The organism is Congregibacter sp., from assembly GCF_965660375.1.
Taxonomy (GTDB): Bacteria; Pseudomonadota; Gammaproteobacteria; order Pseudomonadales; family Halieaceae; genus Congregibacter.
This window is the reverse complement of sequence record NZ_CBFHZO010000136.1, coordinates 1-41058: the sequence shown is the minus strand read 5'-3', so window position 1 is coordinate 41058 and position 41058 is coordinate 1. Positions and strand designations below refer to the sequence as shown.

The window sequence follows — 41058 nt, the reverse complement described above, 5'->3', positions numbered from 1 at the left end:
AGCCGCCACCGTGAGACTGCGTCCCATCGCCATGACTTTGGTATCAACGGTGCTTGGCGCCCTGCCCCTCATTCTCTCCAGCGGCCCCGGCGCAGAAGCGAGAGCGGCTGTGGGCTGGGTAGTTTTTGGTGGACTCGGGCTGACAGCGCTGTTTACCCTGTATCTGACGCCGATCCTGTATCTTGGCGTGGCGCGCTTTGCCCGCCCCCGTTCCCACGCGGCCGAAGCGCTGGATCTGGAAATGCGCGAAGCCAAAGAACTGGGGCACGAATCCTGAGGAAAGCTTATGTATCCGCTGAAATGTCCTGTCGCGATTAATCAGTCCCACGAGCACCGGCGCAGCCCTGGCTCAATCTCCTCGGTTTGGATGCGGGTAACGCTATGTTGTCTTTTAGCGGTGAGCATCCAACTTCTTTCAGTGAAAGCTGGCGCCGATGAACAGACTCCCGAAGAAACATTGATAGAGCTGGGGATTACACTGCCCAAAGCACCTAGTCCCGTGGCCAATTACGTGAATGGCGTACAAACTGGCAACCTCATATTTCTTGCCGGCAAAGGTCCCAAGCGCGCCGACGGCAGCGAGGTCTCCGGCAAGCTCGGCAAGGACCTTACTATCGAAGAGGGCTATGAAGCAGCCAGGCTCACAGCCATCAATCAGCTGGCAGTACTCAAAACCATGCTCGGGGATCTGAACCGCGTTACACGCGTGGTGAAAGTGCTGGGAATGGTCAATTCCGACCCCGAGTTCATTGAGCAACCTGCCGTCATCAATGGCTTTTCCGATCTTATCGTCGAGGTGTTCGGCGAACGGGGACGGCACGCGCGAGCCGCAGTGGGTATGGCATCCCTGCCCCGGGGGCAGGCGGTCGAAATCGAAATGATTGTCGAAGTCGCTCCCCGAGACTGAACCCAAGCAATAAGATCTCGGCAAGCGCGTCCGATTCGCTGCGCTCGCTAAATTGGGGGACGCTCGCTGCGCAAATCACCCGCGCTTGCCTGGCGTATCAGCCCAGGTGTTCATGAAAAAAAGCGACCATACGCGTCCAGGCCAGCTGCGCCGCTTCGGCATCGTAGCGCGGCGTAGAATAATTATGAAATCCGTGGCGGGTGCCAGGATAAACATGCATTTCGTAGGTAACGTCGTTTTCGGCGAACGCCGCTTCGTAATCGGGGCGCCTGGCATTTACCCGCTCATCGTTTACGGCGTAATGCACCTGTAACGCTGCCCGGATGTCTTTTACCTTACGGCTATCGGCTGCGGCAAAGCGCCGGGCGACATCCTGAATGTAGGGGTTGAGTCCTCGATTTTCATGCATCACCAGTACCGCAGGGAACGGTCCGTCGCCCTCAGGCTCCACCAGATAACCGCGCATGGATCCGGAGGTGCCACCGGGAGAATCGTAGTCCACCCAGGTCGCCTTGATACGATCATCGGTGAACAGCACTTCCTGGGCTTCGGCATAATTGGGGATCAGGGATTTCGCCATGCTCAGCGCCGAGGCGCCGGCGATGGTCAGCGCGGCAGCTCTCTCAAAGAATCGCTAGCGCGTGACCAAGACCTCCAATGTGCCCTGATCATCGAGACTATCCAGCTCCGAGGAAGGCGACCCAATAATCTCTACGCGCGCGCCGGAACCAGCACGGCTTAGCGAAGACACAACGAGAGGTTCACCCCCTGCCAGTCCCTCGGCACGTATCAACAGGGTCATCTTGCCCTCAGCATCCTCGCGGATGCCGACACGCTCAATATCAACGGCACTAAGCGCGCCTTTCTCAACGGTGTAGACAATGCGATCGGCATACACACTTTGCAACGGCACCTCTATTAGCCCGTCCTGGGCCGGGAGCGTGATCCGCACATCCACAGCGCGTCCCAGCGCCAGCTCGCTGGTGGCGGGAGAAGCAAAGAGCACATCGGTACCCGCGCGGCCACTGCGCACCTGGGAACCGATTTCCAGAAGTTCCAGGTTTATCCACTCATCGCCTACGCGAGCCGCCGCGTCTATCGTATGCCCGTTGTTCACCGCAGCGTGCAATGCCGTCGCATCGCGTTGGGGAAGAGACACACGTACTTGCTGGGAGTCTGCATTAAACAGTGACATGACCGTCTGGCCCGCATCGATGCGAGCACCTATGGCTGCATCGATCTCGATAACCGTGCCGTCAAAAGGGGCAAGGAGCGAGAGACGTTCGAGGTTCAGCTTGCTCTCCTGCAGGTCGGTTTCTGCCCGAGTGATGCGCGCCTGCGCCGACGCGCGCTGGGCATCATGGCTCGCCAGCAACATCTCCTGCTGATTCAATGCCATGGACTGTTCCAGCCGCTGCTGCTCCAGGGCATCGTAGTCCGTTGCGGAAATTTGACCCTTGGCAAAAAGCGTCTGAAAACGCTCCTGCTTTTTCACCGTTAGTTCAAATAAACGTTTCTGGTGCTCCGCATTTTTTACCTCGGCTTTCTGCTGGGCGCGGAGGCGATCATATTCTCCCTGGGCCTCTGCCAGGGCAGCTTCAAAGCGGCGTACCGACAGCTTTGCATCCCGGTCATCGAGGCGCAGCAGCAAATCCCCCGCAGCCACCTTTTGCCCCTCGCGAACATTGACCGCTGTCACATAGGCCAGGGTCGCTGCACGCATCTCAGTGGTGTTGGGGTTTTCTACCCGTCCAAAAACATGAATCTCCGGAGACAGGGATTGAAATTCTGTCGGCTTAGCGACCACAGGTATCGCTTCGGGTGTCGGATCCACCTCCAGCTCCGGGTTTGAGAACGCACTCAAGCCAAAAATCGCCACCAGCAAACCCAGCATGATGGACAGACTGATCTTTGCCGAGGATGAGAGCGCACGGGTGTAGCGACCAAGCAGGCTCCCGCGGAACCATCTGGCCAGCAGGCGAAAAGGAGACAGAATCAGTGACAAAATCTTCATGAGCTGGGTGCTCCAAGAGCGGGGTTTTTAAAAGTATTTGCACGGCTTTGAAGGCGCCGCCAGGCCTGTTCACAACTTTCCAGCGCAGACAGGATTGCCGGAATAACCAGAAGAATCAGCACCGTGCCGTAGAGCATGCCAAAGCAGATAACAGCAGCCAGAGGGATAAACGCGGCACCCATGAGCGAGGATTCCAGCATCATAGGCACCAGCCCCAGACCGGTAGTCAGCGATGTGAGCAGCACCGGGCGAAGACGTTGACGCACCGCTTGAATAATGGCGTCGTCAGCACCCACACCGGCGTGGCGATGATCACGATAGGCCGTCACCAATATGATGGAGTCGTTAACAATCACCCCCGTGAGGGTAAATATCCCCAGAAATGCGAGGGGCGTGATGTTAAAGCCCATGCCCCAGAGACCCAGCAACGCACCGGTCAAACCAAAGGGAATGGCAAACATGATGGCGAGGGGCCAGGACAGCGAGTGGAGCGTCCAGGCCAGGATGATGTAAATCAATGCCAGGGTAATCAAGAAGCCAATAAACATCTCCTGCAAGAGCTCACTCTGTTCATTCGCCCAAAAACCTTTGCCGGGGCTCACACCCCACTTGCTCGCAATAGACGGCATCAACTCTGCTTCAAGCTCATTAATCACCGCATCCGCCGTGGTGATGGACTTATCCGGATAGGCCCGCACGGCAACGGTCTGCACACCATTGACATGATTGATCTTGTCGATGCCTCGGCGGCTTTCTATGTTCGCCACGGTAGACAGGGGAAGAACCTCACCGCCGGGCGTAGTGACGGGCAAGCGTGCCAGGCTGGTAAGACGATGACGGTCAGCCCTGGGGAGCGATAGGCGCACCTCCAGTTCAGTATCTTCCTCTGTAAACAGCTGAATACGCTGCCCCTCAAAGGCGGTACGCACCTGGCGGCCGAGCTCGGCAGAAGACAGACCTAAGGCCCTGCCCTCGGGCGTCAGATTAAACACCCATTGATCGCGACCATAGGGAAGGTCGTCGTGCACGTTGTTGACGCCGGGCATGGTGCGCATAACCGCGGCAAGTTCGTCTGCCGCACCCTTGAGCGCTTCCGTGTCCGAACCACTGAAGGTCAGCTCAATCTCCGGCCAGGGCTGATCGCCCTGCTCAATCTGCAATTGCTCCACGATGGCAGAATCGGGAATGGCGCTTTGCCAATGCTCGAGAAACTTCGCGAGACTCACATCCCGGGATTCGGGGGACGTGAGCTCTACAAACACACTGGCAAACTCCGGCCCCTCGCGACGATCCCTGCTGATGGTCGCGCCATTGAGCTGGACCCATTGAGCAACGATATTGTCTCCACCGAAATGCTCATTGGTGGACTGCACGTAACCCTCTAGCGCCTCCAGAAATTCCCGGCGTTGGCGTTCCTCCGCATCCGCAGTGAACTGGATGTTGGCCTCGGCAAACTCGAAGTTGATATTCATATTGAGATCGAACTTGATAAAACTCATGGCGACCAGGCTTACCGCGAAGAAAAACGCGCTTGCCGCCGCAGTGATGGCAACGCGTCGATGCGCCAGGCACCAGCCCAGAAGGGGCAGTACTCGGTTTTCACGGAAACGCTCAAAGCGCTGATCAAAGGCCTTTCGCAAAGCCGGAGTGGGTCTTTTGTTCTCGGCCATGCGTCGGAAGGAATGCTTGAGGTGTCCCGGCATAATGAGGAAACACTCCACCAGCGAGGCGAGGATGACGCAGAGCATCAAAACAGGGATCTCTCGAATCTCGTCGCTATCGACAATCACCAGAGGCAGAAATGCTGCCATGGTCGTGAGACTCGACGCCACGATGGGCGCGAACATGCGCTGGGCGCCCACGACCGCGGCCTCCTCGGGGGCCAGTCCTTTTTCGAACTGCCAGAGGGAGTGTTCGCCCACGACAATGGCGTCGTCCACAACAATGCCCAGGGCCATCACCAGACCGATCATGGAAAGAAAATTCAGGGTCCCGCCGAATGCGTAAAACAGCAGTAAGGCGCCGGCGAAAGACACCGGTATACCAAGCGCCACCCAGCCGGCCACGCGCAAATTCAGAAACAGGAAAAGCATCGCAAGGACCAGACAAAGCCCGGAGATGCCATTGCGAAGCACCAGTCCCATGGTGTCTGCAGCAAAACGCCAGGCTTCGATAAACACTTTGGTTTCAACACCCCGTGCCAGAAGAGACGCCTCCTGCTGTGCTCGCCAGGTCTTGATGACGTTGGCGGCATCAAAGGTATCTGTGCTGTCGCCCCGGCGCACACGAAGCTCGATAGCGGGCTTGCCATCAATAAGGGAGTAAAGTTGGTTTTCTATGGCCCGGCGCTCGATATTGGCAATATCGCTCAGCTGGGCGAGCTGATCGCCGGTGGTGGACGCGATGGGAAGTTCCTCAAAACCCTGAACGCTGCGCTGCTGATCCATGGAACGGATCTGGCGTCGTCCCTGCCCGGCCCCGATGGTGCCGGCCGGCGTATCGTTGCTGAGGTTCGCCACGGCCTGGGCGATGTCCACGATACTGGCATTCATCTCCACCAGGGTGAGGCCGTCAATCTCGATGGCAATCTCCTCTCGGGGCAGACCGCGAAGCTCCACGACATCGGCACCCAGAGCGCGCAGCTGGCGCTCCGCCTCATGGGCCAGCGGTGCCAGTTCAGTGAAGTTATCGGGTCCGGTGAGGAATACCGCAGCAACGGTCTCATACCATCGATCAATGGCCACTTTCGGCGGCTCAAGGTTTGCAGGTAGATCACGAACCAGAGCGATACGCTGCTTGATGGTATCCACCGCATCATTGATCTCGACGCTGCGATCAAAGCGCAGCTGCACCCAGGCAAAGCCGTTACGCGTCCAGGAGTTAATACGCTCCACACCCGCCAGGCCGCGAAGCTGATGCTCCACGGGGTTGGTTACCAGCGTCTCCATGTCTTCGGCGGAGGCCCCCGGCCACTGCAGCTCTACCTCGGCGACGTTCCAGCTTTGATCAGGATTCATCTGAACCTTGATTTTTACCGCGCCCCATACGCCCGCCATGAGCATCATGACCATTAACAGGTTTGCAGCCAGACGGTGACCGGCGAAGCGTTGGATCCACCCTGATCGTTCTGGATGTGGTGGCTTTGCTGTTGCTGGGGTTTGCACGATTAAAGACTCACACCTAAAGGGTATTGGGCGAAATCTACGCCGTCTTCACTGCCCTGTATGTTGCTTTGCGGTGAACTGCAGGGTTTGAACGACTAGCGGCTACCGATGGGATAAACGGCGGTAAATCACGCCGAAGCATTCACGAAGCGTCTACACCCCCCTATACTCGGTGGCAGTTTGAAGTTAACAGCGGGAGCAAAATGCGCTAATGAATAATATTGATCGAAGCCCTTTGGCAACGTCCTGCGCCCTGGCGTTAGTAATAGGAGCCCTTGGTCTTGGCCTCTCCGTATCGACAAACGCACAGGTGACCATCGTCAAGCCCGGCGCCCCCGGCGAGGCAACGCAGACACTGAGCGCAGAAGAGGCCGTTGCCATCGCTGAGTCTTCCTACTCACCTGCCGACGTCACCTTTATGCAGGACATGATTCCTCATCATCACCAGGCGACACAGATGGCGGAGCTAGTGAAAGATCGCACGAACAATCCGGCATTGGTGGATCTGGCTGATCGCATCAACGGCACCCAGGCGGATGAGATCGCGTTTATGCAGGGGTGGCTGGCGGAACGGGGAGAAGGCGTCCCCAAGCCGTCTAATCATCAGGCCATGCATATGCATCACGACATGGCGGGTATGGCGAGCCCCGAGCAAATGGCGGCGCTTGCAGAGGCCGAGGGCACGGATTTCGACCGTATGTTCCTGACCTTGATGATCCGTCATCACGACGGCGCCATTACCATGGTTGAGGACCTTATGGATCAACCGGGTTCTGCCTATGACCCGGTGCTCTATGAGTTTACCAATGACATCAGTAACGATCAGGCCGTCGAGATCGAGCGCATGAACGGCATGCTCGTGGGTCTGTCCGAGGACCCCCGCTCCGGCTTGGCCCCGGGCGTGTTTGACGCCGAACAGGCCATCTCCAACCTGGAGCTTGTAGCAAGCCTACGCAAACCCGCCGGATTCTTTGATCCCGCAAACCCCGCAGAGCGCGGTGCGCGCGCGCTCGATGAAGACGACTCCATGGCAGACGAACGGGATGAGTCTGCTGCCGACGAGGAGGAACGGGAAACAACCATTGAAGACGACGCCGGCAACCTCCGTCACCCCATGCTGAGTTTTGCCAATACCGATATGGCCTTTCGCGATGACGTGCTGGTCGCAGGCAACTATCACGGATTTAACGTGTACAAACTTCAGGACGATGGCAGCCCCGACCTGATGGCATCTATCGTCTGCCCCGGAGGCCAGGGCGATGTATCGATTGTCGGCGACCTGCTGTTTATGTCAGCGCAGGAAAACCGCGGCCGGCTGGATTGCGGACTGGAAGGCGTTACGGAAGATGTCAGCGAGGACCGCTTCCGAGGTCTGCGCATCTTCGATATCTCGGAGCTGACGAGACCCCGACAGGTAGGCGCGGTACAGACCTGCCGCGGCTCGCACACTCATTCCGTGGTCGCAGGTCCTGACAAGGACGGCATCATCACTGTCTATAACTCCGGAACCTCGTCCGTTCGTGAAGAGGAAGAACTGGAAGGCTGCATCGGTGACGTGCCGGGTGATGAGCGCACGGCCCTCTTTCGTATCGACGTTATTGAAGTCCCCGTCGATAACCCTGCGGCGGCGAAGATCGTCGACAGCCCCCGGGTGTTTGCCGATCCTGAGAGCGGCGTAGCCGCAGGCCTGTGGCGCGGCGGCGATCATGGTGAAGGTACCCAGGACACCTCCCGCACGGATCAGTGCCATGACATAACAGTCTTTCCCGAAGCGAACATTGCCGCCGGTGCCTGCTCGGGCAATGGCATTATTTTTGACATCACCGACCCCGCAAAACCCACACGTATTGATGTGGTGACAGACAAAGGCTTTGCCTACTGGCATTCCGCGACCTTTAACAACGATGGCACCAAGGTGCTGTTCACCGATGAGTGGGGCGGCGGCTCCCGCGCTCGCTGCCGCGCCTGGGATCCCCTCACCTGGGGCGCCGATGCCATCTACGACATTGTTGACGGCAAACTGGAATTTGGCAGCTATTTCAAAATGCCGGCTCCGCAGCTGGAGTCCGAAAACTGCGTCGCACACAACGGCTCCATCATCCCCGTGCCCGGTCGCGACATCTTCGTACAGGCCTGGTATCAGGGCGGCATTTCGCTCATCGACTTTACGGACTCAAAGAACCCTGTAGAGATCGGCTACTTTGATCGCGGCCCCTACTTTGAGGACGAAATTATCACTGGCGGTTTCTGGTCCGTGTACTGGTACGATGGCTTTATTTACGGCACCGAAATTGTGCGGGGTCTGGATGTATTTGATCTGGTGGCCAGCGAATACCTGAGTGAGCACGAAATTGCGGCCGCGAAGCTCGCGGATCATGGCGCCTTGTTTAATCCCCAGCAACAGTATCGTGTCAGCTGGCCCGCCGCGCCGACGGTGGCCCTGGCCTATCTCGACCAGCTGGATCGTGATGAGGGCTTGAGCGCTGATATGCAGAACGCCCTGCGCGAGGCTCTCGACCGGGCAGACGCCATGCTTGTCGCCGGCGACTCCGATCGCTCCTTCGCTCGAGAGTTACGCAAAATGGCGAAGACAGTGGCATCCACCACGGTGCCCGACGCGCATGCCGGCCGCATAGACGGACTCGCGGCAACGCTGGACGGCATTGCGGACCGCCTTGCCACCAAGCGGGTAGCATCAGCATCCAACGACTCATAAAACGGTAATACAAGAGGGCTCACGTAGATGAAAAAGTCACTGGTCGTCGTTGTGGGAATCGCAGCTGTCGTGCTTCTTGCGGTAAGCCAGCGCACGCTCATTGTCAGCAAGCTGTTTGAAAAAGGCATGGAAGTCCGCCTGGGCGGGAGTGCCCTGGCGGAGCTGGATGACGGCCTGCATATTGCGCTTTGTGGCGCCGGGGGGCCTCTCCCCGCGCCCAAGGCATCGGGCCCCTGCGTCGCCGTTGTCGCGGGTGAGCAGCTGTTTCTCGTGGATACGGGTACCGACGGCATCCGTAACCTGGCAAGAATGGCTTATTCAGCGGGCGATATCGACGGAGTGTTTCTCACGCATTTTCACTCAGATCATCTGGATGGCCTGGGCGAAGTAGCCACCATGCGTTGGGCTGCAGGGGACCACGATGCGCCGCTACCCGTTTTTGGTCCTGACGGCGTTGAGCAAATCGTAGACGGATTCAATCAGGCCTACGCGCAGGACGTGGTGTACCGGCACGAGCACCACGGCGATATGGTGGCTCCCCTGGTCAGCGCCGGAATGACCGCACAGCCCTTTGCCACGCCGGCCCTTGGCGAACTCACCTCGGTGATTGATGACGGCAATCTTCAAGTAGAAGCTTTGCTCGTCGATCACTCCCCCGTCGCGCCTGCGGTGGGATACCGTTTCACCTACAACGGGCGCTCCATACTCATCACCGGCGACACGATCAAAACCGCCAATATTCAGCGCTTTGCTCAAGGCGTGGACATACTTGTGCACGAGGCGCTGGCGCCGAACCTGGTGAATGTGATGCACGACGCCGCCACAAAGAATGGCAACGCGATTCTCTCGAAGGTGACCAGCGATATTCTGGACTACCACGCCAGCCCCATGGATGCAGCGGAAACAGCTCGCGACGCCGAGGTAGGTCATCTGCTTTATTACCATATCGTGCCGCCACTGGTGCTGCCAGGGCAGGATCGCCTCTGGCTGAATGGTGCACAGGACGTCTTCGAGAATTACACCATCGGCGAGGATGGCGTGGCTTTTTCACTCCCCGCCAACGGCACAGAGATCATACAGACGCGGGATGGTCTTTGAGCATTGCCTCAACACCGGTGCCTTCGAGCACACGGTCGACCCGCGCCGCATCTTTGGCCGCTAAACTCCGATAAAGCTCTATCGTCCAGCGCAGACACTTTGCCTGATAGGGGAAGGTCCGCTGCTCCCAAATCGCACCATCAATCTCACAACGCCACTGCTCGTCGCCTTTTATAAGGGCTCGGGCATTGGCCAACTGCGCGGGCGCGTAAACCCGTCCTAGCTCACTCAGCAGCTCCCGAAGGCTATGGGGCTGATCTTCCAGCGCTAACCAGTCGTCCTCAGCGGGCTCAAGACCACTCAAATCGTAGTTACGGTCGACCCAGGCGACGGTGCGCGGTGAGATCTCATGGGTGATGGCTCGCGGCGTAGGATCGAAACCCACTAGTTGAGAAAGCTGCCCGTGGAGCGCAAAGTCCCCCGCTGCCGGTCGACTACCCAGCATAAAGTGCTGCTGGCTGAGGTGCTGATTCATCGCCTCAAGAAAACGCCGATAGCTTCTATCAATGACCGGCGCCGTAACGTCATTGGAGCCCACAACAAATAAACGACCGATTTGTCGCTCAGTGAAGTGTGCTTTGAACGCGGCGAGATCGGCCTCTGCCAGCGCGGTGTTGCGCAGCAGTGGCAGCAGGGTCCCCGCCTTGTCTGCATCGGCCGCAAAATGCCACCGGTAATGAAACATGTACTTTGTGCACCACTCATCGGCAAAGTCTTCGATGAGATAGTCGATAAAAGCCAAAGCAGGATCCAAAGGTAGCACCGAACGATCGCGCTGGCGCTCTTCCAGGCTGCGGATAATCGGTGTGGAGTCGCAGACCGCCGAAAGCCCGTCTGCCGTCTGAGTGATAAACGTTGGCAGGAGCGCGGGCTTCGGCGGCGCAATGCCCATAGAATTGCAAACCTCGCCGGGCTCCGCCCAGGAAACAGTGTAGGGTATGCGCCGGTAGCGAAGGAGCGCGAGCATTTTTTGTGTGTACGGCGATGCGCTGGCACCAATGAGCTGCACAGGGTCTGTAAACGTCACGGGAAGCTCCCCTAATCAATGTTTAAAATAATGCGCTTCAGGGCTTGCGAAGCTCACCCCAGACTTCCAGGTGGTTTATGCGCTCCACGCGGCGGCGAGTTCTTAAATCAGGCAGGCACCCCAAGCCGACTTCATCAAGAAGCAGCTGAATAGGCGCCCGCTCAGTTGCCGTAGCACTGACCATGGCATCCTGAACACGCTGAAGCAGATAAAAACGATACGGCATCACCAGTGTTTTTAAGGTGGTGCCCCGCCAGGAAAACTCGGTCTCGCCGATGGTGCGGGTCCCGGGCTTAGTCAGCCCGTTAGTACCCGCTTTGAGCTCCGGGTGCTTGTCCAACCAGGCATTGGCGAAATCTACATGGGCACGCAGTTCCGGTAGGTAATCCTCGGCAACATAGCGCAAAAGGTTTTTGAGGGTCTCCGGGAGCGTCTCCTCCCCGATCAGCGACCTATCCTCTTGATGCTCTACCCAGGTCGACTCCGGTCCATGCATGCGTTCAACCCAACGTCCGACCGCGGGTGCGGTACGCCGCATAAACAACGATGGGGCCGGATCTCGATCAAGGTGGGCATACAGTGCCGCAATCAATCCAAAATCGCCGATGGTCGGTGTTCCGCCCAACAGATAGGGCCGGGTTTTGAGATGCTCAGCAAAGAGGAGAAGAAACTCCCGATAGCTGCTCTCGATAAGTGGTCCGCTTTCTTCGCTGACTCCAAAGCCGGAGGCCGCCTTGCGCATGAGGCCACTGGCTCGATCAAAAAAGGCGTCGCCCTCCTCTTTGCTGGCATCCACGGGCGCAAGGCTAGCGATAAATTCGCTGCGAATAAAATCCAGGTTCAGCTCATCAAAGCTCCAGCGGTAGTGCATGGCAGGCCGCAGCAGGCCCTCGCCACCAAACAGCTCAAAAATCAGGCTGACCACCCTGAGAAGAGCCGAATCAGGATAAACCGAAAACTGCGCATCGCCCGATTGCTCCACATGATCAATAATATCCGTGCCATCCTGCACGATGGTGCCATCGGGTGCCTCGACCACCGGCATAATGAACCTACCCACCGCCGGCATCACACGCGTCTGGAAATCCGGATGGTTAGCGCCGTATTCTGTAAAGGCAATCCCCTGTTTGCGGAAGTAGCTTCGGACTTTGCCCGTGTAAAGCGATGCGGGCATTCCATACAGGGTGTAGTTGTTTGACATGAGGTTACCGAAATCCTTAGGGGCGCTACCCAAAGGATACCCCAGTAGCCCAAGCTGTCGAACAAGCCAGGAGAAAATCTGTTGGCTTCGGGGTAGGATGCGGGTCTCAAGCTAAAAGTCGGAAGAAACAATGCGAATGTCCCGTGTGCTGGCAGCCACGTTGCTGCTGTTGGCCTGTGCTGCCCTTGCAAACATTCTCAGCACGGCACCCCCGACCTTCGACGCAACGCCGCTGCTGACGTTGGGCGAAGAATACAACGTGAGAATCGTTCGCGACGAATACGGCGTGCCCCACATCTATGGCGTCAGTGATGCAGATACGGCCTTTGGACTGGGTTATGCCCAGGCAGAGGATGACTTTGCCACGCTGCAGGATGTGGTGCTCGCCACCCGCGGGCAGCTTGCCGCCGTAAAGGGACCCGATGCTGCGAAGACCGATTACCTCATTCACCTCATGGGTGTGTGGGAAGCCGTGGATTCAGGCTACGAGACAGCGCTCAGTGACAAAGCCCGTGCGGTGGCAGAGGCCTATGCCGATGGTATCAATCTGTATGCGGCGCAACATCCTGATCTGGTAGAAGGCTTCGTCCTGCCCATTCGGGGCAAGGACCTCATTGCGGGCTTCACTTTCAAACTTCCGCTGTTCTATGGCTTTGATCAGACCCTGACGGCCCTGTTCGATGGCAGTGACCGTGAACTGGCTCTTCAGGGTGACGACGCGCTGACTTTTGTGAATCATCAACGTGCGGCGCTGGGAAGTCAGGGCGTTGCCATAGCACCGCACAAGTCCAGCGATGGAACGACCCGGCTTTTGGTCAATTCCCATCAACCACTAACGGGCCCCGTGGCCTGGTACGAAGCGCGCCTTCATTCCGAGGAAGGCTGGGATATGGCCGGCGCCACCTTTCCGGGGTCGCCGGTCATACTTCACGGTCATAACCGCTACCTTGGCTGGTCCAGTACGGTCAACAAGCCCGACCTGGTGGATGTGTATCAACTGACGCTGAACCCCGACAACGACAATGAATACCTGCTGGATGGGGAATGGGTGGCGCTGGAGGAACGCTCAGCGGACATTCTCGTACGCCTCTTTGGTCCCTTTCGCTGGACCTTCCATGAGCCCGTGTATGCCTCCCGCCATGGACCGGTACTCAAGCTCGACCATGGCGCTTTCGCGATCCGCTGGGCGGGCATGGGCGAGATCAGAACCCTCGACCAGTATCTTGCCCTCAACAAAGCGACCTCCATGGCGGAGTTTGAGGCAGCGCTTGCCATAGGCAGTCAACCCTCGATCAATCAGGTCTATGCGGATCGCGAGGGCAATATCGCGCACTACTACAACGCCATGTTCCCCAACCGGGAAGAAGGATGGGACTGGGAAAAAGATTTACCCGGCGATGATTCCAGTCTTATCTGGAAAGACTACCTCCCCTTCAACGCCATACCCGCGACGCGTAACCCACCCAGTGGATTTGTCTTTAACGCCAACAACAGTCCCTATTTATCCAGTGTCGGCCCCGGGCAGCCACAACCTGAGGATTTTTCCGACACCCTGGGTATCGAAACCGGGGTGACCAACCGGGCGCTGCGCCTCAAGCGCCTGCTGAGTGCCGAGAAAGCCGTCAGTCGTGAGGACTTTTATCGCATCAAGTACGACGTTTTTTACGATGAGGAGTTGGGAGCGATTCAGGAGCTTCGAGCCTTTATTGCACAAGGGAAAGACGCACTTCCCCAAGAGCTCCACGCCGCCTTTGATCACCTTGCTTCCTGGGATTTAGGCACGCAGGCCGATAACCCGGCTGCCGCCCTGGCAGTGCTGACGCTGACACCCCTGATCGATAGCCGGCAACGGCGAGACGATGTTGACCTTGCCCAAGAGCTGGCAGAGGCACAGCGCCACCTGCAGAGCCATTTCGGACGCATTGATCCCGCCTATGGAGAGGTAGTGCGACATGTGCGGGGGAACGAATCCTGGCCGCTGGACGGCGGACCGGACACGCTCCGCGCGGTATACACCGAGGCGGATCCCGAGACCGGTCGTTTGCACAACATAGCCGGAGACAGCTACATCATGTTTGTTGAGTGGAATCAGGACGGTCAGGTGAGCTCCCGTGCCATCCATAATTTTGGTTCGGCAACCCTGGATGCATCGTCGCCGCACTACGGGGACCAGGCGCCCCTCTTCGTGGAACATCGGGACAGGCCGGTGCGCCTTTTGCTGGAGGAACTACTGCCCCACGCCAGCAGAGACTACCGACCCGGCGTAGCGCCATCCAGGGACTGATGCCCCGGGTGAACCGCAATCAGCTCGCCCGCCGGGTCGTATTTTTCGACCAGCGATTTGATCCAGCTCAGACTCTCTGCCGACAGGGGTACATCCACCGAATAACTACCGGGCTCCACACCGTTCTCCCAACCCCAACGCGTGTGCGTAAGATCGCCCATGATCAACTGCGTACCACCCGTGGTCCGCGCCAGATAGACGGTAAGCCCCGCCGTGTGTCCCGGCGCGTGTAGGGCAAAGAGGCTGCCATCGCCAAAGACATCAATCACTTTACTCTCATCAAAGGACCATTCCTGCAGACGACCCACCCTGTCCAGCAGACGGTTGGTGGTGCCTCGCGTCGCCGCATGCGTCGCTGCAGCGTACTCGGCATCCCCTGGGCCCAGATACACCTTGGTCCCCTCGGGTAAATCATCAAAACCCATGATGTGGTCAAGGTGAATGTGGGTGAGAAAAACCCCGTCGACAGCGTCGCCATCCCGCGACGCCAGGATTTCGCGATTAGAACGCACAAGCGTCAAGGCATCCATATTCATTACCTTGGAGACCAGCCAGCTGACATCGGCGTTATCGCCTCCTCGAAAACTCTCGGATACGCCTGCGTCCACCAGAAAAGTGCCCTCCGTGGGGTGGTTCAGGACGTAGGTGTAGATACTGATGGCTTCATCGCGATCTTCTATTCCCGCCGCTTGTGCTTTGGGGTGATCAAGATTGAGAAGTCCCGACAGCGGAACAGACCAGGTGGCTGATTCAACTTTTTCAAATTCAATGGGCCCCGGGGTCGCAACGTTTTCAAAGGCTGCGTCAACACTGACGTTTTGACCAAGGTCGGCCATATCGGTGGGTACATCCGTTGCAGAGCAGGAAGCCAACGCAGCGGCAATGCACAGAGCCACCAGTCCTCGTGCCAGGTGCCGGGCGCCGGAATACCCTTTCCCCGATAGTTGTCGATCGTGCATCGTTATCAACCTCCGTATAGCGTCGTCACGCAGAGATGACGGTACGCATGGCAAACGTTTGCGCTAGCTTTTATCACCATCACCAGCATCGGGCAGCGCGACCAACGACTGCCGGATGGCTGCCACGGTGTTGGAGACCACCTCTCGCCGATAGAGCACCAGTACCGTGATGGTGGTGGCAAGCAGAAAAGGCACCGTGCCGAACAGCCAACACATCACCGAGAGCCCAAAATAATACGCGCGGAGGCCGGAGTTGTTGTCATGGCCCGCGGAGTCCATCAGCTTGGCCAGATTACAGGCAAAGCGATCGCTTTGCTCCGCGCTGACATCTTCTTCCGCATCCGGCGCCGCGCCCATGACCACAGCGGCAAAACCGTACTGGCGAAGGCTCCAGGTCACCTTAAAAAAGGCGTAGATCAGAATCACCAGGAGAAGCGCCAGCTTGGCCTCTACCTGACCATTACTCTGATGTTCGGCGAAGGGGATATGAGAACTCAGCTCCGCAATTTGATCGCTGGTGGTCAGCGCCGTGAGCACACCTGCCATGAGCAGCAGGGTCGCCGATGCAAAAAAACCCACGACCCGCTCCTGACTGGCAAGGAGAGAGGCGTCAGTCATGCGCATCTCCCGTGTCAACAAACGCCGGGCCCAGGCCTCCCGGTGATCCCGGAGAGAGCGCGACAGGGAGGCGCCTTTCTCCCGCTTGGCGCGATACTTGGCGTAGCGCGCATAGCCGGCCCAGAGCAGCAAAAAATAAGCGAGGGCGGCGATTTCGGGAATATCAAAGGGGATTTGCATGGAGCGCTCGAGATGCTGGCTATCAAATGATCGTTTACACCATTTTACGACACCCTGACGGGTTTGGTCCTGCCACCACCCTTAGCTGCTATGTTCCCCTTCAAAGCCCAGACCCGGCACGGCCTGAATGAATTTAACGCTGCTCGGCGACCTGCTCCGGCGTCACAGCGCCCGCTTCATGCCCCCAGGCGCTTCGAATATAGCTCAGTAGCGCCGCAGCCTGCTCATCGCTCAGCTTGTTGGCGTAGGACTCCATACGCTTCCATCCTCGGGACTTCCATTCTGCGGACGGCGCGGTCTCGGGAAGTTGAGCACCATAGAGGGTGATGTTGATTAGCGTGGACGGATCCACATCCAGCACCACCGGACTCCACAATACCGGCGGTCCGGTCTCCGGCGAGCCCTCGCCTGTGGGCAAATGGCAGGTGCCGCAGTGGATGTCGTATTGCACAGACCCTGCCCGCAGCACATCATCGCTCGCCGGCTTGCCTGCGGGCTGGGAGTTCGCCGGCAGACTTTGCAAATAGGTCGTCATGGCACTGACGTCCTCGACAGACATATGTGAGGTGCTGTTGACCACAACATTGTTCATGGGGCCAAAGACCCCTGAACGTTGACTGAATCCCAGCTTCAGATAATCGGCGATGTCCTCGTGGGACCACTTTCCCAGACCATTGTCAGCGGATGTGAGGTTGGGTGCCGACCAGGCAGAGAGTTTACCCTCAACACGCTCCATGTAGACGCCCCCGGTCATGACCAGTTCATCGTCGATGCCGCCGGCGGCGTTGCGCGGCGAGTGGCACATGCTGCAGTGGCCCAGGCCTTCCACCAAGTAAGCGCCGCGATTCCATTCCGCTGATTGCGCGGGGTCCGCTTCAAAGCGCCCCTCGTCAAAGAAAGCCGACTTCCAAACCTTCAGGCCCCAGCGCTGGTTATAGGGAAAACCCAGGTCATTTTCCGGTGGTGTGTAAGACACCGGATCCAGCGTCTGTAAATGCGCATAGATCGCAGCAACATCCTCGTCGCTGACCTTGGTGAAAGCCGTATAGGGAAACACCGGATAGAGATGGCTGCCGTCGGGACGCTCGCCCTGGCGCATGGCCACGGTAAACTCCTCCAGACTCCAGTCGCCTATCCCTGTTTCGGCATCAGGCGTGATATTGGTGGAATAGATCGTGCCGTAGGGGGTTTCAAAATCCAGCCCCCCGGCCATTGCTTTCCCATTTTCGCGGGTATGACAGCTGACACAGTTGCCCACGGCCGTGAGGTACGCGCCCTTCTCCAGCTGACTCGAATCTGGTCCCCCTTCTACAGCGAGAGCCTGGCTGACAAGCCCGATACTGCCGGCCAGCGCAATGCATAGTGTCAAGATTCTCAAGAGGCGGCACTCCAGGAGTCGCAATGGCCCGCGGGGTTTACCACGTTGCCATCAAAGATACTGCAGCTCCCGCAGCCGCCTTGCGCTGCACTAAAGAAGGCGCAGCCCGAGCAGGCCTTGTTGCTATCCGGAGATTGCTCGCTGTAGCGCAGCGTCCTGCGCACGCTTTCCTGTGCGGAGGTCATGGTGTCGGGATCCGCGCACACAAGCGCTACGCCCTCGCGGGCATCTCCGCCGGCGTCACAGGCGCTCAAACCCAGCAGCACACTCCCGGCGAGGGGAAGCTGCAGAGCGCGCAGTAGCACCGCGCGGCGTGACATTGTCTTATCCATTGCTTTTGTTGCTCCTACTGGTAGCTGATTACTAGCGTCCCGCCGCCAGCCTGCCCCGCCTGATGGCCTCCTGAGACTCGGGCCCATAGGCCAACAGGCCCAGAAAGCCCTGCTCGACGCGCAGCGCCACGGACTCGGGACTCACCGTGGTCAGATTGGGCTTACCCACACGTTTACTCTCGGCAAGCACCTGCTGATTGATTTGTTCTGCGGCCTCCCGATCTCCACCCAGAGCACTGGTGAGGCTACCGATGCCGCATACCAGGGCACTGAAGCCTGGGAGATTGGCGATTTCCTCAAGCTCAGCAAAGACAACCGGATCCTCAACAATCAACATCGCCACAACGTCGCCATCGGGATTTGAGGGGGACCACACGTCCGCAGCCTCGAAAAATGACACTGCCGTCCGCGCCTCATCGGCACTCATAATGTGAGGGATCACCACGCCATTGGCCCCCATGGCCAGCAGCTCTTTTACACGGGCTCTGGCCGCCGCTTCGCCGTCCACAGCAATGGGTGGAATGCGCACCAGCAGCGGCAACTGCTCACCATCTGTCGCACCTTCGTTTATGCCGCGGGCAACGTTCTGGGCAGAGTCCGCCTCGTACTTCTGCTCCAGACTCAAAAATGCAAAGTCCAGAAGCGAGTTTGTCGCAAGATCCAAACCCGTTTGCACCGTGTAGCTCGGACCGTCGTGAGCATCGCTGTCATCACCGTGGGCCTGAGTCACGTACTGACCAAAGGCCGGTTTACCCATCGCCCACAAATCGATGAGGGTGCGATGGGAAGACGCCGTCGCATCCGCACCCTGGAGCCACGGAGCACAAAACAGCGACGCAGCGACCGTTGCTGCAGCAAACACCTGCCGGATTCCCATAAATTGATTCCTGCTTTTTATAAATCTTTTTTGCAGTGCCGTTTTAAAGCTAGCGCTGCGCCGTATTGAGTTCTATCGCCTGTTCGTCGGGATGCACGATGAACACCTGGTGCATCTCCACATCGATCGCTGCGGAAATCGCCGTATTCAATCCGGTTTGCGGATCAGGATAACCGTCTGCCAGCTGCTTCATGGCTCGATAAAGGGACGCTGCGGAAAGTCGCCCGTAGCTCTGATGATGAGTCGTCCAATTGCGATTCAGCCGGTGATTGTATTGCTCGACATCGGCGTAACCGGCCAGCAAACCTTTGGCAGTATCCGGTGTTAGCGTCAGCTGCAGCTGGAAGTCTTTGAAAATGTGAAAGCCCCCCCCAATGCCGGGAAACGACCAGGGAAACTTTGTCTGATCCGCCGCCTCGGTAATCAAAACCCCATCGACGATTTTACCCTGCACCTCGCCCCTGAAGCTTTCGCCCCAACGTCCGTCAACACGCTGAGTGCCACCGGCAACAAAACCCTTGCCGGAGGCATCCGTCACAAGATCATCAAGGCCGCGGTAAAAATTCACCGTCACACTGTCATCGTTACTCAGATCGTCGACACCGGTCAGTTCAATCATCCAACGGTTGTAAGCGTTGCCGTACATAAACAGGTTGGAGAAATGGTAGAAGGTACCGTCCGGTCCCCGGTAAATAGCGATGCAGGCAAGGGCTCTATTCAGTTGATTATCTATACCTTCTGTTCCCGCGGGACTCGTAAAATCCTCCTCGGTCGTCTTGCCATCCAGATTGACGCCGTAGGCATGGGGACCTACCGCCGTGTAAAAAGGAAAGGGCTCCTCGGATGTCTCGAGATGGAAGCGTCGCCCCTCACGAACCAGTCGGGTCTCAGCCTCCGTGCGCAATACATCGGCCTCCTCGGGATAGAGTTCCGAAAACTGCTCCCGAGGTCCGATGTTAAACCCCTGGGGACATTCGGTTTTGGCATCCTCGGTTTGATACAGAGACCAATGACGCTCTGTGAGCACATAACCGATACGACCGCCAGCGACACTCTGGGCCTGAGCGCTACCGGGCACGGCAGCCATCCCGACGCTCAGCGTCGCAGCGGTAATACCGACCGTCCACAAACGTGAAAAAATGCGTGACATAAACAAGCTCTCCCGGGCGACCAAACGCCCTCGTTATACGGTGCTAGTTAGCGACGAAATGCATTCTCACCAAAGTCGTCTCGCAGCACGAAGACTTTGTATCCGTTCCGGCTACCAGTGAACTCTCCAATACCATCGCCGTTGGTGACACCCGGCTCTTTGTCACCGCTATAGGTATAAACGGGGCGTTTACGGTAAGCCCAGACCTGCAAGACCTCTGCGTCAGCATCACCGGACGCGGCGTAGCGCCCACTGTTCGCATCAATGGCGATGACGCTCCAGAGACTGCTGTCGCTTGTTGCCCCGGGTTCTGCAATTACATAGGGAAAAGTATCGCGACACAGCGTCGGATCACCGTCACCGCAAATCGCGAGGCGGTATTCCTGGGAAGACTCCGGATGGTCACAGGCTATCTGCGCGACGGAATCGTCCCGACAATTGTAGAGATAGACAGAGCGCCCCTGGCTGTCGGCCAGCACCTGACCACCAAACTCCACATCCTGCACCATGAACTCCGCGGGAGGCGTTACCGCCCGCTGGGTGTAAACGTTGTGCCAGCGCGGATTTTGCCAGTCAGGCACATCGCTGCCGGTAAAGCTCCGCGTGCCTTTATCGTTGTTGTAGGTGTAGAGAGGCCGGCCCCTTAATGCCCACTGATTAAAACCGGACGCCTGCTTTACGACGGTCCAATCACCACGATCCATGGCGATGCCGGGCGCGGGAACCGGCGTCCAGTTTTTCAGGCATTCCTGATCGCAATTGGATTTATTGGGCTCATCACCATCCCAACTGTAGATCGAGAATTCATCCTTATTCACCAACAGCCTTCCCGTGGTACTGGGAATCACTTTGAATCCGGCCGGGACATCCGGTGGCGGCCCTACGGGCACGCGCACCACGCCGCCATCGTTACGGGACCGTATTTTGGAGCCTCCAAACACATCGCCAGGCCGCTCATCCAGGTTGGATCGGTAGAGAGGAAAACCGTCATAGGACCACTGTCGGTCACCGTTGGGACGCTCGGTAATGGTCCATTTGTCGATCTCTTCGGCATCGTCGTCCGCCAGCAAAGGGGGCCATACTGTAGAGCACGCAAGCTGCTGCTTTTCAGGCAGCAGTAGATCCGGTGGATAGGGACTCATAAGGCCTGCGGACACCCTGCTGATCTCATCACTGCAGTTAGAGGGGCCGTCTTTTCGATCGCCGGTGGATCCGTTTCGCAACGCCCTCAGAGGCCATTTATAGAGGGTCCGTCCCTCCTCATCGGCGTACACGGGGCCTTCGAGAGCGGTGACCACGACCTGTATACCGGGCGGAGTAGGCTCTTCTATGTAGGCTTCTTTCTCCGCGCTGCCCGCTGCTTGCCAATACTTGCCGCCCACAAGGGAGTCGGTCTGCCATCCCGGAAGCGGTTGGGCAAAAACCTGTCCGCTAAAGGCCGCGATCACAATCATCGCGGTGAGCTTTACTCGCATTATTGCTTTTAGGGTTGCGCTACAAAACTGCTTCACTCAGGCCACCACCTCGGCAAGGGGAGCGGACGCCTTATTGCTCAGGGTACCCCAGGAGGGTGTATCGATATCCAGAAGACGCAAAGCTGTGTAGCCAACCTGGGCAACAGAGCCGCCCTTCAGGTCCACATGCATGCCGCTTTTGGCCTTGCCACCCGCACGACCCGCCAGAAACACCGGCATCCCGTCGATGGCGTGAGTGCGCGCATAGCCCACATCCGTGGTCCCCAGGATCAACACGTTATCCAGCAGGGTTCCGTCCCCTTCGGGGATCTCCTTGAAGGCCGCTACGAAGTCCGACCAGGACTCCATAGCCCGCCGGGTAAACCAGGACGCGTGATGCTGATAACCCAAAGCACTGTCTACCGGTTCTTCATGGGTGCAGGTGTGATGAGGCTTGGGGTATCCGGGCTTGATAATTGACGAAAATGCCGCCGAATAGGTCATGTTGAACACCCGGGTCTGATCACAGGCAATAGCCATGACCATAAGCTCGGTCATCATTTTATGCCGCAACTTCACAGCATCGGCAGACTTATCCATAAGCGGATTCGTAGGTGCCTCCCCGGGCGCGATGCAGGAGGCAATCGGCTCGGGCTTGGTGAGACGGTGATCAAACTGGGTTTCGAGCTGACGGAGACCCGTGAAGTATTGATCGAGACGCGCGCGATCCGCAGCGCCAACGGTTTTCATCATGGCGCGGGACTGATCCATCACACTGGAGAGTACGCTCCTGCGCGCCATGAGCCGCGGGTCCAGATTGAACTCCTCGGCATTGGGGTCCTGAAACTCTGGGCCAAACAATCGCTTGTAAAACTGCAGCGGCGACCACTCGGGAGCATTGGGTGTCGCGCCGTTCAAATAGCTGTAGGTATCTCGCGCGTCAGCCGTCGCCGTCGCAGTGAGAGAGCTAAAACGCGTAGCACGGCCAATCTGCTTGGCCACGCTCACATCGATTGTCTCCGCCGGCACAATGTCGACTTCGGGAGCGACACCTGTTCTGGATACGACCCAACCCGTGAAATGATTACGGTTGGGCGACGCGTCGGGAAATGCCGAGCCATTGGTGAACAGGTTGATGTCATCGCGCACCGGCTCCCAGGAGGCAATCTCTTCCGGGAGGTCATAGTTGGCGCCGGTCTTCTTGGGAACAAAAATATCCGAGGTCCCGCCGAGACCGTAGCCCCAGGTGCCAAAACGCACGGGCATGGGACGCCCGGACGCCAGCGCGGTACCGCTGCCATTAAGAAACACCTCGAGAAAGGGAAGCGCAACGGACACACCAACGCCATTCATCATGCCCTTGAGCACTCGACGTCTACTCCACTTACTCATAACAATTCTCCTGCGGTTCGAGAAACTCGATTAATTTGAACTTGCTGTGGCCCCGCGGTACTCGTCCGTACCCGCGATACGCTCTTCACTGGGATCATTCTGCACGCGAGAAAACGCTTTGCTTAATGCCACTGTTCGCAAGAGATCCCGCAGTCGATAACCCTGCTGGGCAAATTCTTCATTGAAATAATTCATCACCGCGCGCGCCTCCAATTCCGGCGGGCCGCCGGTGCCGTAGCTATACACACGCTGCACCAGACACCGTGGTAATTCAGGGTTCTCCCGCAGTGCCTCGCCAAGACCGATAGCACCATCGAACTCGAAGCCATCGAGGCCACCGCTGGCGTCAATGGTCGCGCCGTTCTCCGTCAGACGAAAACCGCCGGCACCGTCAAACTGCTCAAGAGACAAACCGATGGGATCGGTAATGCGATGGCAGCCAGCGCAGGACGGAGTCTCAAGGTGAGCTGCCACCCGCTCCCGCTGTGTGGGGTAATGAGAGTTGGGATTGGACACCACAGAAAAGTCGATTCCCGGCGGCGGCTCCGGCACCGTCTGACAAAGGAACAGCTCGCGCAAAGCCTGCCCTCTCAGGGTGACCGAGCTGCGCCCGGGGTGAGCATGGAGAGACAGAAAGCTGACCTGGGTAAGCAGACCAGCCCTCGGACTGTCCTCGGGAAAAGTGTGAGGCGCCCAGCCGGGCTGCGCGGGCACGCCGTAGATAATCGCAAGGGCCGGCGACATAAAGGATGATCGGGTCGTGAACAAGTCGCGATAGTCATCCTCGTTGACCAGCAGATGATCGATCACCGTTCGCAGGGTCTGCTCTCGCGCGTCCTCGGCTGTCACCCCAGTGAATTCGGGATAGATGGTGGAGTCCTTGGCGAGGGTTTTAACCTCTTCAAAGGCGAACATGTCGTCAAAGAACGCCCGCATGCCGCCCCTAAGACGGGGACTGACCAGCATTCGTTCTACCGCGCGCTCGATACCCCCCTCGGACTGCAGCTCTCCGCTCTCAGCCGCTGTGAGAAGCTCATCGTCGGGGCCGGCATTCCAGAGAAAAAAGCTCAGTCTGGATGCCAGGGAATAGGCATCGAGTCGCAGTTGTCCGGGATTGTCGGGGTCAGGCTCTACGCGCTCCACCACAAAGAGACCCTCGGGGCTGATGAGCAATCCTTCCAGGGCAATCTCAAGGCCGGCGTAAAAATCTTCCAGCTCGTCGGCGGCGCTCCCCGCAAGCTCAACATAGAGGTCGATCTCTTCTTCAGTGAGGGCCCGACGAAACAGCAGGCGACCGACCCTGGATAGAAACGACCGGGCGCAGCTTTCATCGGCCTGATCCGTAGCCGTAGGCTTGCAGGGAACGAGGTAGTTGCGATGGGTTGCGTCGACCACCTGTTTGGCGACGCTGGCAGCGACACCCTGGATACCCTGAAGCTGGGCGCTGCTTACCCCTGCAAGAGAAGCGCTGTTCGCTAGGAGTCCCTCGGTACGGGCCACCGGCGCAAACTCCACCTGCAAATCGATGCCGGGGCCAAAAATGTAGCCCAGAGAATTCTGGTATTGCTCAGCGGTCATGAGGCTGGTGATGGCACGGGTACCGGGACTTTCGGGCTCCGACACCTGTTCTTCGGCACATGCTGCCAACAGACCCAGGGCGGCACAGCTGAATGCCAGGGAACGACCGACAGCAGCGAAGCGCCGACCCTGAGGGCGCCTAACGGCACTCCTCGCAGCTTTAAGCAGAGAATCCATCTTGCGGGCTTCCTGTTCACTTATTCTTATAAGGCTTGTACAGCGTACCGCTTGCTCAACCGAAAGCGGGATGCCTGTTTAGCCAGTATTTATAACGTGTCCGCATATTACTATGCAACTTGCTCAAGAGCATCCTGACAGGCCGTGGCCGTCGACAACTCATCCGTCAGAAATGGAACTGCTAACATCTTCTTAAGCGGCGAAGTCCGTTACACTTCCGGCGACTAGGCAAAGCCCGATTGACGAAGCGCGACCAGGGACAAAAACATCATCAAGACATCCAAGCAGCAGGGGCTCTTTTTCGCCATACTGGCTCTCACCGCATGCGGAGGCGGAGGCGACAATGGCCCGACAACCACCCCACCCCCCGTCACGCAAAGCTGCGACGTCGAGGCACAGAAAGATTTTGTGCTCTCCGTCGCCCAGGACTGGTACCTCTGGTACGACGAACTCGCTCCCGTCTCTCCGGCAGATTTTGCCAGCGCCGGCGATTACCTTGATGCCCTTACCGCCCCTCTTGCGGAAGACTTTCGCGACCCTGGGTTTTCCTACCTCACCACGGTGGCAGAGGACGAAGCCAGCTTCACCAGTGGTGCCTTTGTGGGCTTTGGTTTTCGCTTTGCCGTTGACGATGCGGGTCGCTATCTCATCAGCGATGCCTTTGAGGGTGCGCCCGCGGCCGGAGCAGGGTTTGTCCGGGGCGCCGAGATCCTCGCGGTCGACGCCGGCGAGGGCTTTGTCACCTTGCGCGAATTCGAAAACCGGGGAGCAAATCTCAACACAATATTCGGCGGACCCGTTGAGGGCCTGGAACGGGGCTTCCGGCTGCGTATGGGCGGCGACATTGTTGAGGTCACCGTTGCTAAACGGGAATTGGACGTGCCGCCCCTCGCCACAGCTCCGCGCACCATCGAGCGGCCAGGCCTGTCACCCGTGGCCTACCTCCACTTGCGCAATTTTACGCTGTCCGCAGAGCCGGCCCTGGACGATGCGTTTAATGCGCTGGCCAATCAGGGGCTCACCGATTTTGTTGTGGATCTGCGCTACAACAGTGGAGGGCTTGTGGATGTGGCCGGTCGCTTCATGGATTTGCTGGGTGGTGAGATCGCCAACGGTGAGATCGCCTTCAGCATCCGCCACAACGACAAACGCGCCGCAGAGAACGAAAGCTTTGCTTTTACTGAACGACCCGAGTCGGCGTCCCCGATCCGCATCGCGTTTATTACCAGTGAAACTACGGCATCCGCCAGCGAACTGCTGATCAACAGCCTGGAGCCCTTCGCTGACGTCGTGCTGATCGGAAGCGACACCTCGGGCAAGGCCGTTGGTCAATACGCCTTTGATCAACTGGGCTGCGATACACGTCTGCGTCTTGTGGCCTTTGAAAGCGTCAACGGCGAAGGCTTTGGCGGCTTTTATACAGGCCTGGTGGATACCGGCCGCTTTACCCTTTGCGCGGTGGAGGACGAATTCACCGGCGCCTTCGGCACAATCGAGGACGCGCTCACGGAAGGTGCCCTCGCCTGGCTCAACGAAGGCAGCTGCCCGGCAAGCGTTGGGATCAATACAGCGAGCAGACGGACCCTGCGCCGAGGGCCAGCCCCTATTGCTGCAAAGGACCGACCGGACCGACGATCCACCTGGGTGCAATAGGAAAGTGCAGTAAACAGTGCAGTAAACAGCGCAGTAAACAGCGCACTGGCGGTCAGTGCCTGCACCGTGTAATTTCCAGTCTGTGATTTGGGCGGTTTTCTCTCAAGGGGATGTGTATGGACAGCGGTAGCGAGTCAGGCTTTATAAACACCTGGTTGAGCCACAAGATGCGATTAACCACGGCACTGCTCCTGGCCGGTCTCTCGGGCTTGGTGCATGGCCAGGACATTCAGAGCGAGCATGCGCAGAAGACCCTGGATATTTACCGGACCATCGTCGAGGTCGATACCTCCAAGACCAAGGGCAACACCCTGGGGGTGGCTCGATACCTTGCCGATGAGCTGTTGGCCGCAGGTTTTGCCGAAGACGATGTGAGAGTCATTCCCAAGGATGATTTTGGCATTCTCGTTGCCACCTACCGCGGCGATGGCAGCGCCGGCAAAAAGCCCATTCTTCTCCTCGGTCATATGGATGTTGTGGAGGCTCTGGAGCAAGACTGGGTCCGCCCACCGTTCAAGCTGACTCAGGATGATGTCAACTTTTACGCCCGGGGCAGCATCGATAACAAGTTTGGCGTAGCCCAACTGACCGGCACTATGATCAGGCTTAAAAAAGAGGGCTTTGTACCCGACCGGGATCTCATCCTGGCGTTCTCCGGTGACGAGGAAAGCGGCATGCTCACCACGCGGATGATGGCCTACGAGATGCCGGAGCTGGTGGAAGCGGAATTCGCACTTAACTCCGACTCCGGAGGCGGCAGCCTCACCGCCGACGGCCGGGCCATTGATTACAGCCTGCAGGCGGCCGAGAAAACTTTTGCCACCTGGGAGATCACCGTCCGCAATCCCGGTGGGCACAGCAGCCGTCCGCGGGATGACAACGCCATCTACGAACTTGCCAGCGGCATCAAGGCCATCGAAGCACATCGCTTCCCGGTGATGTGGAGCGAAATGACGCTCTCCTACTTTCAGCAGGTGGGCGAAAAGCTCGGGGGCGAGCTTGGCGATGCCATGGTCCGCTTTGCCTACGATCCCGAAGACGAAGAGGCGGCGGCACGACTCCGTACTGAACCATCCTATGTAGGCACAACCCGTACCACCTGTGTAGTCACCATGCTTGAAGCCGGGCATGCGGAGAACGCCCTGCCCCAGTCGGCCACCGCCACCGTCAATTGCAGAATCTTTCCCGGCGTTGCCGTCGCCGACATCGAAGCTGAGTTACGAACCGTCGTGGACAACCCCGAAGCGGAATTCAAGCTATTGGGAGATCCCACCGAAAGCCCCATTTCGGAAATTCGCGCCGATGTGCTGTCCGCTGTGGGTAAGGCGGTACACAGTCGCTATCCGGGACTTGATCTCATTGCCTACATGTCATCGGGCGGCACCGACGGCATGCATTTTCGCAAGGCGGGCGTACCCACCTTTGGCGTGGGTGGCATTTTCATGAATCCCGATGAGAAGTTTGCTCACGGTCTCAACGAACGTGTGCCTATCAAGGCGTTCTACGATGCCCTCGACCACTGGTCGATCATTATTCGGGATCTCACTGGCGAGTAATGTGAATCTATCCGTAGACCGCACAGCGGCAGCAGTAATAACGGGACCCGGGGCTAGTCTTCAGGCCACGCCCGGTCGTACCGCCGGCTGCTTGCGCGCTGTATGCAGCGCATCCACGCTAAAAACAATGACCGCCGCCCAGATAAACCCAAAGCAAATCATGCGCGGCGTCGTCAGGGCCTCGCCGAAGTACATTGCGATGAGAAATTGCATCGTTGGCGCGAGGAACTGCATAAAGCCGATAGTTGTCAGCGTCAGCCGGCGAGCGGCGACGGCAAAGAACAGCAAGGGAAACACTGTGATCGGCCCCGACAGCAGCAAGAGCGTATTTGTGGCGGCACCGGCGCCCGCAAACTCAGCCCTCTGGCTGAGCATCATCCAAAGCAAGCCCGCCCCGGCCAGCGGAAACAGCAGCGCGGTCTCCGCGAATAAGCCAGGCATCGCCGCAATCGCGACGCGCTTACGGATGATTCCATAAGCGGTAAACAGTGCTGCAAGAGAAAGAGACACCCAGGGCAGTCCACTTCCCTGCACTGACAAAACAAGCACACCGATGGTGGCAAAAAGTACTGCCAGCAACTGCGCTCGTCGTAAACGCTCGCCAAAAAACATTACGCCAACGGCCACGTACATCAGGGGATTGATGTAGTAGCCAAGGCTGGCCTCGAAGATGCGCTCATTCACTACACCCCAGATGTAAACAAACCAATTGCCTGAGATGCACAGCGCCGAGAGCGCGAGCCAGGCAATCATCCGCGGATCCCGAAACGCGCTAACAACATCTGACCACTGTTTGCGTAGCGTGATAATCAGCGCACCAAAGGGTACCGCCCACACGATGCGGTGCAGCAATATCTCCGTGGGTGTCACGGTTTCAATTAGTTTGAAATAGAGGGGGAAGACGCCCCATAAACCGTAGGCCGCAAGACCAAAGAAAATGCCGCTGCGCAACTCTGCAGCGTGCTGGTCGGCGGGCGTCATATTTGGGGCAGCCATCGGCTGGCCACCCATAATCTTTTACACATGCATGTCAGCTCAGTTCTTCACTAAGCCTCGCGACAGTAGTGATTCACAAAGCGCTCGTGCTCCGGGAGCTGACTCACCAGCTTGTCGACGGAGCTGTGAATGCCGTCAAGGAATTGCTTTAACTCATCATCGCCCATCATATTCACGATGGAGTGGTACTGCTGGGGATAAAGACCCTGTCCCAACATCACCTGAACCCAGGAGTTTTCCCCAAAAAGCTCCGTGGGCACTTTGAAAACGCGACCCGTTTCCTTGAAAAGATCAATCCGGTGCTGAAGTGAATCAGGAATATCCATATTCTTGCAGTAGCGCCAAAACGGCGTATCTGTCCGGTCCGTAACGTGATAGTGCAGGATAAGGAAGTCCCGGGTGTTTTCTACTTCCGCCGCCATCTGTGCATTGAACTCATCGACATCGGGCTGGCGCACCCCTTCGCGGGGGAACATCTGCATAAAACGCACAACGCTACGCTGAATCAAATGAATGCTGGTGGACTCCAGGGGCTCCATAAATCCACTGGAGAGACCCACCGCGACGCAGTTTTTCACCCAGTGACGCTTGCGGGTACCAGTCGTGAATTTGATGGGCCGTGGCTCGGTGACAAGTTCACCCTCGAGGTTGCCACGGAGTTTTTCCTCGGCCTCATCCCGGGACCAAAATTTACTGCAGTAAACCATGCCATTGCCCGTTCGATGCTGCAGCGGTATGCGCCACTGCCAACCCGCCTCGTGCGCGATAGAACGCGTATAGGGAATAGGAGGTTGCACATTCATGGTCTGCACAGCGAGGGCGCTGTCGCACGGTAGCCAGTGGCTCCAGTCATCAAAGCCCGCTTGCAGGGTCTGCTCGATGAGAAGGCCTCGAAATCCGGTGCAGTCTACGAAAAAATCACCCTCGATTAACTGTCCCGATTCCAGGGTCAGTCCAGTAAGAAACCCCGAATCACTATCCTGGTGCACCTGCTGGATTTTGCCCTCAATTCGCGTCGCGCCATACTCTTCCGCCATTTTGCGAAGAAAAGCGGCATACCGTGATGAATCAAAATGATAGGCGTAGTTCAGATTCTGATTCGGTAGCACAGCAAAACGATTACGCTTGGCCGCCAACCATTCATTACAGTACTCACCGAACTCTTTGCTGATACCCATGTCCCGGCCCTTCAACCAAAAGTGTTGAAAGCCCGCCGCCCAGCAGTCTTTGCCGGTAAAGCCAAAGGAGTGAATGTAGTTTTTACCGACGTCGTGCCAGTTCTCAAAGGAAATGCCGAGTTTGAAAGTGCCACCCACGGCTGACAAGAAATCCTGCTCCTTGATCTTCAACAGTTCGTGCAGGGTAAGTATCGTGGGTATGGTGGCTTCGCCAACACCCACCGTGCCGATTTGCTCTGACTCCACGAGAGATACTTTTACGGTTCTTCCCAAGAGCTTTGCGATACTGGCAGCCGCCATCCATCCCGCGGTGCCGCCGCCGGCAATCACCACATGCTTTATCTTGTTATGTTCCATCTTCCTGCTCCGTTGATCCTCGGACCCTGGCCATCGCCAATGACTTACTCTTGTCAGTTATTGAGGCGCTTTAAAACTTCTTTTCGCAGCTGGGCAATGGTTTGCGTATCCAGGGTTCCCAGGCAACCCAGCGCGTGCTCAGGAATGTGCTCGGTGCTTGAAGGATCTGCATCAAATACATAATGATCCATTAATGCCCGCCAGGCGTCTTTCTGTTCCGCAGGGAGGGAGCGAATCGAAAGCACAGCATGTAACAGTGCACCAAAAGGCGAATCGATAATCTCCGGCTTCTTGAGCCACCAATAGTTCACCAGCATATTGCAGACTGAGAGGGCCTTGACGTGATGCCACCACATGCTGGGTATAAATATGGCATCGCCAGGATTCAGCACCGCGGTTTGAGCGTGTTCCAGCGCCGTGGCAAAACGTGGAAACTTCTCGAAATCAGGCTCGTCAAAATCCACCAGGCTAATGGGCTGCCCCGAGGGTGTTCGATCAATCGGGCCCACGTATAAGTTCTCGACCTGATCCGTGGGAAACAGCGTAAAGCGCCGTTGACCGGCCACGACGCAGGCAATATTGCTGGGAAAATCATAGTGCGCCGACACGGTGGTTCGATTACCCAGCCAGAAGTTGATCAAGGGGTCACCGGGAACCTGCAGCGGGTTCGCCTCCAGAAAACCCGGCAACCAACCCGCCACCGGCGTCGACCCCACATAGATAGCCATGTCATCGTCAGGAGTCTCTTCCAACTGCTTGAAGCGCTCCATCAACTCTGCCAGAGGGGCACTACCACTTCTGAAATTAAAGCCGTTAAAGGCATCGTTGTAACCAAAACGGCCTTTGGCGGCACCTTTGGCCACGTAGGCAGTGACCGGCTTGTTGGTCCAGAATTTAGAAAGGTAAGCCTCCACTTCAGCGAAAGTGTCTCCGCATTGGGCAATGGCTGGCCAACTCTCCACAAGGCCGCGCAATACCAAGGGCTGCTTTCGGTCGAATACGGAATCCGGGATAGCGCCGGGAGCGAACCCGTCTACCGAGTCGATAGCTGCAAGATCGTTGTAGATCATTCGCTCTCTGCGACCGAATCTTCTTTGCGTGCAATGAGGCGCTTCAGATTCGACAGGGAAGCAAGCATCATAAACATGGGCATTAGGTTACCCCCTGCCGACAAAGCCGCGAGCTGCTCTGCGTCCAGATTCCGTACAGCATCCTCGTTCAGCGTATAAAAGCCCAATAGCTGATTCTTGGATCCGTCTTTCAAGGTTATTTCGACGGTCACCGACTCTACAAGGCCCTGAGCGGAAAGTGCTTTCGTAAAATCCAGGGTGTCCTCGCTGCCAAGGTACACCGTCTCCATAAGGCTGGCCATGTACTCAAGATATTCGGTGCGTCCACCGAGGGGCTGGAACAGCGGCTGCCCCTCAGTCGTACTTACCCGTGGATCGCTTACATCGAGGCTGAGCAAGCGAACGGAGTCGCCGTTCTGGGCCTTGTGCTCGCCAATAGCAAAAGGCCCTTTACGCATGTACGCCGGGACATTAAGTGATTGCCAGGTCCCATCTTTGAGAAAGAGGTTTTCCCCGGGCTCAAAACCCAGCAGCGCCACAGGGATCATTCCCATTTCCCCTGCACCCTGAAGGAGAATGGGAAAATCGGCCTGAAGATCCCTGAATTCGAACGTATAGGCTGGACAATAGTGAAGACTATCGCCGTACTCGTACCCATACACCTGCCTGACGCGCAGCTCGCTGTGCTCGTCTGCGTTAAGTATCTTGAATTCGCTCATAATGTCGCTGCTTCCCTGTTCTCCATATCAGCGGTAAGCGCCTTGAGTAATGCGCGATTTCCAGGCATGGCCTGCTTTAACTTCAAAGACTTTTCTCTCACTTCGAACAGCGTTCTATCAAGAAATTTAGACGCGTCGCTCGATAGGCTACCGGCTGAGCGCGTTTTGAAAGAATGCCGGTGAGCCTGCATTCCCAGCCACACATATTGATAGCTTGCCGCAGGAAAAAGCGCATCCAAACGGGGAGAGTCGATATGCCAGGGAGCGCGAATCTGCCAGAGCGCGAGCTTATCCAAAAGCGCGGCGGGCGTTCCATCAGGATCTCTTGCCCTTCGCCAGTATTCCGAGTCGTCTCGGCGCGACAAAACATAATGTAGTTTGAGGAATTCCTGAATACTTGCCCAATGCTCCTGCATCTTCTTGTTAAAGCCCCGGGATGCAGGCGCCATCAACGATCGATTAACGGGAAAGTTGTCTACAAGGTAAGAGATTGCCTGCTCAATCATTGCCAGAGCCGACGCCTCCAATGGCTCGATAAACCCGGCTGAGAGCCCAATGGCGATACAGTTGTTTTTCCAGGGCGTGGCTCTGTAACCCGGCTCAAAATTGAGTGTTCGGGTTTGCAACCCACCGGCTGCTTCCTCCCCGGCGCTTTCAGCCGCATAGCTGCGAAGTGTTGCGATCGCCTCGTCCTCCGAAACGCTGTCCGCATCATGGACGTACCCCACACCCCGTCGGGACTGCAAGCCGATGTCCCAAATCCAGCCCGCCGAGCGAGCACTGGATTGCGTGCAGGAAAAGATTTCCTCCTCGGGCGTGGTGTAGGGAACCTGGGTCACAACCGCGCGATTATTGGGGAGAACATGCCGCACTGAAGAGAAACCAACACCCAGACGCTCTCCGAGCAGCAGCGCACGACTGCCCGTGCAATCGATAAACAAGTCCCCCTCCAGGATGCCGGCTTCTTTTAATGCTACGCTGTCTATGAAGTCGTGTTCGTCCAGACTGACCGCGTGAACGTGGTCTTGTACATGCACGACGCCCAGCTTGTTGACGCAGTGCTCCCGCAGAAGCGCGGCAAATTTGACAGCGTCAAAGTGATAACCGTAATTGACCGCGAAAGCATAATCGGGCGTTTCGACTGTCTTTGGAGCCTGCCCCGACGCAGCGATAGCGGACTGCGGGGTGACCGCATCACTGTAGCTGCCCGTCAAAACACCGGCTCGCCAATACTCCGCAAAATTTGTTGTCGAATACTCCGGCGGCAAACTGAAGGGATGGAGGTAGCTATCTTCTGGCGAACCATCGCGCCAGCCACGAAACAGCGTCCCCTGCTTGAAACTCGCATCACAGTTGCACAGTACTTCGCGCTCCGAAAGACCTATGGACTGAAGCGTTGACCGCATAGTGGGCCAGGTGCCTTCGCCTACCCCGACGCTGGGCACATCTGGGGATTCGACAACAGTAACAACAACGTCATCAAAGCCTGCTGCAGCAAGGCGCGCCGCGGCCAGCCAACCGGCTGTCCCACCGCCGACTACCACTATTTGCTTTGTAAGATTCATCGCGGTGGCACTGTCCATAGGACATCGATTATGAAGTAATCACATTACTACAAAAAGCAAAAGCTGCCCGGAGGCAGCTCTTTATCGGACAACGCTTCGATCAAAAAGTGTATCGCGCGCCTATGTTGAACCGAGGACCGGATTGCTGAACAAACAGCGGCTGACCTGCGGATCGTCCGTAGACGTAGCGAGTTTCATCCGTGATGTTAATGGCATCAATAAACAGGTTGAGGCTCTCCATTACGGTGAACTGTAGCGACGCATCCCACTGCCCATAGGTATCTACATAGGTGGGGGGAATTGCACCCACGTTAGCCTGACCCGTGCCAGCGAGGAATGAATCGCGCCAGTTGTAGGCCACTCGTGCTGCCACCCAGTCATTCTCGTAGAAGGCGATGAAGTTAGCGGAGTCGCTAATACCGGCAAGAGCGAACTGCGCGCTCAAATCGGTATTGTCGTAACTGGTATCCGACTCGACGATTGTGGCATTGACGATAAAGCCCAAACCGGTTTCACCAAAGGTATGCTGGAGGTTCACTTCCCAACCATCTACCGTCGCTGAATCCCCGTTAACCGGTGTGGTCAGGGCAAAATTCGCCAGATCATCTCCCGGCTGGCCACTGATAATCCCGTTAGCAACATCTACGCCCGGGGACCCGGCCTTGTTCTCGAGAATCCAGTTGTACAGCTCTCCACTGGTGGCGTTGTCACCCAATACAGCTCGGGCTTCGTCAGCATAAGCGCCATTGCCCGGGTGAGCCAGATCGAACAGGCTCTCATTGACTTCGGAGAACACAATGAAGTTCGTGACGTCCTTTGTGAAGTAGCCTATGGACAGGTAACTCGCCTCACCGTAGTACCACTCGAAAGACAGATCGATGTTGTCAGACTCCAGCGGCAGGAGCCCGGGGTTACCCTGGTTACCCGTTCCGCCGTTAATCCGCACCAATTGATCAATGGTCTGACCACCCTGAATGTCACTGTAGTTCGGTCGTGACATGGTCGTGCTGTAAGACGCACGTAAGACGATATCTTCGGTGACACCCAGTCTCAAATCCACATTGGGCAAAAAGTTATCGTAGGAACCTTTAAGCTGAGTAAAGGTGTCACTCGATGGCACGGCACTGAACTCGTTGCCCCCGACCCAGTTGATGCCCGAGTAGGACGGCGCCAAAGCCGAGGAGTCCACATCTGTCTCTTCGTAGCGAGCTCCCAAACGCACATCCAGGGGCATATCGCCGATATCGAACGCCAGGTTAATCTGCGCATAGGCTGCCAGCTGCTCCTCGGTCGTGCGCCTGTCCACGGTGTAGTTAGGGGACGCACAAAAACCCGTTCCACAGGGCCCCATATCCGGGATCATAAACAGCGATGCCTCTCCTGCCGCGATCAACTCCTCGGTTCGCGCAATGACGTCACGAACGTTAAAACTGTAATACTCGGTGACAAGATCGGGATCGTTGCCCCCGGAAACCTCGTCGAAGCGCCCATTGGAGGATGCCTCTTCCATCAGATCTGCAATAGCACCAGGCTGGGTTACCCCACCCCAGGCATCGCGCTGCACTACTGATTGAGCAGAGCGGTTGTTCACTTCGGTCATTGCCACACCAAAATCGACGCTTTCAACAAACCCTACGTCAAAAGCATAGTTGCCCTCGAAGCGTGCTTGTTCAATGTCCATTTCGGAGATCTGGTTGGTAAACACACTGCCGGTGACGATCATGTCATCGGGGCTTAAAGGATCAGAGAGCTCCAGGGCTAAAACAGGCAAGTCCCCTCGATCAAAGAAGGTTGTTGTCTGGCTGCGCGTAAAGGCGGCTGTAGAAAGCACCGATGAGCTGCCAAGATCACTATCCGGTCTCTGCTCTGCACTGGAATCGTGATAATCAAACATCAGGGTCAGCTGCTGCGTGGCATCCCAGGACAGGTTGAAGCCCAGGGAGTCCGTCTCAGCGATCGTGGCGTCAGAGCCGCCTCCCATTCCGAAGTCACCCGCACCACCATTGTTCTCTGAATAAAAGAGCGGCGATGCGTTGCTGTTATTGCCATCCCAGCTCGAAGTCTGGCCGCCGAAGTTGTACCACGCGGAGTAATTGGTGAAGGTCCGCTGCAGCTCTTGATCAGCGAAGGTGTAATCCAACGTCGCTTCAATACTATCCGTTGGTGCCCACTGCAAGGTTAGCTGGCCGTTGGTCCGCGTGCGATCCCACTCAGCAAACTCATAACCCGTGTTCTGCGGAACGGAATAGCGCTCCTCCGGCAGCGTTGTACGATTCTGCTGTGTCGCCTGATCATAGGGAATGCCGCCCCACTCCGAAGGCCGCTCCCCGGACCAGCTGTTATCGACATCGCCCTGAAAAGAACGCCACCCATCGACGCTCGCCTGGGCTTGCCCATTGTTTCTTTCCTGACGAACACCACTGATCGCGATGCCCACAGTGTCGTCAAAAAACGTGTTGGAAAACAGAAACGAAACCTCAGGGGTAACGCTATCGCCCTCTTCCGTAGACTGGTCGTACATACCAGAGGCCGAAACCGTCCCCTTGAATCCGGGCGCCTCGAGGGGGCGGGTCGAGACAATATTAATAGTCGAACCGATACCACCCGTGGGCACATCTGCCTTACCACTCTTGAACACCTCGATGCGGGAAACGCCTTCCACAGCGAGATTACTGAAATCGAAGGAGCGACTGACAATGTCAGAGCCGCCTGTGGTCGGCATCTGTCGGCCATTGAGCGTGACAAGGTTAAATGCAGGACCGAAGCCTCGCACAGTAACGTATTGGCCCTCGCCTCGGGCGCGGTCGATGGAAACGCCGGTTACACGCTGTAGTGCCTCCGCGAGGTTAGTATCAGGAAACGCACCAATATCCTCAGCAGTGATGGCATCGACAACCCCTTTATCCTCACGTTTGAAGTCCGCAGATTTTTCGAGGCTTTGTCGGATACCCGTAACCACGACCTCTTCGAGGACGGTGTTTTCTGAGGACTGCTGCGCCTGCGCAGGGGTATTGGTAACCCCCAGAGCAAGAGCAACAGCGGTAGCGAGATGGGTACGTTGGAGCGGCAAAGTTTGCATGATTTGCATATTTCCATAGTTATTAATCGTTATTGGGCGTCACAATCCCACGGCCTCCCGGTCACCAAAAGGCCTTTTGCGACAAAAAGGATTCAGTTCACGATGAGGGGGACGGGGGTTGACGATCTGGTTTTTGGACGTGAATTCGCCCCCTCCCCGTAACTCCTTGCCCTACCCTGTATGGCCGATAAGCGTCTGTCTTCGATGATTAAATGCGAGTCTGAAACCTGTGAATCTGACGAATCAGCGCATACCCAGACTACTGCGTACACAGTTAAGAGGTGATAGTGTCCACCCCACTTACTGGCGTCGAATCCAGCTTACTCGCACCTTATTGCAAAAGAAGAGGCTAAAGCGCTGACTACTGATATTCATCTCAATCCGCACCGCGTGGTTGATATTGTTCCCGTGGGTCGGGAAAACACCCCCGTTGTCGTGATAGACGATCTCTTGCTTTCCATTGATTCGCTTCGAGACAACGCAGCGCTGAAAGCTTCCTTTCAACTTGATGAGCGGTTTGCCTATCCGGGGCGCCGGGCTTTGCTGCCACTCTCCTATGGAGACTGCATAAAACCGCTCTTGGACCAACTCCTATTGGATGTGTATGGCGTTCCCCGCGGCCTCCGCAGCAGCCTCGTACATGCTTTTTACTCCCTAATCACCCTTAAGCCCGAGGAGCTCCAGAAGCTGCAGCGGGTACCGCATTTTGACACCCATGATCCTTTTTACTTTGCAACCGTGCACTATCTTGGCCCGCAACTTGGTTTGGAAAAGCACTCAGGCACCGGAATATTCAGGCACAAACCTACGGGGTACGAGCGTATCAGCAGAGAACGGTTTCCCGAGTTTGTGCAGGCAGCCAATCAACATATGCATGTCCACGGCGCGCCCCCACAGTCCTACATCAATGGAAACACAGATCATTTTGAGCTCATCGCGGCATTCGACAATCGACCCAATCGCATGATTCTTTACCCCGGCAACCTTTTGCACTCTGGACTAATTGATCCGGACGTAGACATTGACGCCAACCCTGCGTCGGGACGTTTAACGGCAAATTTGTTTCTACACGTAACAGATGCTGCAGCAAGTGATCCACGGAGAACCTAAACTGCTTTTGCAGATCAGGATTGCAGCGCGTCGCTTTCTATTCGCCTGTGATCGGGTTTGGATGCAAGCTTGCGCGTGAGCAAAAAATTATCAGGTCCGTTAGAGTGTAGCCGCTCAGGGTGGTCCTGGATTTACCCTGCTCATGCCAGAAAAAATCAGCTTTGAGGCGTAAAGACATGACTAGACAATTTCTGATCGGGACGCTGCTGTCGCTGATTATTCCTGCCGCCCTCGCAGCGGACGGGCTGCTGACTGTGCCAAGCACCTATACCGTTACCGAGACGGTCGATCGACTCGCGGTGGCACTGGAGGCTAAGGGGTTTCGCATCTTTGCCCGTGTCGACCACGGGGCCGGCGCCAAAAGCGTCAATATGGATCTAGCTCCCACAGAACTTCTGATCTTCGGCAAACCCCAAGGCGGTACGCGACTGATGCAGGCAGAAAGGAGCACAGGGATTGATCTACCGCTGAAATTCCTGGTCTGGGAAGATGCCGATGGAACGGTAACGATTGGTTGGAACGATCCCGTGTGGATGGCAAAGCGACACGGCATTGATGCGCAGGGGCCGGTGATAAAAACCATTAGCAAAGCGCTGGAAAATTTTGCGAAGCAGGCTGGTCACTGACGCGCGCCCTCGCGTAAGCCCGCCACCGTTGAGGCAGATAATGCTGCGGGCCTATAAGACCCTCAGATCCATCGCGTTTTGACGGGGTCAGCGCTTGTCATTCGCCAGATCCGCCTCAGCCGCCACATAACCAAAGGAACTCCAGCTCGACCCACTGACGATCCGCTTTAGCAGCGCGTCAGAGCGGGCCTTGTCGCCGTTGTAGTAGAACCAGTTGGCAACACCGTAAGCGAGGGCCGCGTTGCTCGGATCATCTCCACCCGCCTCCATCAGGCTCTCCACGCCCAGCTGACCTTTGTACAGCAGGCAAAGCTGGTGATAGCTGACGTTCTCGATGATGGTCATGTCCGGGCCAATCTCATCGAGGGCCGAGGCTGCCGCCTCATTGTCGCCCATGCGGCGCAGGATCATGTAGATCCAGTGCCCCGCGGAGACGAGATTGTCATCATTTTCGTCAAGGCGATAACCGTTACCAAAAGCGGCCAGGGCGAGAGGCCATTCCTGTTTGAGGTAATAGGCCAACCCCAAGTGATACCAGACGTTGCCCTGCGTAGTGGTAAGCGGAATGTTCTGCGCGTTCGGCAGTCCGTCGGGTTCCGTGCGCAAGGGCATGTCCTCCATCAACACGACGGCGCGCAGGAAGTCATCGACAGCACGGACGAACTGCCGCGTAGAGATATAGCGGTGCCCCCGGTGGCGATAGAAGCGCGGATCCATAGGGAATTTGTCGATGCCTTCGCTGAAGATCTCGATGGCGCGCTGATAGTCGCCCGCATAGGCCGTGCGGCGGCCAAGCCAGATGATGTGCTCGGCTTTGTCCGGATCAGCGTGATAGTCGCGCTGAGCCTCTTCAAGTTTAGCCAGCGTCGCCTCGCTGGGTTCGCTGGTATACAGCGGTTCACCGGCCAGGGAACGAGCCTGAGGCCCTTCCTGTGCAGTGGTCGCAGCGGCGAGCGTGGGTTGAAGCAGCATTAGCACTGCTGAACAGACGCAAATTGTTGTGGTTCGGCGCATGGAATCTCTCGCAGGTGGCACAAAGTTGGCGATCCAGGCGTCGCGGTCGTTCGCCGTCCCGGTCGTCGCCCGCAATGATTGCACGTTAGGAACCAGACGGGGCGCCCTGCACCTTGCACGATTCTATACACCAAAGATCCGCATCAGGCGGACGAGCAAGGCCGCGTGCCACGGCGCTACATAGCGCAGTCGGGGTTTGGACGCTTCGATCGCGGCTTCTTTGCTCCCATGCCTTTCAAATCAGCGTTAATCTGAGCTGACACACAGAAACATGCTCGTTTTTGTGTCGGGTCTGGCACTTGGACGCTTTGCAAGTTTTGTCATTGATGGTTGGCCACGTTCCCTCCTGTGGTGTCCCACATTCCAAACGTGAGACAAGGCTGAAGAAAAAATGCGCGGTGCCGCGAAGCAACCCTGTCCAAAAACCTGAATCAGGCGAGCATCATCAAAGCGGCGATGCCGCCAAAATAGAGCAGCAGGATCGCGGCGCTTTCGAAGCCGATATTGCCTACACCGTGCTTCTCCCGTCGCAGCATACCCATGAGCAGCACCGCGACCAGCAGTATGGAGAGCGCACCCCAGAACAGGTCCGTACCCCCGAGGGCCTCATACACAGACCCCTCGCGGTAGGCCACATCGGAGGCCGCCAGAAACAGCACGTCGAAGGCGTTACCTCCGAGTATATTGCCAAGTGCCAGCGCGAGGGCCCCCCGATGCACCGCCGCAATCGCTACCACCAGCTCCGGCAGAGAAGTAGTGATTGCCGTGAGTACGCCACCCACCACGGACTCGCCTATTCCCGTGAACGCGGCGATAAACACCGCAGCCAGCGCTAGACACCACCCGGCGCCTCCCACCAGCACTGCGAGCAACAAAAAGCTCGTAGCAAGCTTTACAGGTGAATCGGCATCCTCGCCAGCGTCACTGGTTGCCTCGCTCTGCGTGAGGGCCGTGCCGCGCGGCTGCCACATGGGCGCCCGCCGGGCCCCGGCGATCAACCTGAGACCGCCCACGTAGCCCAGCACGAGCAGGAAAGACACCGGATGAACACCAAAGACCGTAGGACCGGGAACAGCGAACGCCAGGATAACCAGCGCCAGCAGCGCAACAAGCAGTGCTCCGGTCAGCAGCGCGCCCTCGGAGGGCGCCGCATGCTCAAGATTGGCTTCCTTGTAGGCAATGTCGGCAATCGCCAGGAACATGGTTTGCGCGGCGATCCCACCCAGGGAATTGCTCACCGCCAGTGAGGCGTGACCATCCAGCGCGGCGGAAACCGAGGTCAGCAACCCGGACAGCGAGGTCACCAGTCCAATCAGGAACGTACCGGCAAGCAGGTTGCCAAGACCTGTTACCCGGGCGATTTGCTCCACGCAGATTGTCAGCCGCAGCCCCGCCACCGCGATGACGGCTCCGCTAACCAGAAAAACCAGGGCTGCGTCGAAAGGGCCGGAGAAATTCACGCGCGGGCCTTCGATAAAATGCGCTGACTGGCAGAACCGACCACGACAGGGTCATCTGTAGGATGCTGAGAAGAATCCATGTGCACAGTGTAGAGGAGTGTGCGTGCCAGGCAATGTGCTTGGGCGATTTGCTGTGAGCACGCCCGGCACGATTGGCTCAAACAGCAAA

Annotated in this window: 31 protein-coding genes; 9 read left to right on the top strand and 22 right to left on the bottom strand. The window is 57.3% G+C overall.

Annotated elements, in window-relative coordinates; all coding sequences use genetic code 11:
- Both ACTG3T_RS14510 and ACTG3T_RS14505 read left to right on the top strand, forming a co-directional pair.
- A partial coding sequence (locus tag ACTG3T_RS14510; RefSeq protein ID WP_439103002.1) for an efflux RND transporter permease subunit occupies positions 1 to 277 on the top strand: 277 nt, incomplete at its 5' end.
- Between the two features lie 9 nt (positions 278 to 286).
- Positions 287 to 907: a RidA family protein gene (locus ACTG3T_RS14505; protein ID WP_439103001.1), complete on the top strand. Its 621-nt coding sequence runs from the start codon at positions 287 to 289 to the stop codon at positions 905 to 907.
- A gap of 97 nt (positions 908 to 1004) precedes the next feature.
- On the opposite strand, the gene ACTG3T_RS14500 is transcribed toward ACTG3T_RS14505, so the two are convergent.
- From ACTG3T_RS14500 to ACTG3T_RS14490, 3 genes are read right to left on the bottom strand one after another with little or no spacing between them, the layout of a single operon-like run.
- A complete protein-coding gene (locus ACTG3T_RS14500) occupies positions 1005 to 1487 on the bottom strand; it encodes a dienelactone hydrolase family protein (RefSeq protein ID WP_439103000.1) in 483 nt (160 codons plus the stop codon).
- Positions 1488 to 1541: 54 nt separating this feature from the next.
- Positions 1542 to 2921, bottom strand: a complete 1380-nt coding sequence (locus ACTG3T_RS14495; RefSeq protein ID WP_439102999.1) for an efflux RND transporter periplasmic adaptor subunit — start codon at positions 2919 to 2921, stop codon at positions 1542 to 1544.
- Positions 2918 to 6085, bottom strand: coding sequence for an efflux RND transporter permease subunit (locus ACTG3T_RS14490; RefSeq protein ID WP_439102998.1), 3168 nt, complete (start codon positions 6083 to 6085; stop codon positions 2918 to 2920). The genes ACTG3T_RS14495 and ACTG3T_RS14490 overlap by 4 nt, the downstream gene beginning before the upstream one ends.
- 211 nt (positions 6086 to 6296) lie before the next feature.
- Here ACTG3T_RS14490 and ACTG3T_RS14485 point away from each other — a divergent pair, with 211 nt between their 5' ends.
- Together ACTG3T_RS14485 and ACTG3T_RS14480 are read left to right on the top strand one after the other, a co-directional pair.
- A complete protein-coding gene (locus tag ACTG3T_RS14485) occupies positions 6297 to 8801 on the top strand; it encodes a DUF305 domain-containing protein (RefSeq protein ID WP_439102997.1) in 2505 nt (834 codons plus the stop codon).
- Positions 8802 to 8828: 27 nt separating this feature from the next.
- Complete coding sequence (locus ACTG3T_RS14480) at positions 8829 to 9899, top strand: MBL fold metallo-hydrolase (protein ID WP_439102996.1); 1071 nt, start codon at positions 8829 to 8831, stop codon at positions 9897 to 9899.
- Here ACTG3T_RS14480 and ACTG3T_RS14475 read toward each other — a convergent pair.
- Together ACTG3T_RS14475 and ACTG3T_RS14470 are read right to left on the bottom strand one after the other, a co-directional pair.
- Complete coding sequence (locus tag ACTG3T_RS14475) at positions 9874 to 10926, bottom strand: glutathione S-transferase N-terminal domain-containing protein (RefSeq protein WP_439102995.1); 1053 nt, start codon at positions 10924 to 10926, stop codon at positions 9874 to 9876. The two genes, ACTG3T_RS14480 and ACTG3T_RS14475, sit on opposite strands and share 26 nt — an antisense overlap.
- A 37-nt stretch (positions 10927 to 10963) precedes the next feature.
- Positions 10964 to 12127 (bottom strand): glutathione S-transferase N-terminal domain-containing protein, encoded by a 1164-nt coding sequence (locus tag ACTG3T_RS14470; protein ID WP_439102994.1) that lies wholly within the window; start codon positions 12125 to 12127, stop codon positions 10964 to 10966.
- Positions 12128 to 12257: 130 nt separating this feature from the next.
- On the opposite strand from ACTG3T_RS14470, the gene ACTG3T_RS14465 reads away from it, so the two are divergent.
- The gene (locus ACTG3T_RS14465) at positions 12258 to 14411 is read left to right on the top strand and encodes an acylase (RefSeq protein ID WP_439102993.1); all 2154 of its coding nucleotides are present in this window, start codon (positions 12258 to 12260) and stop codon (positions 14409 to 14411) included.
- Here ACTG3T_RS14465 and ACTG3T_RS14460 read toward each other — a convergent pair.
- From ACTG3T_RS14460 to ACTG3T_RS14420, 9 genes are all read right to left on the bottom strand, one after another.
- A complete protein-coding gene (locus ACTG3T_RS14460) occupies positions 14378 to 15370 on the bottom strand; it encodes an MBL fold metallo-hydrolase (RefSeq protein ID WP_439102992.1) in 993 nt (330 codons plus the stop codon). The two genes, ACTG3T_RS14465 and ACTG3T_RS14460, sit on opposite strands and share 34 nt — an antisense overlap.
- 63 nt (positions 15371 to 15433) lie before the next feature.
- Positions 15434 to 16168 carry a DUF599 domain-containing protein gene (locus ACTG3T_RS14455; protein ID WP_439102991.1) on the bottom strand — a complete coding sequence of 245 codons (735 nt, stop codon included), beginning with the start codon at positions 16166 to 16168 and terminating at the stop codon, positions 15434 to 15436.
- A 133-nt stretch (positions 16169 to 16301) separates the two neighbouring features.
- On the bottom strand, positions 16302 to 17546 hold the full coding sequence (locus tag ACTG3T_RS14450; protein ID WP_439102990.1) for a c-type cytochrome: 1245 nt from the start codon (positions 17544 to 17546) through the stop codon (positions 16302 to 16304).
- Positions 17543 to 17878, bottom strand: a complete 336-nt coding sequence (locus tag ACTG3T_RS14445) for a high-potential iron-sulfur protein (RefSeq protein WP_439102989.1) — start codon at positions 17876 to 17878, stop codon at positions 17543 to 17545. Before ACTG3T_RS14445 ends, ACTG3T_RS14450 begins: the two co-directional genes overlap by 4 nt.
- Before the next feature lie 31 nt (positions 17879 to 17909).
- Positions 17910 to 18755 (bottom strand): host specificity protein, encoded by an 846-nt coding sequence (locus tag ACTG3T_RS14440; protein ID WP_439102988.1) that lies wholly within the window; start codon positions 18753 to 18755, stop codon positions 17910 to 17912.
- A gap of 49 nt (positions 18756 to 18804) precedes the next feature.
- Positions 18805 to 19905: a hypothetical protein gene (locus ACTG3T_RS14435; protein WP_439102987.1), complete on the bottom strand. Its 1101-nt coding sequence runs from the start codon at positions 19903 to 19905 to the stop codon at positions 18805 to 18807.
- Positions 19906 to 19952: 47 nt separating this feature from the next.
- Positions 19953 to 21380, bottom strand: a complete 1428-nt coding sequence (locus ACTG3T_RS14430; RefSeq protein ID WP_439102986.1) for a hypothetical protein — start codon at positions 21378 to 21380, stop codon at positions 19953 to 19955.
- A 36-nt stretch (positions 21381 to 21416) separates the two neighbouring features.
- On the bottom strand, positions 21417 to 22751 hold the full coding sequence (locus ACTG3T_RS14425; RefSeq protein WP_439102985.1) for a DUF1552 domain-containing protein: 1335 nt from the start codon (positions 22749 to 22751) through the stop codon (positions 21417 to 21419).
- Between the two features lie 30 nt (positions 22752 to 22781).
- Entirely contained in the window at positions 22782 to 24506 is a 1725-nt protein-coding gene (locus ACTG3T_RS14420) for a DUF1592 domain-containing protein (RefSeq protein ID WP_439102984.1), read from the bottom strand.
- A 267-nt stretch (positions 24507 to 24773) separates the two neighbouring features.
- Here ACTG3T_RS14420 and ACTG3T_RS14415 point away from each other — a divergent pair, with 267 nt between their 5' ends.
- Positions 24774 to 26159 (top strand): S41 family peptidase, encoded by a 1386-nt coding sequence (locus tag ACTG3T_RS14415; RefSeq protein ID WP_439103003.1) that lies wholly within the window; start codon positions 24774 to 24776, stop codon positions 26157 to 26159.
- Between the two features lie 116 nt (positions 26160 to 26275).
- Positions 26276 to 27715, top strand: coding sequence for a M20/M25/M40 family metallo-hydrolase (locus tag ACTG3T_RS14410; protein ID WP_439102983.1), 1440 nt, complete (start codon positions 26276 to 26278; stop codon positions 27713 to 27715).
- A 60-nt stretch (positions 27716 to 27775) separates the two neighbouring features.
- Here ACTG3T_RS14410 and rarD read toward each other — a convergent pair whose 3' ends face one another.
- The 6 genes from rarD to ACTG3T_RS14380 form a co-directional block, all read right to left on the bottom strand.
- Positions 27776 to 28711 carry an EamA family transporter RarD gene (rarD, locus tag ACTG3T_RS14405; protein WP_439102982.1) on the bottom strand — a complete coding sequence of 312 codons (936 nt, stop codon included), beginning with the start codon at positions 28709 to 28711 and terminating at the stop codon, positions 27776 to 27778.
- Between the two features lie 50 nt (positions 28712 to 28761).
- Positions 28762 to 30246 carry a tryptophan halogenase family protein gene (locus tag ACTG3T_RS14400; protein WP_439102981.1) on the bottom strand — a complete coding sequence of 495 codons (1485 nt, stop codon included), beginning with the start codon at positions 30244 to 30246 and terminating at the stop codon, positions 28762 to 28764.
- 53 nt (positions 30247 to 30299) lie between these two features.
- On the bottom strand, positions 30300 to 31316 hold the full coding sequence (locus ACTG3T_RS14395; protein ID WP_439102980.1) for a cupin-like domain-containing protein: 1017 nt from the start codon (positions 31314 to 31316) through the stop codon (positions 30300 to 30302).
- On the bottom strand, positions 31313 to 32035 hold the full coding sequence (locus ACTG3T_RS14390; protein ID WP_439102979.1) for a SapC family protein: 723 nt from the start codon (positions 32033 to 32035) through the stop codon (positions 31313 to 31315). Before ACTG3T_RS14390 ends, ACTG3T_RS14395 begins: the two co-directional genes overlap by 4 nt.
- Positions 32032 to 33600 (bottom strand): tryptophan halogenase family protein, encoded by a 1569-nt coding sequence (locus ACTG3T_RS14385; protein WP_439102978.1) that lies wholly within the window; start codon positions 33598 to 33600, stop codon positions 32032 to 32034. The genes ACTG3T_RS14390 and ACTG3T_RS14385 overlap by 4 nt, the downstream gene beginning before the upstream one ends.
- 100 nt (positions 33601 to 33700) lie before the next feature.
- The gene (locus ACTG3T_RS14380; protein ID WP_439102977.1) at positions 33701 to 36679 is read right to left on the bottom strand and encodes a TonB-dependent receptor; all 2979 of its coding nucleotides are present in this window, start codon (positions 36677 to 36679) and stop codon (positions 33701 to 33703) included.
- 390 nt (positions 36680 to 37069) lie between these two features.
- Between ACTG3T_RS14380 and ACTG3T_RS14375 the strand changes: the two genes are divergently transcribed.
- Complete coding sequence (locus tag ACTG3T_RS14375; RefSeq protein ID WP_439102976.1) at positions 37070 to 37789, top strand: DUF6445 family protein; 720 nt, start codon at positions 37070 to 37072, stop codon at positions 37787 to 37789.
- 176 nt (positions 37790 to 37965) lie between these two features.
- The gene (locus tag ACTG3T_RS14370; RefSeq protein WP_439102975.1) at positions 37966 to 38415 is read left to right on the top strand and encodes a DUF302 domain-containing protein; all 450 of its coding nucleotides are present in this window, start codon (positions 37966 to 37968) and stop codon (positions 38413 to 38415) included.
- A gap of 87 nt (positions 38416 to 38502) precedes the next feature.
- Here ACTG3T_RS14370 and ACTG3T_RS14365 read toward each other — a convergent pair whose 3' ends face one another.
- Both ACTG3T_RS14365 and ACTG3T_RS14360 read right to left on the bottom strand, forming a co-directional pair.
- Positions 38503 to 39387 (bottom strand): tetratricopeptide repeat protein, encoded by an 885-nt coding sequence (locus tag ACTG3T_RS14365; protein ID WP_439102974.1) that lies wholly within the window; start codon positions 39385 to 39387, stop codon positions 38503 to 38505.
- Positions 39388 to 39860: 473 nt separating this feature from the next.
- A complete protein-coding gene (locus ACTG3T_RS14360; protein WP_439102973.1) occupies positions 39861 to 40889 on the bottom strand; it encodes a sodium:calcium antiporter in 1029 nt (342 codons plus the stop codon).
- Between the last annotated feature and the right edge of the window lie 169 nt (positions 40890 to 41058).

What these genes read in the sequence shown, in the direction of transcription:
- ACTG3T_RS14440 (WP_439102988.1), bottom strand. Translation starts at nt 18,755, where the DNA reads ATGGGAATCCGGCAGGTGTTTGCTGCAGCAACGGTCGCTGCGTCGCTG.
- ACTG3T_RS14480 (WP_439102996.1), top strand. Translation starts at nt 8,829, where the DNA reads ATGAAAAAGTCACTGGTCGTCGTTGTGGGAATCGCAGCTGTCGTGCTT.
- ACTG3T_RS14425 (WP_439102985.1), bottom strand. Translation starts at nt 22,751, where the DNA reads ATGAGTAAGTGGAGTAGACGTCGAGTGCTCAAGGGCATGATGAATGGC.
- ACTG3T_RS14495 (WP_439102999.1), bottom strand. Translation starts at nt 2,921, where the DNA reads ATGAAGATTTTGTCACTGATTCTGTCTCCTTTTCGCCTGCTGGCCAGA.
- ACTG3T_RS14485 (WP_439102997.1), top strand. Translation starts at nt 6,297, where the DNA reads ATGAATAATATTGATCGAAGCCCTTTGGCAACGTCCTGCGCCCTGGCG.
- ACTG3T_RS14420 (WP_439102984.1), bottom strand. Translation starts at nt 24,506, where the DNA reads ATGGATTCTCTGCTTAAAGCTGCGAGGAGTGCCGTTAGGCGCCCTCAG.
- ACTG3T_RS14470 (WP_439102994.1), bottom strand. Translation starts at nt 12,127, where the DNA reads ATGTCAAACAACTACACCCTGTATGGAATGCCCGCATCGCTTTACACG.
- ACTG3T_RS14465 (WP_439102993.1), top strand. Translation starts at nt 12,258, where the DNA reads ATGCGAATGTCCCGTGTGCTGGCAGCCACGTTGCTGCTGTTGGCCTGT.
- ACTG3T_RS14390 (WP_439102979.1), bottom strand. Translation starts at nt 32,035, where the DNA reads ATGAGCGAATTCAAGATACTTAACGCAGACGAGCACAGCGAGCTGCGC.
- rarD (WP_439102982.1), bottom strand. Translation starts at nt 28,711, where the DNA reads ATGGCTGCCCCAAATATGACGCCCGCCGACCAGCACGCTGCAGAGTTG.
- ACTG3T_RS14380 (WP_439102977.1), bottom strand. Translation starts at nt 36,679, where the DNA reads ATGCAAACTTTGCCGCTCCAACGTACCCATCTCGCTACCGCTGTTGCT.
- ACTG3T_RS14455 (WP_439102991.1), bottom strand. Translation starts at nt 16,168, where the DNA reads ATGCAAATCCCCTTTGATATTCCCGAAATCGCCGCCCTCGCTTATTTT.
- ACTG3T_RS14370 (WP_439102975.1), top strand. Translation starts at nt 37,966, where the DNA reads ATGACTAGACAATTTCTGATCGGGACGCTGCTGTCGCTGATTATTCCT.
- ACTG3T_RS14395 (WP_439102980.1), bottom strand. Translation starts at nt 31,316, where the DNA reads ATGATCTACAACGATCTTGCAGCTATCGACTCGGTAGACGGGTTCGCT.
- ACTG3T_RS14500 (WP_439103000.1), bottom strand. Translation starts at nt 1,487, where the DNA reads ATGGCGAAATCCCTGATCCCCAATTATGCCGAAGCCCAGGAAGTGCTG.
- ACTG3T_RS14435 (WP_439102987.1), bottom strand. Translation starts at nt 19,905, where the DNA reads ATGTCACGCATTTTTTCACGTTTGTGGACGGTCGGTATTACCGCTGCG.
- ACTG3T_RS14460 (WP_439102992.1), bottom strand. Translation starts at nt 15,370, where the DNA reads ATGCACGATCGACAACTATCGGGGAAAGGGTATTCCGGCGCCCGGCAC.
- ACTG3T_RS14385 (WP_439102978.1), bottom strand. Translation starts at nt 33,600, where the DNA reads ATGAATCTTACAAAGCAAATAGTGGTAGTCGGCGGTGGGACAGCCGGT.
- ACTG3T_RS14505 (WP_439103001.1), top strand. Translation starts at nt 287, where the DNA reads ATGTATCCGCTGAAATGTCCTGTCGCGATTAATCAGTCCCACGAGCAC.
- ACTG3T_RS14430 (WP_439102986.1), bottom strand. Translation starts at nt 21,380, where the DNA reads ATGCGAGTAAAGCTCACCGCGATGATTGTGATCGCGGCCTTTAGCGGA.
- ACTG3T_RS14400 (WP_439102981.1), bottom strand. Translation starts at nt 30,246, where the DNA reads ATGGAACATAACAAGATAAAGCATGTGGTGATTGCCGGCGGCGGCACC.
- ACTG3T_RS14365 (WP_439102974.1), bottom strand. Translation starts at nt 39,387, where the DNA reads ATGCTGCTTCAACCCACGCTCGCCGCTGCGACCACTGCACAGGAAGGG.
- ACTG3T_RS14410 (WP_439102983.1), top strand. Translation starts at nt 26,276, where the DNA reads ATGGACAGCGGTAGCGAGTCAGGCTTTATAAACACCTGGTTGAGCCAC.
- ACTG3T_RS14445 (WP_439102989.1), bottom strand. Translation starts at nt 17,878, where the DNA reads ATGGATAAGACAATGTCACGCCGCGCGGTGCTACTGCGCGCTCTGCAG.